We start from the raw sequence: 55,269 nt of genomic DNA on the forward strand, positions 1-55,269 counted from the left end.
CCCGACGGCTCCACAGCCGACTGTCCCACGGTGGTCTCGGTCGTCATCTGGCGTCTCTCCCTTGATCGGTCGATCAGCCGTTATTTGTACAGTCCCCGGGATTTCGCTGAGCCGCTGCACCGCGCTGGTAGTAGGCGGGCGCGAGCTGTCACCAGTAGTGGAGCCTGGCGGTTCGGCTGGTGGGGCGGGGTCGATGTCGTTGACCAGTTCACCGATGCGGGCGGTGAGTTGGGTGATCTGGGTGTCGAGGCGGTCGATCTGGTCGAGCAGAATCCTCGCCAGCTCGCCGTGATGGGCGTCGAACCGGCCGGTCAACGCCTCCACCAGCGCCTGGTGTTTGCCGCGTAGCCGCCCCCGGGCCAGGCCGGCCAACTCCTGCGGGTCGCGTTGCCCGGCGATCAGTGCCTCGACCATGTCCCGGGTCGACAAGGTCTGCAGCTTGCTGGCCACCGAGGTGACCTTGATCAGCGCGTCTTCGAGGAGCTTCTCCAGCCGCTGCCAGTTGCGGGTCCGGTCCCGGGTCAGATCGACCCGCATCCGCGTGTAGTCACGCAGCACCCGGATCGGCGCTGGCGGCACGAACGAGGGCCGCAGCAGGCCCTTCTCGGTGAGCTTGGCCAGCCACACCGCATCCAGCTTGTCCGTCTTCGGCCGGCCCGGGACGTTCTTGACATCGCGGGCGTTGACCAGTTGCACGTCCAGGCCAGCGGCTTCGAGGAGGTAGTACCAGATCCGCCATTAGTCTGATGTGGACTCCACCGTGACCTTCTCGACTCCGACGTCGAGGAGTTGGTCGGCGAGGTCGCTGACCGCATTGGTCGTTGCCGGTACCTGCCACACCCGGCTGGTCCGGCGCCCGCCCGCCCCGCCGGTGGGCAGACGGGTACACACCATTCCCGAGTCCTTGGCCACATCGACAGCGGCGACCCGTTCCAGAACCTGTTCGTGCTCCTCGTCGGGAATCTCCTCGGGCGCAGCCCGCATAGATACCGCCCTTCCATGCCGCTACGGACAACGGGTGGGCCGCCCGGGGGCCTCGGTCGGGAACCGAAAATCTGACCGGCGTGCTCGAAGCAACAATGCGTTGACCCTTCAGGTCCGGGCCCCGGCGTCAGACTTGTTCACGGGCTACAACGTCCCAAGATCGATCGACGTCGGCGGGCGACCCGCCCACCATTTTCACGCCTGCGTGGCGTCCCGAAGAGACCGGGTGACTTGTTCGACTCGTCATCGACCGCGTCGGTGATCCGCTGCCATCGGAAGGATTCGGACGGCATCGAGGCGAGCCCGGCGCGAACGCCGGACGCGGGTCCTGGCCGGGACGGTTTCGGTGCGTGGGCCGCGTCGCCTGCTTGCAGCGCAGGTGGCATCGTGTATACATCCGACTACGGTCGGCGCAAGGGGTTCTCGTTCATCCCGCGTCAGGGCGTTCGAGCAGTGTCTCGAGGGTGCGTAGGCCACTTGTGACGTGGTCGCTCATCAACTGGCCGGCGCGTTCGGCGTCGCCGGCTCGCATCGCCTCCAGGATCTCCGCGTGCTCCTGGACGGAGATATCGCACCTGCCAGGTGCGACGTAGATCTGGTTCCACGGCACGCGGACCCACAACCGGACGATGAACTCGCGTAACCACCGTGTGTTGGACATCGTATAGATCGCGAAGTGCCAGTCGGCGTTGGTGGCGGTGAAGTCCTTGCTTCCGTGCGCCGCCGAGTCGACCAGAGTTTTGTGGGTGGCTGCCAGCGCCTCGATGTCGCTGGCGGTGGCGGCGCGAGTCGCCAGTTCGGTGGCCTTGCCCTCCAGTATGGCGCGGAGCATGTAGAGCTCGTCGACCTCGGACGGACCGAGCGTGGCGACCGCACCTGATCGGTGCGGCTCCTGGGTGAGCAAGCCTTCGGTCTGGAGGATCCTGATCGCTTCTCGGACAGGTGTGGCGCTCATCCCGAGTTGCCGCGCCATGCCCACGGCCAGTACCCGTTCGCCTGGGCGGATGTCGCCGCGTAGCAGCGCGTCGCGCAGAGCTTCGACCGCCGCGTCGGTCTTGGTCTGTGGTGTGGGCATGCGCACTTGCGGTGAAGAAGACATGATCGAGGACCTTCCCCAAACTGAACCGATAGCGCGAAACCCAACAGTAGATAGAGTGTAGCCGAGGCCAGCCGGTCAGAATGGCACGGCCATGCCCTTTGACTCGAGGACTCCGACGCTTCTGTCGATCGCCGCGCCATCTCCCCGGTTCTTCGCCGACCACGCCGCCGCTAGCTCGGGTCGGATGACGCATCCGCCGATCACCGATGGGTCGTGTCCGGCGTCGCGAGCATGCGGGCGGCTGGGCGGACGGGATCGGGTGGACGCGGTGCCGATGATCCCGACCGGGGTGAAGACTCGTCGCATCCGTGTGCCGCAGTCGCAGGTCATCGGTGGTGGTCCGGTGAGCGGGGCGGTCACGTCGTATTCCTGGGCGCACTGTTCACATCGAAAGCCGTAGCTGGGCATCAGATTCCTCTTCGGGGTGGGGCGTCGCGCGGCGACGACTCGGCTGGTCGCGATGCTGGTACCAGGGTTGCAGGGCGGCGGGCAGCGACCATGGTGTGGCGGCGAGGTCGGCCACATTCAGGAAGTCGAAGCCGGCGCGGGTCGCCTCGAGCCAGTCGACGAAGCCGTCACCGACGTGCAGCCGGGACCACCCGGGGAACCGGGCGGCTACCTCGGCGAGGCCATGTTTCGGTACGACGAACGTCGGAGTGACTCGCCAGCCGGCCCAGACGCGGACCTGGTCGGACGCTGTTCGGTCGGAGGCACTGCCGATCAGCGCCCCCGCTTCGACCGCGGCGAGTGCGTCCTGGCGGCACAGCCGACCGCTCGGGTTGCCGCAGTCGAGGGTGCCGTCGATATCGAGTGACAGCAGGACTCCGTCGAGTCGCATCTCAGCCGCTCCGAGCTAGCGCGTCGGCGAAGGCGAGTGTCCGGCGGGCCCGTTCGACGATCGGCAGGTCGACGAGTTGTCCCCTAACGGCGACCGCTCCGGCGCCGCTGGCGTGCGCGATCTCGAACTCTCGCACGACCTCCCGGGAGTAGTCGATCTCATCCGGACTGGGGCTGAAGACCTCGTTGATCACCCTGATCTGCTGAGGGTGGAACAGTGACTTGCCAGTGAAGCCCAGGTCACGTGCCTGTTGGGTGTGTGCCCGCAGGGCCGGTTCGTCGTCCAGCACCGGGTAGACACCGTCGATGGCCATGCGGCCGGCGGCGCGGGCGGCGTTGACGATCGTGGACCTTGCGTAGATCAGGTCCACGGCGAGGCCGGTCCGGTTGGCCGGGAGGCCCAGGTCGAGGGCGTAGTCCTCGGCGCCGAACAGCAGCCCGGTCAGTCGGGGGTTGGCCTTCGCGATCGCCGCGGCTTCTGCCAACCCTTCGGCTGATTCGATGGCGGCGATGATGGCGGTGGAGCCGCCCGGCCGTCCGGTCGCCGTCTCCGCCGCGGTGAGCGCGGCGTCGACGTGTCCGATGTCGTCTCCCGATTCGACCTTGGGGACCACGACGCCGACGGCGCCGATCGCGGCGGTGATGTCGTCGCGCCAATTGTCGTGCCCGAGGCTGTTGATCCGGACGTAGCTGATCGGGCGTTGAGGGAGTCCGGCTTGCACGTACGCCGCCAGCAGTTTCCTCCCCTTGTCTTTCTCGTTCGGTGGCACGCCGTCCTCCAGGTCGAGGAAGACACCGTCGACCGGCAGGGACGGCAGCTTACGCAGGAAGCGTTCCTGGCTCGCCGGAACGAACATCCAGCTTCGGACCAACTCCATGACGGTGCCTCTCGGTTGGGGTTGCATGATGGCCCTGTTCAGACGACGCCCTTGGCTGCCAGCATCGACAGTTCTTCTGGGGATAGCCCGAGGGCGCCGTAGATCTCCGCGTTGGCGCTGCCCCGGGGACGTCCGGTCCATCGGATCGCTCCAGGGGTCGCGGACATCCGGGCGATAAGATTCTGCATCGCCACCGGTCCGCCGAGTTCGTCGTCGTCGACATGGACGATCGAGCCGAGTGCCTGGTACTGGGGATGCGACATGATTCCGGCGATGTCGAGCACCGGTGCGATCGCCGCCTGGGCCTGTTCGAACTCCTCGATGACCTTGTCGGCGGCGCGTTCGGCGATCCAGGCGCCGACTGCGGCGTCGATCTCGTCACCGTGCTTTGCCCGTTCGAAGCCGGAGCGGAACCATTCGTGCTCGCAGAGGTCCGGCCGGCCGACGAGGCGCATCACCCGCTCGGCGATGGTCAGCGAGCTGGCTGACACGGCGAGCCAGACGCCGTCCGCGCTGAGGTAGGTGTTGCGGGGGGCGTTGGACGCGGTGCGGTTGCCAGTGCGCTGCTGGATGATGCCGAGTTGGTCATAGACCGTCGCCTGGGGACCGAGGACGGTGAGCAGGGGCTCGATGAGCGCCACGTCGACCTGTTGGCCGACGCCGGTGATATCCCGTCCGCGTAGTGCGGTCAGGATGGCGAACGCTGTCGTCACCGCTGCTACCCCGTCGGCCAGCCCGAACGGCGGTAGTGTCGGTGGCCCGTCGGGCTGGCCAGTTATGTGGGCGAATCCGCTCATCGCCTCGGCCAGGGTGCCGTAGCCGGGGCGGCTGGCGAACGGGCCTGTCTGGCCGAATCCGCTGACCCGGGCCAGTACCAGGCGCGGGTTGGCGTCAACGAGTACGTCCCAGCCGAGACCCCAGCGTTCCAGCGTGCCGGGGCGGAAGCTTTCGACCACCACGTCGACGTCGCGGATGAGCCGCAGGAACAAGTCGCGGCCCTCCGGCGCGCCAAGGTAGAGGGTAATTGGCCGCTTGTTGCGGGCGAGCATCTTCCACCACAGGCCGATGCCGTTCTTGGTCTCGCCGTGCACCCGCGCCGCGTCACCGAGACGCGGGTGCTCCACCTTGATCACGTCGGCGCCGTAATCGCCTAGCAGGGTGGCGGCGAGCGGTCCGGCGAACAGGGTCGCGATGTCGACGACTTTGATGCCCCGCAGGGGCTGCGGTGCCGGGCCACGGGTCTCGGTTCCCTGTTCGGTGGACATGTCAGTCAAACCCGTCGGTGGACTTGGCGAACTCGGCCCAGTCGTCGGGATCGTGGCTGATCCAGATCGTGGCTCCGGTGCTGTCGCGCAGCATCCGCAGCCGCTCGACCGAGCGGGCGGCGTCGACCGCGTTGGCGTCGTACGGCCCGTGTGCGCCGGTGTCGAGAGCTTCGCGGACGTGCACCGTGTCACCGGTGAGGATGAAGCTGCGGTTGTTGAGCCGGACGAAGAGGCTCAACTCGCCGGGCGTGTGTCCGGGGGTGAACAGCAGCACCACGCTGCCGTCGCCGAACAGGTCGAAATCGGCGCCGGGTTCGTGCCAGTCGAATGCCCGGGTGGGCAGCAGGTCCTCTACCCGGTACAGCCCCCGGGCCACCGGCGCGGGCCAGTACGCGTGGGGAAGTTCGCCGTATCCTGCGTAGAACTTGGCGTGCGGGAACATCGACAGTCCGCCGCTGTGGTCGTTGTGGGCGTGGGAGAGCACCACGTGGGTGATGTCCGCGACGTCGAAGCCGAGCTTGGTGAGCTGTCGGTCGAGCCGCTGTTCGGGGGTGAACTTCATCTGCAGCCACTCGGCCATCTCGCCGTAGACCCCGGAGGGATCGGTGGCGGCCTCGGGCACGATGCCGGTGTCGAACAGCACGAGACCTTTCTCGTGCTGGATGACGAACGACGGGATCGGTACGACGACCGTGCCTGTGCCGCCGACGACGAGAATTCCACGGTCCATCGTGAACGTCGGGCAGTCGAGGGCCCAGAGCCGTTTCGCGGCTCCCACACCAGTGGTTATCACGATTCCACCTCCTTGAGGGTTGGGTAGCGGTACGGGGTGATTCGGAGGAGCCGGGCCCGGCGGGCGCGGTGGTCACCGAGTCGGCGCTGGGCGGCCGGGCTCATCCGGTCGGGGGTCCAGTCACCGTCGGCGTCGTAGCGCACCCGGACCTCGCCGGCCCAGCCGGCTTCGGCGACTCTGCGCTCGATCTCCTCGGCCATGTCGATGAAGTACATGCACATCGGGTCGGTCAGGGTCAGCGTCACGTCCACGGTGTCGTCGACCGTGACCTTGGTTACCAGCCCCAGTTCGACGATGTTCACCGGCGCCGAGGCCATGCAGCTGCACGGGTCGACGACGTCGGCCAGCACGGCCTCGACCCGGTTGACCCATTCGGTGCTCATGCCGGAGCTCCGAGAGTCCGCGCGTCATCGGCGGGTACGGCGGCGGCGCGCCCCTTCGGCGGTGGTTGCTGGGCACGGACGCTCCGGCGGGAGGTCCATGGCTCGTCCAGCCCGTCGGCGCGTCGCTGGTCCCACTGGTCCCCGGCCGCCCTGGCCTTGATGTCGTCGATGTCGCGGCCGAGCATCCGCATCAGGTTGGCACCGAGAATCTTCGCTTTGATTTCGTCGGTGAGCCGGGGATAGCCGTATCCGGTGATGAACTCCTCGGGGAACTGGAAGTTCCAGAATGCCTCGATCACCGGCTGCGGATGGACGAAGTGTGCCCCGGTGGCAAACAGGATCCGGTCAGGCCCGCCCCAGTAGAGCAGTTGGCCGAGAACCTCGGCGAATCTGCGGGGTTGGTTGACGATCAGGGTGGAGGTGACCTCCAGGTTGGCGTAGACGTTGGGGTGCCGCGCCAGCAGGAATGCGGTTTCCTCGGTGAACGCCATTCCGGCGTGCACCACTTCGAAGTTGAGTTCCGGGAAGGCCGCGGCCGCCTCGTCGATGTCGTCGACGCGGTAGTAGCTCTGCGCGGTGCGTCCGAAGGGGATCGCTTTGTGCACGGCGACCGTCCGGATTCCCTGCGCGGCGGCGGCTTCGATGATCGGGAAGACCAGCTTGCGGTCGTCGAGGGCGATCTGCAGGCTGCGGCCACTGTGGTAGCGGACGGGGTAGATCTTGATCCCGTCCACCTTCAGTTCTTGGCCGTAGTACTCGACCAGTTCCGTGGCGCGGACAGTGTCGAGTGGATTGACGTTGCCGTAGAGCGCGGTGCGGTGCGGGTTGTCCGCCCGGAACCGGATCCCTTTGTCGATGGAGATCAGGCCGTCCTTGTAGTAGTCGTCCAGGGGAACGGCGTGGTAGACGGCGAAGTCGGTGTCGGACTCGGCGAACATCAGCTCGGCGAGCTGCTCCGGCTGCCAGTCGGAGATGTATTCGTCCTGGGTGAGTCGGTGCCGGTCGTCGGACATCCGGCTGTGCAACCGGTAGCTCGCCTCGGCGAAGTCCTGCGCCAGGGGGATCCGGTGGTTCTCGCGCAGCCAGTTGTAGCAGTGCACCACCGCGTCGGCGATGAACACGCCCTGATGGGTCATTTCAACCTCCCGCCAGAGTGGCCTCGGCCACCTCTATAGAGTGTTTGATTAGCGCCAGAGGTAGTCATGGAGTCAGCAGTGTCGTCAGGCCCGGAGCCACGATGAGGATTCCGACCACCACCAGCGCCGCGGCGAGGAACGGCAGCGTGCCCCGCAGCACATCGGCCATCCGGATCTCGTGGCCGACGTTGACCTCGGGGTCCCTGGCCATCTGGTAGATGATGAACAGCAGCACACCGACGGGCGGCGAGATGATGGCGATCTCGCCCATGATGATCAGGAAGACGCCGAACCACAGCAGGTTGATGTCGAGCGCCGCCAGCGTTGGCGCGAACACCGGCACGGTCAGCAGGATCATCCCGAGCGGTTCCATGAAGGTGCCGAGCACCAGGTAGAACAGCACCAGAACCAACAGGAATCCGACCCGGCCGAACGGCAGCCCTTCGATCAGGTCGGCGAACGCGGTGGCCACCCCGCTGAGCGCCAGGAACCGGTTGATGATGCCCACCCCGATCAGCAGGAACAGGATCGCCGCCGTCGAGATGACGGTGTCCCGGGACGACTGGTAGAGGTGCTTCCAGAACTTTCGGCGGCTGACCAGGACCGCGGCGAAACATGCCAGCGCCGCGGCGCAGGCGCCTGCCTCGGTGGCGGTGAAGACACCGCTGTAGAGGCCGCCAAGGATGACAAGCAGCAGCAACGGCAACGGCCAGACCCCGGCCAGGCTGCTGAACTTCTCCGCCCAGGTCACCTGACGGTTCACCCGGGGCGCACTGGACGGCTTCAGCGTCGCGTGCGCGATGACCGTGACCGCATACGCCATCGCGAGGATCACGCCGGGCACGATCGCCGCCAACAGTTGGTCACCGATCGGCACCTGCGCCACGCCGGCGTACACCACCAGGAGGATGCTCGGCGGGATGAGCTGGCCGAGCGTTCCCGCCATCGTCACCACCCCGGTGGCGAGCCGCTTGTCGTAGCCGGCGCGAAGCATCTCGGGGATGGCGATGCGACCCAGCGCGTAGGAGATTCCCAACGTGGAACCGCTGACCGAGGCCATCCCGGCGCCGGCGAAGTTGGTCGCCACGCCGAGCCCACCGGGCAGCCGGGCAAGCCACTTCTCGGCGGCCCGGAACACCTGCGCGGTGATCCCGGAGCGCCACATCACCAGGCCCATCAGGATGAACATCGGCAACACGCTGAGCTGCCAGTCTCCCATTGTCCGGAAGGGGTAGTCCCGCAGCGACGAGGTCAGCGCCCGTTCGCCGGCGAGTACGTAGATGCCGAGCAGCCCCGTCGCGATCATGCTGATCGACACCGGAACCCGCAACGCCATCAACAGCAGCATCAGCACCATCGCGACCGAGCCGATCGCCACCCGGTCGGTCAGCGTGAACATCGCCACGACGCAGCCCACCGTGGCCGCCGCGCAGAGCAGCGCGGTCGCGGTCAGCAGCCGGACCCGCCCCGGCGAGATCTGCGGCGGCGGCTCGTGGGCAAGCTCCGCCTCGGCGGGCACGGTGTGGCGGGTGGCGGCGATGTCAGTCATCGTCACTCCCCCGGATCATCGTGCGGCCCTGCCGGGCCAGCTCCACGAGCAGTTGCACCGCGAATGCCACGCAGCCGAGCGGCACCAGGTAGCGCAGTGGCCAGATCGGCACCGACACGGCTCCCAGCGCCGTCTCCCGCATCGCCGTCTGAGCCTGGGCGTTGACCCACCCGAACCAGCCGATCCCCAGTACGACGGCCAGACCGAGGAGGGTGGCCATGGCGGAGAACGCCGCGCTGAGCCGGGCCGGCAGGGCGCCCACGAGCATCTGGATATCGATGTGCTGGCCGAATCGTTGGCAGAGCGCCAGTGACAGGAAACCGATCATCGGCATGTACCAGAACGAGACGACCTCGATCGTGCCGCCGACGGGAGCGTCGCTCACATAGCGCATCGTCACGTCGATCAGGACGTGCAGCATCATCGCCAGCACCGCGACGATGCTCACCAGGCTCAGCGCGTTGGCCGACAGTCGGGACGCCCTGTCGAGAGGTCCGCCGCGTTCGGCGATCTGCTCGGACATGGATCCTCCGGATCTCCGGTCCGTGCCGGCTACGCGGGATCGCCCCGCGCGGCCGGCTCGTCCGGTCAGCTGGGACGACGCTTGTCGTAGATCTCTGTCTTGATCATGTCGATCCAGGGCTGCAGGTCATAGTCGGTCTGGAAGGCCTGCTGCCAGTCGCTCGGCGAGTCACCCCGTTCGGGATAGCCCTTGGCCACGACCGGTTCGCGCCACCGTTCGATCGCGTCGGTGTAGTCCTGGACGAACCTCGCCGGGTCGGTCACGCCCGCGGGGGCGTTGCCGGCCATCGACTCGATCTGGGTCTTCTGGTACGCAGCGATCGCGTCGCTGAGCCCCTGGTTCACCTGCTGGAACTTGATCCCCTTCGAGGCGGCCTCGTCGCCGAACCGCTTGTAGAACTCGAAGTTCTTGGCGTGGAAGCCGGCCAGGAACTGCGGTGTCGCGTCCCACAGGATCTGTCGGGCGGCGAGTGGGAGCCCGTCCCAGAACTCCTTGTTCATCGCCAGGTTGAAGGCGTTCCACCCGGAGAACCGGGTCGGCGTGTAGTAATCGCCGATCTCCCACAGGTTGAAGCCGATGTAGGCGGGCGGGTGGACCATCGCACAGTCCACGATGCCGCGTTGGAAGCCTTCGAACAGCTCGGCGCCGGTCAGCGGCACCGGGGTCATGCCGACCGCCTCGGCCTCCTTCGACCAGGTCTGGCCGCCGGTGCGGACTCGGATCCCCTCGGCCTCCTGCAGCGTGGTCACCGGCTTGGTGCACAGGAGGTCGAACTGCTGGATCGCGTACAGTGGGCCGAGCATGAACAGGTTCTTGCTGGCCGCCTCCTCGGCCAGGTCGGCGTTGTTCAGCGTGAAATCGGCGGTTGCCGCGGAACCTTGTAACGTGCCGACCGGGAAGCTCTTGGATGGCAGTGACCCCAGTGCGCTCGCCCAGTTACCGATCGGCAACAGCTGTGGGCTGTACGTGGAGTTGACGATGCCCATGTCGGCGATGTTGTTGCCGACGCCCTCCGCCATGTCGTTGGCGCCGAGCAGAGAGCCGGAGTAGAAGTACTCGAAGGTGATTTTCCCGCCGGATGCCTTGGAGACCGCCTCGCTGTATCGGCGCATACCCTCAGCGGTGTTGTTCTTGTCGTCGGCGAAGTCGGCGTACCGGATGGTGATCGGCTCCAGCGACGAGGCGTCCGCGGTGGCTTCGGCGTCGCTTCCGGAACCGCACGCGGACGGTGTCAGGGCAAGGGCAGCGGCGCCCAGCGCCACGATCAGACGGATGGATGGTTTCATCGAACTCTCACCTACCTTCTGCAGTGAAGAAATGCTGTTGATCGCTTCCGGGGTCAGTCGCGGCCCAAGACCATGAACGACGCCCCGCCGGTCGGCGGGCCGGGATTGGTGACGAAGGCGAGCTTCGGGTCGCGAACCGCGCGACACTCGCCCGGTGTGTGGTAGTGGCGGCCCGTCCCGTCCGCGGTGCACGGGTCGACCACCTCGCGGCGGAGCTGCCGGACCGCCTCGATCGGCCGGAAGATCGCCGGGAAACCGTTGTGGCTGTAGGCCTGGTTGCCCCCGTCGGTGCAGGTCGGATACCTGCCGTCTAGCTCCATCACGCCGGACTCGACGAAGTCGGCCGCCTCGCCGCGCCCGCAGAAGCCGAACATCTCGAACTCCATAAGCACGCCGATCGCGAAGTGGTCGTACAGTTCGACGACGTCGATGTCGTCCAGCGTGATGCCGGCCCGGTCCATCGCCGCCCGGGCGAACGCACCCTCGTCCGGTACGCCGTCCAGCACCGGCGCCTCCACATAGGGCGTATACGGCTGCTGGTCACCGCCGGCGATGATGCTGATCGGGCGCTTGCGGGTGTCCCGGGCACGTTCCCTTCCGGTGACGATCAGGGCGCAGCCGCCGTCGTTGACCGTGGAGCACATCAGCAGCGTGAGCGGGGTGGCGATGGGCCGGCTGTCCAGCACGTCCCGCGCCGTGAACGGCCCCCTGCCGTAGTAGACGGCCGCCGGGTTGAGGTGCCCGTAGTTGCGGATGGTCGCCGACGACCTGGCCATCGCGTGCAGCGCCTTGTCGCCGTACTCGTGCAGGTAACGCTGCCCGGCGAGAGCGAACTGGACAGCTGTGAACGAGCCGGTCCAACCCGTGAACTCGTTCGCCGGGCGGGACCAGGCCGCCGTGTTCGTCGAGTCGGCCGGGCGGGACATCCCGACCACGATCGCCACCGTCGAAGCCAGGCCCCGGTCGATGGCGATCGCGGCATCGAGGATGGCCGGGATGCCGCGCTGCGGAGCGATCCACCTCAACGGGTGGCCGAGTTGCCGCATCCAGTACATCTCCTGGGACAGCTGGAGGTTCTCGTCGTCCGCCCCGTACGGGTAGCCGGACACCACCGAAGAGATCCCGTCGATCTCGGCGATGTCGATCCCTGAGTCGTCGGCGGCAAGCCGTAACGCCTCCAACGCCAATGACATGCCGGAGCGGTGCGACAGGTCCCGCGCCTGTTCGGTGGTGCCGACGCCGACGACGCGGGCCTGCGCCAGCGGATGCCGGCGCCGTCGAGCGGTCCGGACCAGCGCGGCGGTCATGCCGTCACCGGCCGAAAATGGTAGAGCGGCATCGGCAACTCCCGGTCGAACGTGACCTCGACCGGCATCTCGATCCGCACCTCTGCCGGATCGACCTCGATCAGGTCGGTCATCATCCGAACGCCCTCGGCCAGCTCCACGATCGCCACCACGAACGGGGTGTCGTAGGCGGGCGTCGGCGGCCGGTACACCACCGAATAGGTGTAGACCGTGCCCTGGCCGCTGACTCGGGTCCACTGCAGCGTCTCGGTGTAGCACCGGGAGCAACCGACCTGCGGCGTCCACTCGTAGCCGCCGCACGTCGCGCAACGCTGGATCACGAGTTCCCCGCTCCTGGCTGCGTCCCAGAACGGCGCGGACAGGGCCGTCGGCCGGGGAACCGGGCGGATGGCTGTGGTCATCGGCTACTCCTTGCTGTGACGGCGGGGGCTTCCCAGACGCCGGGCCGCAGCCCGTCCGCTCGCAGGTCCCGCTTGAGCACTCGCTGGCTCTGGTTCTTCGGCAGTTCGTCCCGCACGTCGATGTAGCGCGGGACCATGAAGGCGGGCAGGCCGGCGGCGCAGTGGGCGTGCAGCGCGGCCGGGTCGACGGTCTCGCCCGGCCGTGGCACCACGCACAGCAGCACCTCCTCCTCACCCAGTTCGGCAGCGACGCCGACGGCCGCGGCCTCGGCGAGCGCGGGGAACCGCAGTGCCTCCCGCTCGACCTCGAACGCGGAGACGTTCTCGCCGCGGCGGCGTATCGCGTCCTTCTTGCGGCCGAGGAACCACAGGTCGCCGTCGGCATCGCGCATTCCGAGGTCGCCGGTGTGGAACCACAGGTTCCGAAATGCCGCCACGGTGGCGTCGGGCCGGCCGAGGTAGCCCGCGAACATCAGGCCGGGCAGCAGCGGCCGGACCACGAGTTCCCCCGCGACGCCCAGTGGGACCGGAAGGTCGTCATCGTCCACCACGGCCACCTCGTGGTACGGGTGTGCCCGGCCGATGAGCCCCGGCCGGTGCGTCCCGTCCCGGCTGGGCATCACCATCAGCCCCTCGGTCATGCCGTACATCGCGTACACGACCGGGACCCTGAACCGTTCCTCGAACTCCCGCAGGTCGTCCGGGGCCGGCACCACCTGGCACATCCGCAGCTGATGGTCGGGCCGGTACTCGCTGTGCGGCCGCTTCATCAGGATGTTGCCCATCGAGCCCATTCCGACGAAGTGCGTCGCCCCGGAATCGGCGATCTGGTCCCAGAACCGCGAGGCGCTGAATTGCCGGTGGACCACCGCCCGCGCCCCGGTCATCATCGCCGGCACCAACGTGCAGACGTACGGGTTGACGTGGAACATCGGCAGCACCGTGAACAGCACGTCGTCGGCGGTGTCGTCATGGGCGTGCGCGAAGCCCCAGGAGAAGTAGACGAAATACTGGTGGCTGACGAGGGCGCCCTTGGTCGGGCCCGTGGTGCCGCTGGTGTAGAGCACCGCCGCGACGTCGTCCGGACCGGGCTCCGGCACGGCCTGCGGCATGACGGCTCCGACGGTCACCGAGGCGCCGTCGACCAGCACCACCTCGGCGAGGTCCGGCAGGGTCCAGCCGGCGATCCGGTCGGCGAGTTCGGTAGTGGTCACGAACACCGTCGCGGCACTGTCGACGAGGATGTGCCGGAGCATCTCCCCCCGGAAGGCGAGGTTGACCGGGACGACCACGATCGAGGCACGCAGCGCGCCGAGGAAGATCGCGAGGTGGGTGGCGGTATTGGGCAGCATGACCGCGACCCGGCTCCCCGCGCCGAGCCCTCGGCTGCGCAGCACGGCGGACCAGTACCGTGCCCGGGCGTCGACCTCGCCGTAGCTGAGGTAGTCGCCGCCATCGAAGGACACGAACGGCCGGTCGGCCCCCCAGCGCAGCGCCCGGCGCCACACCGCGGGCACGGTCCGCTCCATGCGCGGGATCTGCGGGAACGGGTAGTCCGCCCGGCTCGGCCGCACGGAATCCCAGCCGTTGATCATCATCCGGCCCTCCCGTTCCCGGTGGCACCGGCGCGACCGACGGTGCCGGACGTTTCGGTGAGCCCGACATCGCTGGTCGTGCCGGCAAGGCCGGCGAGGATCGCCGCGCGGTGCTGGTCGAGCGTCGGCGCCGGGCGGCGGTGGTACGCCACGGTGCGGGAGAACCGGATGGTGTGGCCGACCTCGAAGATCTCACCGGCCGTCGGATGTGTGGTCGCCACGACGATTCCTGGGCCGGTGAGGCCGGGCTCCCGGTCGACTCGGGCCGACTCGACCGGCCGAGGCAGCGCCCACGGCACCCGGTGCGTGTCGAGCAACGGTCCGGCCGCCGCGGCGGTGAGCCCGGTCAACCGGGACTGGATCGCATCGGCGGGTGCCGCCCCGCGCCCGGTGAGCCGCGCGGTTGCGTAGGCCGGCCAGTCGACGGCGGCCAGGTCGAGCGCGGCACGCAGCCCGTTCCACTCGATGTCGTCGCCGCAGGCGATCACGATCCAGCCGTCGGCGAGTCGGTAGAGGCCGTTGGTCGGGGCGTGTCCGCGCAGCTCCGGGTCGAGGGTGAAGGAGTCGTACGTGACGCCGTCGCGGCGGTGCACATCAGACATCGCGACCAGACCGGCGGCGAGTTGCGGCACTTCCAGGTGCTGCCCGACGCCGGAGCGTTCCCGTTCGTAGAGCGCCGCGATGATCGCGGTGGCGGCGGTGAGGCCGCAGCCGAAATCCATGTGGGACAGGTAGTGGGCGGGCGGGTTGTCGGGGCCGCCGGCCCGGTCGAGCAGCCCGCAGACCGCCGAGTGCAGCGGTTCGAACGCGGGCAGGTTCCGCCACGGGCCCCGGTTGCCGTACCCGGTGGTGTGGCAGTAGACGAGGCGGTCGTTGCGCGCGGCGGCCGTGGCGGGGTCGAGGCCGAGCCTCGCCAGTGCGCCCTGTCGCAGGTTGCTGACCAGCACGTCGGCGGTATCGAGCAGCCGGCCCATGGTGGCCCTGCCGGTGTCCGACTTCAGGTCGAGCGCGATGCTCTCCTTGCCCCGCTGCACCCCGGAGAACGCGCCGAGCGGGTGTCGCATCGGATCGCCGGCCGGCTCCTCCACCTTGATCACCCGGGCTCCCAGGTCGGCCAGGATCCGGGCGGTGAACGGGCCGGCCATGAAGATGCCCAGGTCGAGTACGGTCACACCGGCCAGCGGTCCCGAATGGGCGGCGTGTTCGGGGTCAGCCGGATGACTGCCCCCGGTCACTCTGGGCGGAGAGTGGCTCGGCGTCGCCTTCGACGACGCATCGGGCACGGCGACCGGTGATAAGGCGGAACCGGCGGCCGGCCGGATCGGGGTTCGGTCGAACAGCGCCCAGCGGTGCAGCCGTTCGATTCCCTCGTCGTCGGTGGTGGCCAACTCGTTGGCCCGCACCTGCGCCAGGCCGAGCGCCTCGCCGGGGGCCAGGATCGGCATCACGCAGATGTCGGCGGCGGAGAGCAGATCGACCCAGTCCCGTGCCGGCCTGCCACGGAACGCGGCCGTGACCCGATCCCACATCCTGTCCGCCAGCTCGGTCGGGAGCGGTCGGCCGAACAGCCCGGCGCCGGCGGCCGGCGGCACCAGGTCGGCCAGGTCGAGCAGGGCCATCAACCGGTCGAAGGCGCCGCGTGGTCCGGTGTGTACCTGGATCCATCCTTCGTCGGCGCACTGGAAGAGCGAGATGATCGCGCGCTCGTCGCCCACCCGGCCGATCGTGCTGCGGGGCTGGTCGAGCCGGTCGAGCCGGTCGCCGCCGATCCAGCGGGAGGTGCTGTGGATGGCGAGTCCGTCGACGAGCGAGGTGGTGACCACCTGGCCGAGACCGGACCGCTCCCGTTCGTAGAGCGCCGCGATGATGCCGATGGCGGCCAGCCAGCCCGCGCCGAAGTCGGCGTGCGGCCAGCCGAGGAAGACCGGCCCGGGCCGGACTCCGTCCTGCAGGTGCAGCAGCCCCCAGTGGGCCTCGGCGAGTTCGCCGTAGACGGCTGTGCTGCCGGTCGGCCCCGCAGCGTCGACCGGTGACCAGGGTGCGGCGGTGATCAATGCCCGCACCTGCCGGGACGGCCGATCGTTCCACTCCGGTGGGTCGTGCCGGGCGTGCGGGGTGTCGATCAGCACGTCGAACGTGGACGCGGGCGGGGCGTCGCGCCGGCTGACGATCCGCTGTCCGCTCCACCAGACGGCGGTCCCCGGCAGCGCGCCCAGCGGGTCGCCGGCAGGTGGCTGGATCCGGAGCACGTCAGCGCCGAGGTCGGTGAGCAGCATCGTGGCCAGGGCGGCCGGAGTCGAGCGCACGCTGAAGTCCGCGACGCGTACCCCGGCCAGTGGGCCCATGACTTCCTTCTCCAACTCTATAGTCTATCTACTTATGGGGCCTGGTCTGGCGACCATCCCCGGGACGGGTTGGTCAGCCGGCGGTGGGACTGCCAGCGAGCTGGGTCACGACGGAATCGACGGTGTCGTCGGCAAGGGCCGCCAGCCGCTTGTCGTCCAGCGTGGACACCGGGTGCCGGACCACCACGAAATGCTGGCCCGGGAAGCCCATCCGCCGACAGACGGCTGCCGCCAGTCCCTGGAACGGCTCACTGACCACCGCCACGGCGGGAACCCCTAGCGACTCCATCGCCAACGCGTCCTCCACGCTGCCCGAGCTGCACGCGCCGCAGTCACCGAGCCCGGTGAGGACCAGGTCGTAGGCGGCGGCGAGCCCGGCCGCCTCGTCGTCACTGAGCGGAACAGCGGTCGACGCCTTCGACACGAGCACCACCTCGGCCAGGTCCAGCCGCTGAGCCAGGGCATCGCCCAGCAACCGCAACAGTTCCTTGGCCCTCGGTTTTCCGTTGTCCACCAGCACCAGCCGCCCACCACCGACGGGAACGACGCGGCGCGACGCGACCGGCCGCGAGCCGGCCACCGGCCGATCCGGCACGGGACAGTGCACGACGATGTCGGTCATCTGCGAGCCTCCTGGCGCGGCCGGTGGGTGTGCCGGTGGGCGATGGAGCAACCGTCCGGTCCACACTCCGGCAACTCCTCCCCCGGCGGTCTGACCCGGCGGGTCACGATGTGCGCCCGCTGGTGCTTCGTACCCCAGCAGGGAATGACCGCCGACCAGCCCGGACCGGCGCCACCAGCGGTGACCACCAGAACGTCGTCGACCGTGGCCAGCGACGGCAGCTTGCCGTCCGGTCCCGGGGTCATGTCGTGCAGGCCCCCGGTCTCGATCAGCACGCCCCAACGGGTGATGTCGTCCTGCGTCACACGGCTGGCCTCATACAGGAACACCTGCACGTCGCGACGACTCCAGCCGGCGCCGATCACCGCGTCAGCATGCTCCGGGCCCAGCACGACATACGCCTGGAAGCCCTTGCCCACCGGGAAGTGCCACGGACCCGCGAGCGCTGAGGCGATGGTCCGCAGGATCGCTTCGGGGTCGTCGGTGAGGTGGTTCGCCACCTGCCGCGGCGACTCTCCGGGCAGGACCGTGACCGTGGTGTCCTCCCCGGTATAACCGAGGTCGACCCGGATCGGGTCCCAGCCGCGCGGCGGATCCTCCGCGAAACAGAACGACAACCGGCCCGGGTGCCCGAACGAGGACAGGTCGGTCTCCCCCGGCCGGCTACCCAGAACGTTGATACAGAGCAGCCGCAGCGCCCGTCCGATTGTCAGGTTGGCCCGGTTGCCGGGACCGAACGCGTTGCCCCGGGCGTTCATCCCCGCGGTCTGCGCCATCGGGCCGCTGACGAGCACGACAATGGCCGCGCCTCCGGTGCTGGTGAGCACGGCGGCAAGGTTGAACCGGGGGTCCAGCATCGCCGACACGGCGGCGACCACGAGCGGATAGTGCACCGGTCGGCAACCGGCCATCACGGCGGCGACGGCCGCGTCCTCGGCGGTCACGTCGACCTGCCGTACGGCGATCCCACCGAGCACGTCCGAGGGGTCGTAGCCGGAGTCGCCGATCATCTCGGTCACCCGCTCGGGGGTCGGAAGCGTGACAGGAAGACCATCGGTCCAGCCCTCGCCGAAGAAGTGCTCCAGAGCGCTCGTCTCATCCAGCGTGATCAGTTTCGGCATGGAACCCCCTGCCTGGGATGGCCTGGACCGCCTATCCGCGCAGGTCACGCGCTTCTGGCGGCTCCGGCACCAGAGTCCTCTATACTCGATAGAGTGTCAAGTACGAGATCGCCATCCCCGAACGACACGCGGATGCTCGACGACCGCGGCCGGCCACTTCCCTGATCCTGGGTGTCCACCTGCTCTTGGACGAGAGTGACAAGGTCGAACCCTGCCGAGGTCGGCGGCGTGCTCGACGCTCCTCGGTCCGAGGCGTGGGCCGATGCGTCCCTGCCTCCCATCACCGACCTGAACGACCTGGACCTGTGGCTGGCGGCCCGGCTCGTCGGCGAGGTGCAGCACTTCGTGGTCATGGCCGTCGACGAGGCGGCCCGCGATCGGTGTCGTCGCACCGTCGTGGGTGATCGGGACTCCGGCCACGGTGCACAAGCTGAACGAGACCGAGCACGTTCATCCTGCCGGTGCCGATGTCCCGCTGTCGACCACATCGATGCCGGACTCCGTGAGGACCGCTGGCGCTGAACCTCGATCCGGTGATGCATCGAACCGCAGCTACCCTCGGTCGCGTGCAGGATCCAGGCGAGCGTCCGATCTATCGCATTGAGCGCCTTGACACAGGCGTGCTGCGGCTATATCGAGGCGATCTACGGCGTCGCGCCGGAGGCTCCCCTGCCACCCGACGCCGAACCCACGCCGACGCCTATCACCTCCTATGAGTTCGCCCGGCGGTGGATCACAGTGCGCGACGAACTGGGAGCCAACCAGCGATCGACCTGATCGCCGCACTGCTCGGCCAGGGTTGACCAACACCTGGTCCTCAGTCGTTGGTATGGGTCACGAGCGGCCTGGGAGCGGGAGCCCGCCGCCGGCTCAGTGGGCAGGTCGGGCTCGTGATCGAGCCTGTGCGACCGAGAAGCCGCCGTCAACTACGACAAGCTGCTCGACAACCATGATCACCCAACGCGTTGGCTGTTGGCGGGTGACGGTAGCCGCCGCTCGATCTCCCCTCGGTGGACGGGGATCGCAACGGTCGCCAGGTCTCGGACGACCGCGTCCAGCAGTCGCATGACGCGAGGCTGCTGAGTGGCGACGAGGCGGATGTCGTCGATGATCGTAGCTAGGAGGGTGTCGTACGAGATGCCGCTCATCCGGACGCGGACCGTGCCGTCCTCATCGCGGACGGCGTGGGTGGGGTCGGGGCGGGTCGCGAGTCGGCGGAGGAGGTCGTGCGCCTCCTGCACGGCCCGTACGGCGGTGGTGAGGTCGTTGACGGCCGGGGACAGCGCGCGTTCGGCGATGTCGGCCAGTTGCCGGAAGCCGAAGCCGAGGTCCTGCCCGGGGACGCGTTCCACGCCGATGGTCACGGACTGCTCGGCTGCCTCTGCCGGGAGCGGGCGAGGTGTACCACCGGCCGTTCGGTGTACAAGCAGCAGCGGTGCTCCGGCGACGACGAAGTCGCCCGGTATGGGGATCACGGTGATGGCGCAGTCGTGCTCGCGGGCCAGGCGCCCGAGCATGGTGAGATCGACATGGCTGATCATGCCGGGCTGCGTGGCCGACAGGGTCTGTGCCACGCCGCCGGGCACCGCCGGCGGCTCGCCGGGTGGAGGGAGACGGGCGATCGACCGTCGGGTCTGCGCGCCGATGGAGCCGATGATGTGGGACACCCGCATGACTGTGGTGATGTGGTGCAGATAGTAGATAAAGGTGGCGCTGCTGGCCAGGACGAGGGCTATCGACACGGCGAGGGACAGCTCCGGCAGCCGCTGCTCCTCCCGCGCCGGCAGCGCGGCGAGCACCACCATCGCGAACAGGAACGTGGCGACGAACGTACCGAGGGTCGCCTGGATGATGCGGTCCTGCAGGAAGGTCCGCAGGACCCGTGGGGAGTACTGGCTGCTGGCCAGTTGCAGGGCCACGACCGTGATGGAGAAGACCAGTGCGGTGAAGGAGATCATCGCCGTGATGATCGAGGACAGCAGGGACCGGGCGCCGGCGGGTCCGCTCGGCACGATCCCCCCGAACGGCAGATCCAGTTGCAGTTCCAGTGCCGACAGCCCGATCGCCACCGCCACCGCGCCGATCGAGAAGATCGCCGGCACCAACCAGAAGCTCTCCCGTATCTCGGCCAGCCGTGCGGACACGCTGCGAGGGCGGCTCATCCCGCGTCCTCGTCAACGGCCATCGGCCCGAGCGGCGGCAACCGCCTTCGTTGCCTGGGGTGGGTGGATGGTGATGTCCTGCGTCAATGACGCCACCCGGATGCCGCTCTCGGTGAAGCGGTCCAACACCCGCCGGGTTACCTGGTCCTTGACCTGCCGGGCGGCGCGCACCGGCACCACAAACCGGGCGGACAGCTCGACCCAGTTGGGGGTGGCCCGGACGAAGACCCGGGGGTCCACCTCCGCGTCGGCGACCGGGTAGCGGTGGCGCATCTGCTCGATGGCGCGCCGTGCCTCGACCGTCGACGAGATGCTCTCCGCCTCCTCGCACAGGATCCGCTCCGCCAGGTGCCAGTCCGCCTCGTAAGGGACCGGCAGGCTCAGCTCTTCCCACAGGTGGTCCAGCACAGTGCTGCTGTTGAACACCGGCGCGGTGAACACGAAGCGGTTCGACAGGGAGACCACCCGCCCGGTGTACTGGCGGCCGCGGATCCAGGATTCCGGATCGGAGGAGGAGCCGCTTTCGAGGACGCGGGTGCGCAGTGGGGTGATGTCCAGGACGTCACCGCGTACCCCGCACATCTGGATCCGGTCACCGACGCGGAACTGCCGACCGGTCAGGATGCTGATCCACCCGGCGAGCGCACCGAGGACCTCCTGCAGAGCCAGCGCGAGACCGGCTGCGAGCAGTCCGACGACCACACCGATCCGACCGGCGAACGGGCGCCACAGCAGGGCCAACGCGAACAGCAAGGCCACCACGGTCAGGTAGTGCACCGCCTTGCGCAGGTAGTAGCGGTTGGTGGTGTCCTTCACCCGCAAGGTGGCTAGGCGGCCGGCGAGCATCGCGATGGCGACGGCCAGCACAGCTAACACGAGACTGGTCACGAGGCGACCGCTCACGCTGCTCGTGTCCCAGAGGGCCTCCAGGAACCGCTCCATGCTGCTTGCCCATCGTCCTCGCCGGGTGGCCGGCCGATGCGGGGCCGTCATCTCCACGATAGGCAGGCTGCGACGGCGGAGTCTCGGAAACGCCGGGTTGTGGTGACGGCGGGATGGCACGAACCGGATTCGGCAGGCCGACCTCGGGCATAGCGTTGATCCACCAGTTACGGCAAGACGGGGTGAAACTGGCAAATCGGGCGCCTAGCCGCCGGTCCGGATGATCCGCTGCCGTTGGGTGAGCCGATGCTGATGTGGTCGCTCAGCCGGGAAGCGTGCGCACCCGCAGAAACGAGGTGGCATCGCACGACGGGCCTTCCCGGGCGGCGAGTCGGTCCCTGGTGTGGTCGACCGGTCGACCGGCCGGTAGCCGGCGGCCGGGCGCCGGCACCGGGAGGCCCGACTACCGCTGCTCGTCGCGTACGTCGGTGAGGCTGTTGCAGAGTCGGCTGGGACTTGAGCAGCCGCTGCGACGGCGGCCATCGGACCGCGAGCACGGCGACGAGGTACTGCAGTCCCACCAGCAGGGCCAGCGCGAGGGCCCCCTCGGCCAGGGAGACGTCCCGGGACAGCAGGATCGTCGCAAGGGTCGAACCCAACGCCACCGTGACCACGAGGTCGAACGCGTTGAGCTTGGACAGCGTCCGCTTGCCGGAAACCCGCAGGATCACCACGAGTGCCGGGTAGACCAGCACCGCGACGACGAGCAGACGTAGCAGGTCCCCGGGATTCTTCAGCACCATTCCCGGGACCTACCCAGGTGGTCCGGCTGGTACCGCTCGACTTGCCGCACCGGGCCTCGGGCCGCACCGGAGCGTGAACGGGCACCACCTGTCGTCGACACACCCTGGTGACGAGCCGGCTTCCAGCACGAGGCCGGACGCCACGATTCGGCACGGGCCTGACGGGTAGTCGCGGGCGTGACGATTCGGCCACCGAAACGGGGCAGCCCGGCGCCGCTGGTGGTACTGGCCCGCCGGGTCGGGCGCCTGCTGACCGGGACCCGTGGTCGGACCAGCCGGGCGGCCCGGTTGCGGCAACGTCAGTTGGAGATCATCATGCTGATCGCGGCGCAGGCCGGTCTGGCGGCGGCGCTGTCCTGGTGGCTGGCGTTCAACGTGTTGGGCAACCCGAACCCGGTCTTCGCACCGACAGCCGCGGTGGGCACGATCGCCGCGGCGATCGGCCAGCGCACCCGCCGCACCGTGGAACTGCTGGTCGGGGTGGGTCTGGGCATCGTCATCGGCGACGGGCTGGTCCTGATCATCGGCACCGGCCCGTGGCAGACGGGCGTCATCGTCGCCCTGGCCATCGGGGTGGCCCTCGGGCTCGCCGGTCGGGGCGGCACCGTGGTAAGCCAGGTGGGCGGTACGGCGGTGCTGATCGCCACGCTCTCCTCCAGTCAGCAGAACCTGGAACTGCCCAGGATCGTAGACGCGGTGACCGGGAGCCTGGTCGGTCTGCTGGTGGTGGCGTTGCTGCTGCCGCTGCACCCCATGCGCGTCATGCGCCGGGCGGCATCGCCGGTCTTCGACGCGCTCGCTGTCCACCTCGGTGAGACGGAGGCGGCACTGCGGACGAGGGATGCGGATCGTGCCGTGCGGGCGATGGACGGCCTGCGCGCCATGAGACCGGACGTGGAGCGACTCCGCGATGCGCTCAGCGGCGCCGAGGAGGTGGTGACGGTCGCGCCGGCGCGGTGGCACTGGCGGCAGCACTACCAGCGGTACGCCCACGGCGTCACGCACCTGACCCGCGTCGTCGCCGACAGCCAGGACCTCGCGCGACAGTCGGCGACGACGGTGGAGTACGGGGAGAGGATTCCAGATCACCTCCCCGACGCCGTGGCGGCGCTCGCGGACTCCGTACGGCAGTTGCAGCGGGAGGTGCGGACCGACGCCGGCCACGACGGGACCCGACGGCACGCCCTACGGGCGGCCGACGAGGCCGGTAGGGCCGTCGGTGCCGGATTGCAGAACTTCGCCGCCTCCGTCGCCACCCAGGTTCGAGTGACCGCCAGTGACCTGGTGCGGGCCACCGGCTGCTCGGTGAACGAGGCGAATCAACAGGTACGGCAGATAGCGCGACAGGGTGAACGGAAGGGCGGGTCCGCCCAACCTGAGGAATAAGCCCCATCGGTCTGGTCCCACTGCGGCAATAGGCGGCGCGTGGCAGGTCCACGCGGTAACTGTGGGCTGCGACGTCCGACCCGGTCAACGCCAGGATCGTGAGAGCATGCGGTTCATGACCCGGACCGGCCAGCGCACCACACCGAGGGCGCGCACCGCGGATGATCGCCGTCATGATGCCGGTGGCGCGTGACCCGCCGCGCACCGGCGTGGCAGCGGCGGAGCAACCGGCTGCGGCATCCCGCGCAGGTGATCGCTGTCGGCTTCGGTACGGCGGTGACAGTAGGCACCGGTCTGCTGTCGCTGCCCGTAGCCACCCGCTCCGGCGAGCGGACCGGCCTGGTGGATGCCCTGTTCACCGCGACCTCCGCAGTCTGTGTGACCGGGCTGGTCACCGTCGACACCGGCAGCCACTGGTCCGGTTTCGGACAGGCGGTGATCTTGCTGCTCATCCAGGCCGGTGGGCTGGGGATCATGACCCTGGCGACGCTGTTCACCATCCTGCTGTCCCGCCGGCTCGGCCTGCGCGCCCGGTTCCTGGCCCAGGCCGAGACGAAGAGTCTCGACCTCACCGACGTCCGCGCGGTGGTCCGCCGGATCGTGCTGTTCAGCCTGGCCAGCGAAGCCGTCGTCGCGGTGGTGCTGACCGCCCGGTTCGCCACCGCCTACGACGAACCATTCGGCGAGGCGGTGTACGACGGGGTGTTCCACGCGGTGTCGGCGTTCAACAACGCCGGCTTCTCCACAAACGCCGACAGCCTCGTCGGCTACGTCACCGATCCCTGGATCTGCCTGACCATCGCAGCCGCGGTCATCCTCGGCGGGCTGGGCTTCCCCGTCGTGTTCGAACTGCTCAGGTGCTGGCGTCGCCCGGCGCTGTGGTCGGTGCTGACCCGCATCACCCTGGCCCTGACCGGCGCGTTGCTCGTACTCGGCACCGCCGTACTCACCCTCGCCGAGTTCTCCAACCCGCGCACCCTCGGCCCGCTCGGCGGCTGGGAGAAGCTGCTGGCCGGGTTCTTCGCCTCCACCATGACCCGCACCGCCGGATTCAACAGCGTCGACATCGGCGGGATGCGACCGGAGAGCCTGCTCGCCAGCGACGTGCTGATGTTCATCGGCGGCGGCAGCGCCGGCACCGCCGGCGGCATCAAGGTCACCACCTTCGGGCTGCTCGCCTTCGTGCTCTGGTCCGAGATGCGCGGCGAGACCCACGTCAACGTCGGCCGGCGGCGCATCCCGGCCAGCAACCAGCGCCAGGCCCTCGCCGTCGCCCTGCTCGGTGTCGGTGCCGTGGTCACCGCCACCTTCGCGCTGCTGGCCATCACCCCGCACCGGCTCGACGTCGTGCTGTTCGAGGCGGTGTCCGCGTTCGCCACCGTCGGCCTGTCCACCGGCATCACCGCGGCCCTGCCACCAGGGGCCGACCTGCTCCTGGTGGTGCTGATGTTCGCCGGCCGCGTCGGTCCACTGACCCTGGCATCCGCGCTGGCGCTGCGTGACCGCAACCGCCGCTTCGAACTACCCGAGGAAAGGACGATCGTTGGCTGAGACACGCACGGAACCCGTCGTCGTCATCGGGCTGGGCCGGTTCGGCACCGCCCTGGCCCTGGAACTCGTGAACCGGGGCACCGAGGTCCTCGGCCTAGACCACCGTCCGAAGGCTGTCCAGGCCCTCTCCGGACAGTTGCCGCACGTCATCACCGCCGACTCCACCGACATCGAAGCACTCCGGCAACTCGGCGTCGCCGACTTCCACCGCGCCGTGGTGGCCATCGGCACCGACATCCAGGCCAGCATCCTCACCACCAGCCTGCTGTCCGAACTCGGTATCCCCGACATCTGGGCCAAAGCCGTCAGCGGCCAACACGGCAACATCCTCAGCCGCGTCGGCGCCCACCACGTCGTCGCGCCCGAGCACGACATGGGCGAACGCGTCGCCCACCTGCTCTCCGGACGCATCCTGGACTACGTCGAGGTCGACGCCGACTTCGCCGTCATCAAGACCACCCCACCCCGCGACATCGTCGGCACACCGCTACGCGAGTCCCGCGTCCGCAGCAGATGGGGAGTGACCGTCGTGGCCGTCAAACCCCAGGCAGCCCTACCGGGCGGTAAACCCCCCACCTTCACCTACGCCACCCCCGACACCGTCCTCGCCTACGGCGACCTCATCCTCGTCGTCGGCACCATCGACCACGTCGAACGCTTCGCCACCGCCGACTAGTAGTACTTTGTCATATTTTTGTATAGGTCGTGGGCTGGGGGTTCGGTGGGTCGTTAGCTCCGGTGTGGATGTTCGCGAGGTGGAGCGGAAGGTATGACCTCTTCCGGTCCGCCGGAAGTGGCACCATGGTGACGGCGTGACGGCAGACCGCCGACGGTCTCTCAGGATTCGGACGTGGGCGCGGCGACGGGTTGGACACGAACCCTGCGCATCACATCGGCGGGCGTGTCCGAGCGGCCCCACCGATCCCTTATGACAGATGTCATCGCTGATCGACGACATCGTCATCTGCCCCGGTGCGTGGATGCCTTGCGAGGCTGATCGGCAGCTGCGGCGAATCGTTCGCAGGGAAACTCCGAGGCGGGGCGCGTCCTCGCGTGCCGAAGCACTGTACTGAGCGGTGGCTGTCACCGCGCACACTATGAAAGGCCACTCGAATGTTCGAAGGCACCGTTACCTCTGCCGACGGCACTACCATCGCCTACACGGCGTGGGGTGCCGGCGACCCGATCGTCATCATCGACGGCGCGACCGCCTATCGCGCCACGAACCCTTTGAACCAGGAGACGGCGGAACTGCTCGCCGACGAGTTCTTGGTCATCAACTACGACCGGCGTGGTCGTGGCGAGAGCAGCGACACCGCGCCCTACGTCGTCGAGCGCGAGTTCGAGGACCTTGAGGCGATCATCGAGCAGGCCGGCCAGGGGCGTCCGGCAACCGTGTTCGGCTGGTCCTCTGGCGGCAATCTCGCGCTCAACGCCGCCCATGACGGAGTGCCGATCACGCGTCTCGCGTTGTTCGAGCCGAACGCGGCCGTCGGCGACGCCCGCCCCCCGCTACCCGACGACTATGTCGAGCGCCTCGACGCAGCCATCGCCGACGGCCGCCCGGGTGATGCGGTCGCCCTGTTCATGACCGCCGCGGTCATGATGCCCGAAGAGGCAGTCGCCGGGATGCGCGAGGAGGACTTCTGGGCAGGACTCGAGGCCATCGCCCCCACCATCGCCTACGACGCCCGTCAGGTCGGCGACACCCTCTCCGGCAAGCCGCTGCGCCCCGAGCTGTGGAAGCGCATCGACATCCCGGTCCTGGTGATGCATGGCAACGATACCTGGCCAGCCCTGGCCGCAGGATCCCGTGCCATCGCCGCGCACCTGCCCACCTCGACCCTCGTGCCGGTTCCCGGCGAGCAGCACTCGACCACCGCCGACGTGCTGGCCGCCGCGCTGCGCGCATTCATCAAGGAGAACTGACATGGGGAAGATTGTTCTCACCGAGTTCATCTCCATCGACGGCGTCGTAGAAGCACCCGGCGGAGAAGACTTCAAGTACCCGAACTGGACCTTCGAGTTCGACCGCGGCGACGGCGAACGGTACAAAGAGACCGAAGCGCTTCAGGCCACGGCGCTCCTCCTGGGACGCAAGACCTACGAGGGCTTCGCCGCGGCCTGGCCCCAGTTCGAGGGCGAGCTTGCCGACAAGTACAACACCATGCCCAAGTACGTCGTCTCCCGTACCCTCACCGACCCCACGTGGGCAGGCACGACCGTGCTCAGCGGCGACCTGGCACAGGACGTGACCCGACTCAAGCAGGAGGTCGACGGTGAGATCTCCGTGGCCGGAAGCATCCAACTCGCCCAGAGCCTCCTCGCCCTCGACCTCATCGATGAGATCCACCTCATGACCTCACCGCTCATCCTCGGCCACGGCCGCCGACTCTGGGCAGAGACGCCGGACAAGACCGGATGGACGCTCAGCGAAGCGACGGTGTACGGAGACAGCACCCTGCTCACCAACTACCTACGCCGCACCGCGTCAACCTGATTCCTGCACCAGGAGGCCGTCAACACCGGCGACGGCATCGGCCCGGAGCAGTGGTTGCCTGGAGTCGGCAACGGCAGACGCCCCGGGCGCCTTCCCGGCGACCACGTGGCTGCCAACAGTGAGCAACCGGGGGCGGATTCCACGCGGAATCCGCCCCCAGCGCGGCGGGCTGATTGAGCTTCGTCGGCATTCGTTCTCCACCTCTCGATTCCGTCGTTCCCGCAACATCGCATGACGAGATGCGGCTGATCAAACCTCTGACGGCGGGACACCGGAATCACACAGCGCAGACACGCCACCCCGGCCGACGCCTGCTCAGACGCCGCGGTGAAGCCCAACAGTTGCCGATGCGACATCGCCTCCTGCTGTGCTGTCCAACAGTCGGAGCTCTCGTCGAATCGAAAGGACAATCGCATGCGATTGAGAACTGTTCCTGCCGCACTCGCGCTCGCAGCGGCTGCGGCCACCGGAGCCGTCATGCCGGGCACCGCGGCATCTGCGGGCACCACGGCCAGCTGTCCCGACAACAACTGGCGCACGTGGGGGGCCAAGGGCTATCACTTCGCCGTCGCCGGGGCGAACATTCGCACCGGCCCCAGCACCAGCTGCACGTCGCTCGGCCTCGGCTACCCCTCCCATGTGGTTCGGCTGGACTGCCAGAAGGCGGGCTGGACGCACGTCCACAACGAGACCACCGGCACTTTGGGCTGGGTACGCAACGACATGCTCGCCAGTCTGCCGCCCATCACCTGCTAGGCCACTGCGTTTGGCAGCGCTGACGGCCGGGGACCCCGGCCTTCGGCGCGGGGTACGTGTTCCACTGTGGACTCCTCACCAGTACGCGCTCCCGGCGGCCCATCCCCCCAGCGCCAGATAGACGGCCCCGGCGATCAGATCCAGCCAACGCGCCGAGTATCCGGACTTGCTGGAGAGTCTGCTCAGATGAAGCCGGGCGCCGGCCAGTACGTAGCCGAGATCCATGGCGAGAGCCACGACGAAGAACCCGGCACCCAGCATGATCAGATGTAGCCGGGTCGCCGCAACGCTCAGGTCCGGCGGCACGAACTGCGGTAGGAACGCCACGAAGAACAGCGTGACCTTCGGGTTGAGCAGGTTCACCAGCATGCCGTGGCGAAACGCCCGAAACAGCCGGGGCGGCGGTCGGTCGACGTTACTCGCCGTGCCCTGCCGCAGGCGCGACAACGCCTGCACGCCGAGATAGAGCAGATAACCGGCGCCGAGCAGGCGTACCGCTGTGGACGCGGCCGGTGACGCCGTGATCAGACTAGCGCCGCCGAGGACCGCCACCGCTATGTGCACGAGGGTGGCCGTCTCCACGCCCAGTGCCGACAGGAGCCCGGCTCGCCCACCGTGCTCAGCGGCCTGCGTGGTGATCAACAGCATGTTCGGCCCGGGCAGGGCCACCAGTATCACCGTCGCCGCGATGAAGGAAACCCAGCCGGTGACCGTCACGCCCTCTCCCCCGGTGCACGACCCTCGCGCGCCAGGGCGAACACGGTGTCGAGCAGTCCGAGCGGTGGTGCGCCCAACTCGAGCACCGCTCGGTGGAACCGTCGCAGCGAGAAGGCGGCACCCCACCGGCGTCGTGCCTGTTCGCGCAGGTCGAGCAGGACAAGTCGACCCCAGGCGTAGGAGATCGTCGTGGGGTCGCGCATGACTCGCTGCGCGGCCACGACAGCCGCCTGATCGCCAAGGTACGCATCGGTGGCGAACCGATGTGTCGCGTCGGTGAGCGTCATCGCACCGGTGTGCAGGCCGATCACACACGCGAGTCGGGTCAGGCGCAGCAATGCGTCACGGGCCACCGCGACCTCGTACGCCGGATCATCGGCGCGGAAGCCTTCTTCGAGTGCCAGTTGTTCAGCGTAGTGGCCCCAACCCTCGGTGAATCCGTCGGACACCAGGGTGCGGCGTACCACGGTCGCGGCGCGGCGACGCGCCCTGCCGTGCGCGAAATGGCCTGGACTCACCTCGTGGATGGCGATGTTGGCCAACCCTGCCCGGTGATACTGGCTGAGCCACTGCTGTTGCCGCGGGACCGACCATGCGGGATCGGGAGGGCTGACCCGAAACCAGGACGGCCCGTCGGGCTCCTCCGGTGCGGCGCCCGACATCGTCGCCACCTGCCACCGCATCGTCAGCGGAGTCTCGCCGACCAGACATTCACCGTCGTCGTACGGCACGAGGTCACGCTCGGCCGTCCAGCGGCGGACCTCATCGACCAGCTCGGTGGCCAGGGGAACGACCCCGCCGGCGTCGGGGTGATCGTCCAGTAGTGCCTCCATCGTCTTGTGCACCGGTGCGTGGGCATCGACCCGCAGGCAGGCATCGACAAGCCGGTCAGTCCAGTACTCGATGTCGGCGTCGGCGCGGGCCGCGAGCGCGGTCAGGTTCACCGGCAGCGCCTCGGCCGCCCCCAGCAACCGGCCGAGCGCGGTGTCGCCCATCGGGGTCAGCGGGCCGGTCGCTTCTTGTAGGTGCGCCACCAGCCGGTCGAGAGCCGACCGGGCGGCCCGGTCCTCGTCGGCGTACGCGTACAGGCCCCGCGCAGCACCGAGCGCGGACGTCGCGACCTCGCCGGGTAGACGATCCAGGGCCTCGATCGCCGCGTCCACCGCGTCCGGCCAGGCCCGCACGTGCGCGCGTCGGGCGGCGGCCCGGTCGTCGGCGGCCGCGTAGGGCCGGTCATAGCAGCTGGGGTCGAGGTTGGCGATATGGATGTCGGGATCGCTGCGATGGAGCTGCAACTCGCCGAATCGGACGCGCAGGGCGTCCTCCGCCGCGGCGAGCTGTGCGGCGTCGTGCCAGTCGCCAGTGGGATCGCCGCCGGGTCCGAGCGCGGCCAGACCGCGCCGCACCCCGTCCGGTGACAGATCCTGCACGACACCGTCGTACTCGTGCCGTCCCGCCTCGTCGCGGGCCCGGGCCATGGTGAGCGCGCAGATCGCGCGCAGCCGTACGTCGTCGTTCATGCCGCTAGTCTTGGCTGGCCGGCAGCCGCGGACCCGAGCCATTGGAGGGGAAATTGGACCGAGTTTGGGACGCCGCCGGACTTCTCGACATACTGGGTGACTGGAGTGCCCGTCCCGGCCCGCTGTACCGGCGGCTCGCGGCGGCGATCGGGGCAGCCGTCGACACCGGGGAGCTTGCGGGTCGCGATCGGTTGCCGTCGGAACGTGACCTGGCGAGGTCGCTCGCCGTCAGCCGAGCCACCGTCGTCGCCGCCTATGACGAACTGAGCGACAGCAGGACCCTGCTCAGGCGGCAGGGTAGCGGCACAACCGTGCGGCCGGGCACAGCCCGGGCCCGCACCGGTCGGGTACGCGGTGGTACGGCGACACCGATCGTCCAACGACTCGTCGACGGCCCCAGCGAGATCATCTCGCTGGCGCGGGCCGCCGAACCGGGGCTACCCGCCGTCGCCGCCGCAATGCGCGACGTCGTGGCGGCCGACCTGCCGCATCTCCTCGATGACGCCGGGTACCACCCGCGAGGGTTGCCCGCGCTCCGCCAACTTCTCGCAGACCGTTACACGAAGGCCGGCGTGACGACGAGCGCGGACCAGATCGTGGTGACCACGGGCGCCACCCAGGCGATCAGTCTGGTCGGCCAGCTGTTGTTGTCGCGAGGCACCAGTGTCGTGGTGGAGGCGCCTGGTTGGCCTGGTTCGATGGACAGCTTCCTCGCCGCCGGGGCACGGGTCCTGCCGGTGCCGTTGGACGACGAGGGCATCCGCCTCGACATCCTGGCGGAGACCCTGGCGACACAACGACCGCAACTGCTCTACGTGATGCCGACCTACCACAATCCGACCGGCATCCTCATGGCGGCTCCGCGCCGCAGACAGGTCGCCGATATCGCCGGCCGACACGGCGTGCCCATCCTCGAGGACAGCACCGATCTGCGCACCGATCCGGCACCGATCGCCGCTCACGGCACAGACGTCTTCACCGTCGGCACGCTGTCGAAAGCGGTGTGGGGCGGACTGCGGGTCGGCTGGATCCGTACGTCCCTGGGCAACGCGGCGCGAATTGCCCGGCTCAAGGCGTTGGCTGACCTCGGTAGCCCCGTGCTCGACCAAGCCGTCGCCGCGCGGCTGCTGCCACAACTGGATCGGCTCGTCGCGCGACAGGCAGCCCTTGCGGACGAGCGACGACAGCGGCTGAGCGCGGCGCTCACCGCTCGTCTTCCTGAGTGGCGGTGGCGTGCGCCGACGGGTGGGACGGGGCTGTGGGTGGAACTGCCGGGTGTCGACGCGCGGGCGTTCGCCCAGGTGGCCCTTCGGCATGGGGTCGAGGTCGTCCCCGGTTCGTCAGCCGACATCACCGGAGCGCACGACCGGTTCGTGCGGGTGCCCTACACGTTCACCACCGACGTCCTCGACGCTCTCGTCGACCGGCTCGTGGCTGCCTGGGCCGAGGTGCACGGTATGCCGGGTGGCGCTGGCCGAGAATCGACCTCGTGACCCGCGCTCCCACCCGGTCAGGCCGGCAGCCGGTTGTCTCTCGGCAGATGCTTACCTCTGCCGAGCGGGAAGTGATCAGCTTCGCGGAGCGGCTGTTCGTGTGCGTACCGTGCCAGAACAACGCTGGGTGACGATGACCTGCCTGCGCGCGTGGTGCGGTTGGTCGCAGGCCGGTCAGGAATCGAGAAGCGGGCTCGCGCACGGGCGACCTAGCGTGAGCCGCATGGACATCACGATTGAGAACACCTCGCCCCATACCGACCCGGAGGCACCCTTTGCCTTCTACCGCGACGTGCTCGCCTTCGAGGTGTGCCATGCGCTGCGCGACCTGGCGGGCGATCTGGTGCGGATGAGAGGAGAAGTGAGGTGACCACCACTATCACAAGCGTCGTCCTCCAGGTCGAGGACGTCGACGCAGGGAGCGCGTTCTACACGGCCTTGGGACTTTCTGATCGAGTCCAGCTAACCGGTGGGAGCTCGCCCACCAGCGGGTTCCGTGGATACACCCTGTCGCTCGTCACGGCCGGCACGGCACAGGTTGACGCCTACGTCCGCGCGGCCACGGAGGCAGGTGCCGATCTCGTCAAGGAGCCCTCGAAGAGCCTGTGGGGCTACGGCGGCACCTTCTGTGCGCCCGACGGAGCGGTGTGGACCGTCGCCTCCTCCTCAAAGAAGGATCGAGGACAGGCAGAGTTGAGCTACGACGATCTGGTGCTGCTTCTCGGTGTGAAGGACGTCAAGGAGGCCAAGCGCTTCTACGCGGAGCAGGGGCTGCGGGTGGCGAAGGGATTCGGAGGCAAGTACGTCGAGTTCGAGACCGCCGGCATCAAGGTCGCTCTGCAACCCCGGCATGCGGTGGCCAAGAACGCCGGCGTCAGCGACGACGGCTCCGGATCGCACCGACTCACTGTGATCGGTGACGCAGGCTCCTTCACCGATCCCGACGGGTTCTCGTGGGAGGAGCGATCGGTCGGCGCCCAGGGCTGAAGGCTGAGAGGCCGTGGGGCGCCATTACCGCGGCATCGCGACAGTGATCCGCACCTCGGTGGTCAGGGACAGGCCGCCGTCGACGGCGCGGGCGTGTTCCAGTGCCCGCGCCGCGGCGGCGGTCGCCGCCGGGAGACGGTCGGTCGGAATGTGCCGTAACAACGCCCGTCCGCCGTGCGACCACATCCACTCCAGCCAGTGGTCCACGTCGCGAAAGCGGCTCACCACCCGGTGCTCACCGATCGCGGTGACGTCGAGGCCGGCAGCCGTCATGGTCGACCTGATCGCCGGCTCGTCGGCGAACGGGTCCGACGCCGGCGCGGGGCGGGGCTGATCCGCTGGCAGGTGCGCGGCCAGGGCATTCATCGCGGCAATGAAGGCCGGGTCCTGCGCGCCGAGGGTGCTCACCGCCAACCTGCCTGCCGGCCGTAGCAGCCGCCCGTACGCCCGCAGGGCCTGTTCCGGCGCCGGTAGCAGGAAGACGACCATCCCGGCCAGCACAACGTCGAAGGTCGCCGGCGGGAAGCCGGGCTGCTGGGCGTCGCCGACCCGAACGTCGACATGGGTCAGTCCGATCCGCGCGGCGTCCTCGGCCGTCAGTGTCACCATCGTCGGCGCGAGGTCGATGCCGGTGACGTGGCCCGTCGGTCCGGTGGCCGTCGCGGCCGGAAAGAGAACAGCACCTCGTCCGCAGCCGACGTCCAGGATCCGGTCACCCGGCCGGATGCTGGCGCGGCGGACCAGTTCCGCGCCCAACGGCTCGAAGAAGGACACGCCGGTGCGGTCGTAGCTGGAAGCGGCTGCCTCGAACACCTCGGCTGTCGAGTTCGTCCGCGCGCTGCTGGTCATCGATGCTCTTCTCCTTGCGATCGTGCCGCTAGCAACGGCCGCCGCCGATCCTGTCGGATCACCGGTCCCACCTTCCTGCGAGGCTCCACCCTCGTACCTTCGATCATCAACACTCCGTTGGCCGACGGAAAGCCATCATGACGTGGTCTCCCTGCCGGTGGAGCACCATCGCGGCGGCGAAGCCGGCTCGCCAGCCGGCATCCCGGTGCCAGTCGACCGGCGCGGTGAACTCCGCGCAGGCGAGGCCGGCCAGGGCGGTTGCCCGCTCGCGCAGCAGCGGCGCCATCGCCGGCTCGCCGCCAAGCCCGGACCACCAGTCCGTCCAGGGATCAGTTCCGCCGCCTGCCGGCTGTGCCGGCACCACGGGTGAAGCGTCCCGCATCGCATCGCCGACGAGCAGCAGTCCACCCGGGCGCAACAGTTGCCGGGCCTCGGCGTACCAGCCGCGCACCCGGTCCGCCGTCAGATAGTGCATGGTCATCAGCGCCAGCACCACGTCGTACGGGCCGCCGGCAGCCGCCAGCCACCGCTCGGTGGCGATGTCGGCCCGGACGGTACGCACCTGCGGCAACGCGGTGTCGCTTAAGGCCAGCAGGGCCGGGTCGACATCCAGCACGGTGACGCCGGCCTCGGGCCACCGCCGCAGCATCGCCTCGGCGGTGGTGCCCGGACCGCCACCAACGTCAAGTACCCGCTCTGGTAGCCGGCCGTGAACCTCCTCGACCGCGGCGAGACCGGCGGCGAGAATCTCGTCCCGGCCCGGTTGGTAGTGCCGCATCACCGTCTCCCAGTCCCGCCGCCACCGGGCCACCTGCGCGGGAGTGAGCGTCATCGACACGATCAATCACCCCCGCCCGCGCCCGTCCCGGCTGGCCCGAACATGGTTGAGCAGGCTGGAGCCCTCGAACTCATGATCCGTGCCCAGCGGCGTTGGTGACGGAACAACCGTCGACGCCGGCGAGCCGCACCGTGCGATCGGCGAGGGTGGCGTCGGCGTCGTCGTGGCTGGCGAAGACCACCGCCGCGCCGGCACGGACCCGTTCGGCGAGCAGGTCGTGGACGTGTCGCCGGCTCGTCGCGTCGAGTGCGACGGTGGGTTCGTCCAGCACGTAGATGTCGGCGACCTGGACAAGAGCCTGGGCGATGAGGGTGCGCTGGCGCTGCCCGCCGGACAGCTCACGCAGCCGTCGCCGGGCCAGGCGGGCGAGGTCGAGCCGCTCCATGATCGCGCTCACGGCGGCGCGGTCGTCGCGGTTCAGGCGTCGGCGTGGCCTGAACCGGCCGATCTGCACGCACTCGGCCACGGTCAGCGGAAGCGCGTCGATGCCGCTGGTGCGCTGCGGGAGCAGCGCCAGTCGGCAGCCGTCCCGGCGCCGGACACTGCCCTCGGCCGGTTGCTCGACACCGGCGAGCAGGTGCAGCAGCGTGCTCTTGCCGGAGCCGTTCGCACCGGTCACGGCGACCGTGGTGGCGGCTTGCACGCGCAGGTTGACGCCCCGCAGGACCGGGACTCCGGCGTACCGGAAGGCCACCTGCTCGGCGGTCAGGACCTCGGCGCTCAACACACTCCCCCAACTGATATTGGTTTTCAGTTGCATTATAGTCGACCTGGTGATGGAGTCACTCCTCGAACCGTTCACCGTGTCCTTCGTCGTCCGCTCACTGATCGGCGGCGTCCTGCTGGCCGCGGTGTGTGCCCTGGTCGGCGTGTGGGTGATCGCCCGCGGGATGACCTTCCTCGGCGAGGCGATGAGCCACGGCATGCTGCCCGGTGTCGCCATCGCGTCGATTGTCGGCGGCAACCTCGTCGTCGGAGCCGCCGCGAGCGCGTTCGCCATGGCGGTCGGCGTCAACGCCCTGCGGCACAGCCGCGAGTTCGGGCGCGACACCAGCATCGGGCTGCTGTTCGTGGGGATGCTTTCGGTCGGGGTGATCGTCGTCTCGCACTCGCGGTCCTTCGCGACCGACCTGACCGCGTTCCTGTTCGGCGACGTACTGGCCATCCGGTGGCCCGACCTGCTGCTGCTCGCCGCCGCGGTCGCCGTGGTCGCGGTGGCCTCCGCCGTCTGCTACCGACCGTTCCTGGCGCTCACCTTCGATCCGCGCAAGGCCCAAACCCTCGGCCTGCGCCCCGAGATCGCCAACGCCGTCATGCTGGCCCTGCTCACCATCACGATGGCGGTCGCCTTCAGCGTCGTCGGCACGCTGCTCGCCTTCGGGATGCTGATCGCGCCCTCGGCGGCGGCGATGCTCGTCGCCCGCCGGCTCCCGGCGGTGATGCTCACCAGCTTCGGCATCGGCTCGGCCGCGACCGTGATCGGCCTCTGGGTCTCCTGGTACGCGGCGACCGCCGCCGGCGCCACCATCGCGGCCGTCGCCGTCCTGCTGTTCTTCGGCCTCCTCGGCGTGTCCCGGGTCGCGACCGCGGTGCGACGCCATCGGTCGCCGGCCCGCACGCCCACCTCCAACCCGGTACCGGAAGGAAGTTTGTGATCATCGGCAACACCAGAAGGCTCCTCGGCGTGGCCGCCCTGGGCCTCACGCTCGCGGTCTCCGCGTGCGGTTCGACGAAACAACAACCACAGGACGTCGAGGAGACGCCACACGGCTACGTGGAAGGCGCCGAGGAACTGGCCGAGCCGCAGTCGGCCATCGCGTACGCGGCCCGCGGCGCCCAACGGTTACGCCTGCTCGACCTGGGCACCGGATCGGAGAAGGAGGTCGGGCTGTCGGTCGACGCCGAGCGACTCACCGAGGACGGCCGTTTCGTCTACGTCGACGACGGCGACCGCACCGTCGAGATCGTCGACGCCGGGGTGTGGACGGTCGACCACACCGACCACGTCCACTACTACCGGGCGCCGTCCCGGTCGGTCGGCACGCTGACGCTCGACGCACCGGTCCGGACGATCGCCGGCTTCGAGGCCCACACCACGGTCGGTACCCTCGACGGCACGGTGACGGTCCTCGACCGACGCAAACTCGAGGCCGGCACGCTCACCGAACTGGCCACGATCGACTCGAACAGCTCCACGCCGCTGGCCGTGCCGTACGCCGAACAGCTCCTCGTGGCCGTGGGCGACGATCCGCAGCGGCCGGCCGACCGGATCGTCGCCATGGACGCGAAGGGCCAGCCGACCGGCACTCTCGACGTGCCCTGCGCTCACCCCCGCGGGTGGGCCGTCCTGCGGGGCGGCGCCGCCATCGCGTGTGCGGACAGCCTCGTCCGGATCAAGCAGGAGGGCGACAAACTCACCGCCACGATGCTGGCCTCCCCGCGTACCCCGGTGTCACCGGACGGGTTCGGCTATCGCCCGCGCAGCAACGAGGCCGCGATGGCGGACCGCACCGGCATCTGGTCGGTGAACGCCGCCAAGGCCACCCTGCGGTACGTGCCGGCCACCGGCCGCGAACTGGTGGCGGCCGCGTCACCGGCGGACGGCAGCACGGTGCTCGCCCTCGACGCCTCCGGCACGCTGATCAGCTACCACCTCGGCACCGGCAAGGTCCTCGCCGAGAAGCCGCTGCGCGCCGCCGGCCTGACGCTGGACGCTGACCGCGCCTACCTGTCCGATCCGGAAGGCCAGGCCATTCACGAGATCGACTACCGCGACGGGCTGCGCACCGCCCGCACGCTGAGGGTCGCCGAGCGACCGGACCTCACCGTGGAGGTCGGCAGATGAGGACACGGAAGCTCCTCGCGACGCTCGTCGTCGGCGCCCTGCTGACCGGCGGTACGGCCTGCACCCCGGTCGACGAGTCACGCATCGTGGTCACCACGAACATCCTGGGCGATGTCGTCACCGAGATCGTCGGCGACGAGGCCGAGGTCAGTGTGCTGATGAAGCCGAACGCCGATCCGCACTCGTTCGGCATCTCGGCCCGGGAGGCGCACGCCATGCAGACGGCCGACCTGGTCGTCTACAACGGACTGGGACTCGAAGAGGGCGTCCTGCGTCACGTCGAGGCGGCGAAGGCCGAGAAGGTCCCGACCGTCGAGGTGGGGGCCGGAATCGACCCGATGGAGTACCAGGACGGCGACGCGGCCGGTCTGCCGGATCCGCACTTCTGGACGGATCCCACCCGAATGGTCACCGCGGTACGGCTGCTCGCCGACGAGATCCTCGAGCACGTCGACGGGGTGGACGGCCGCGCGGTGCGCGAGCGCGCGGACGCGTACGCGAAGAGGGTCGGTGAGCTGGAGGCGGACCTCGCGCGGCGGTTCGCCGCCATCCCGGCCGAACGTCGGGTCCTGGTCACCAACCACCACGTGTTCGGCTATCTCGCCGACCGCTACGACCTCCGGGTCGTCGGCGCGATCATCCCGAGCGGCACGACGCTGGCATCGCCGAGTTCGTCCGATCTCGCCTCTCTGGTCACCGCCATCCGCACCCACCGGGTGCCGGCGATCTTCGTCGACACCTCGCAGCCGGCCAAGCTGGCCGAGGTGCTCGTCTCCGAGGCCGGCATCAGGGTCGAGGTGACCGCCCTGTACTCGGAGTCGCTGAGCGAAGCCGACGGTGGGGCCCCCAGCTACCTGGAGATGATGCGCTTCAACACCGAAGCGATCATCGATGGCCTCGCCGGGTGAGGCACCCCGCTATCGGCCGGGCAGGCCCTCCGTGTAAGGTAAATGAAAATGATTTCCAGTTGCGATTGAGGAGAGGTTCGTGAGGCATCGCAGAATCGGCGGCGCGGCCGCCCTGGTGGCGGCCACGCTGGCACTCACCGCGTGCGCGTCCGACGCGGACGAGGGCACCGCACCGGCGGCCGGATCGTCCGCCGCGGCCTCGGTGAAGGAGCCGGTGACCGTCACCTACGACGGCGGCATCTACGTGCTCGACGGCGAGGCGCTGAAGGTGGCGCACAACATCACCCTGCCCGGCTTCAACCGGGTGAACCCGGCCGGCAACGACACCGGCGTGTTCGTCTCCACCGAGTCCGGGTTCCAGGTTCTCGACGCGGCTGCTGGCACGATGACCGATGTCAGCTACCCGGGCGCCAAGCCGGGTCACGTCGTGCGGCACGGCGACCGCACCATCCTGTTCACCGACGGCACCGGTGAGGTGCACAGCTTCGACCCGAAAAAGCTCACCGACGGCAAGCCCGAGGGACGCACCTACAAGACCGCGCAGCCACACCACGGCGTCGCGGTCGAGCTGGGTGACGGCACCCTGGTGGTGACCCTCGGCACCGAGGAGTCCCGCCCGGGCGCCATCGCCCTGGACAAGGACGGCAAGGAGATCGCCCGCAGCGAGGAGTGCCCCGGCGTCCACGGCGAGGCCGTCGCCCAGGGCGAGGTCGTGGGACTCGGCTGCACCGACGGCGTACTGCTGTTCAAGAACGGCGCTTTCGTAAAGGTCAAGAGCGCGGGCGCCTACGGCGCCGTCGCCACCCAGGCCGGCAGCGAGAAGTCCCCCGTCCTGCTCGGCGAATACAAGGTCGAACCCGATGCGGAACGCGAGTTCCCCGAGCAGTTCGCGCTCATCGACACCGCCACGAACTCGCTCAAGGTCGTGCCGATGCCCGAGGGCGCCAGCTACAGCTTCCGCTCCCTGGGCCGCGGCCCGAAGGGCGAGGGCCTGATCCTCGGCACCGACGGCAAGCTGCACGTCATCGACCCCGCCTCCGGCAAGCTGACCAACTCGTGGCCGGTGGTCGGCGCGTGGAAGGAACCGCTGAAGTGGCAGGAGCCGCGCCCGGCCCTGTTCGTCCGCGGTGACGACGCCTACATCACCGAACCCGCCACCAAGACGGTGCACCGGCTCGACCTCACCACCGGCACGGTCGCCGGGTCGGTGACGCTCGACGCGATCCCCAACGAGATCAGCGGCACGGTCTCGGAGCACTGACATTCCGGTCACCGGCGGTGGAGACGATCCTGGCCTCCACCGCCACCGGCAACCGCGGCTCAGCCGACGCCGGCCACGGCGGCGTACGGCACGTGCGGTCCGGCCGGCGCCTATATACGAGAGGGCAGCGTTGAACAACGACGAATACCACGAGTCAGGCGAGTTCCTCGACCTGTTCAGCCTCGATGCGTGGCAGTCGCTGCGCGAACCCGTGCGGGCCGGGCTGGCCGGCGCCACACCCCAGGCAGGCCCTATCGTGGACCTCGGAGCGGGCAGTGGGCTCGGCACCCTGCTCGTCGCCGAGGCGTTCCCGGCCGCACACATCCTGGCGGTCGAGCCGTCGGCCATGCAGCGGGCAGCCCTGTTCGGTCGGCTCGGCCCCGTGCCGGAGCTGCGGGAGCGAGTCACGGTAGTGGCCGCCGGGGCGCAGAACGCACCCCTGCCGGACCGCATCGGCGGTGCGATAGCGACCGGCACGCCGGCCTCGACCTGATCCTGGCCGGGCTCGACTCACAACGGGCCGTGGAACAGGGACGACGCCCGGGCGAGGGCGGTGAGCGACGGCGCCGGACCACCCCCAGCGTGAGCCCGCCGCACGAATGTCTCGATCAGGGATGCCGCGCCGGTACTGTCGGCTGCGGCACGCCCGCCGCGCGGCACGCGCCGAAGCCGCCGGCCCTAATCCTTGCGGTGGTCGACTCGGGTGGCGCGCAGCACGACGTCGTCGACGTGGTGGGTGCTGACCGCCCCCGGAGGGCGCGGGCGGGTCTCGTTGACCTCGACGCGCCAGTGGTCCGAGGCCGTGATCGCGGCGGCGATCTCGTCGATGCCGACGTATGCCTGCGGGTCGTACATGCGGGTCTGCTCGCCGGGGTCCGACGGCTGCTGGAGCCAGGTCAGGTCGTGGCCAACGACAAGCAGCGTCCCACCGACTGCCACGGCGTCGAGCACGTTACGCAGCCCGCGCTGCTCGGGGGTTCGCTGGAACGACCCGTACTGCAGAGAGACGAGGTCGTAGGTCTCGTCGGCGAAGGCGGCGGGGTCGTTGGCGTCGCGGTACAGCGTACGCACGTCGAGCCCGCGGCGTTCCGCTTCGGCCGCGATGCGGTCGAGTGCCGTGCGGGAGACGTCAGAGGCGGTCACCCGCCAGCCTCGTTCGGCCAACCAGAGCGCGTCGGCTCCCTCCCCCGCGCCGACGTCGAGCGCCCGCCCGGGCGGCAGGTCCGTCGTCTCCGCCACGAGTGTGCCGTTCGGGTTGGCACTCCACACGCGTTCCTGGTCCCCGTAGCGGCTGTCCCACTCGATCGCGACACCGCACGGACGGACACCCGCCGTGGTGTCCTCACCGGCGAGGCTGACAGCGATCTGGGCGCCGATCCAGCTGCCGTCCGCCGCGGCCCGCAGGACCTGGGCGCTCGGGTCGGTCAGGTTCCCGGCGGCGAAGATCCCCGCCATGCTGGTGCGTCCGGTGGCGTCGACCGCGACGAGGTCACCGAGTCCGCTGGGGTGCGCCGCCAGGTCGATGCCGAGCCCGGCGAGCATCTCGACCCGGGGACGGAACCGGCCCCCGGTGAAGATCGCGTCGGCCGGCAGGCGGCGGCCGTCGGCGACCTCGATGACGAGTGACCCGTCCGCGCCGGCGTCGGCCACCCGGCGCACCGTACTCTCGACCACCGGGACTCCGGAGGCGACGAGGGCCTGCACCGCGGCCGGGTCGATCCCCGTCGCGTCGTGCAGCACCACGGTCAACCGGTCGGTCAGGTGCCGCACCAGCGGGGTCGAGTGCAGCCCCATCGGGGTCGTGACGATCTGGACGACCCGCTGGTCGCGGACCTCCCAGCCATGGCAGAACGCGCAGTTGAACACCTGGCGGCCCCACCGCTCGGCGAGGCCCTCGATGTCGGGTAGCTCGTCGACGATGCCGGTCGCCGCCAGTACCCGGCGTGCGACGAGGCCGTGACCGCCCGAGAGGGCGAGGTGGAACCCGTCATCCTCTTTCCGCACGGCCAGGACACGGCCGGTGAGCACGTTGCCACCATAGCTACGGACCTCCTCTCGCCCGATGGCCCGCATCGCCTCCGGCGGTGTGCCCTCGCGGCCCAGGTAGCCGTGCATGTGCGCCGCCGACGCGTTCCGCGGCGTGTCGTCATCGACGACGATGACCGAGCGTCGCTGCCGGGCCAGTTGCAGCGCGGCCGCCAGCCCGGCCGCCGATCCGCCGATGACGGCGACGTCACACCTGCGGACGATGCTCGGGTGCGGTGTGTGGTCGTGCGTTCCGTGTGGATGGTGCGTCATGCTTCCAGGGTAGGAATGCCTAGCGTTATATGAAAGTGTTCTTGCGGGATCCGCAAGGCGCCTTCATACTGAGGAAGATGGAAGACCCCGGTGAGCTGGAACGCCTGGCGCGCACCCGACTGCGGAGCATCCGCACCACACTCGGTTACTCCCTGGACGAACTCGCCAGGCGCACCAACCTCAGCCCATCGACGATCAGCCGGATCGAGACGGGCAAACGGACACTCAGCCTCGATGTTCTCGTGCCCCTGGCCAGCGCGCTACAGGTCAGCCTCGACGTCCTCTTCGAAGCAACCAGCGACGAGGACGTGGTGATCCGTCCCGTGCAGCACCGTTCGGGTTCGCGCACCACCTGGCCGCTGAGCCGCGTCGATGGACGCACCATGGCGATGAAGATCCGGTTGGAACCCGGGTCGACGATGCCGGACCAGCGGGTCCATCCGGGGTTCGACTGGTTCCTCGTCATCGAGGGCAGGGTGCTGCTGTGGCTCGGTGAGCGGCAGATCGAGGTCGGAAAGGGCGAGGCAGCCGAGTTCTCGACGATGACACCACACTCGATGACGGCGCTCGACGAGCCGGCCGAGCTGATCATGATCTTCGACCGCGAGGGGCAGCGTGCCCATCTGCACCAGTGAGTGCAGTTGGGCTGCCCGGCTTCGAACACCCCCGCCACGGACCTGCTATCCGGCGATGACATCGAGGCGGAGTACGCCGATCGAGCCGATGGTCGAAGAGGCCATGTCGACGCGTACGAAGACCACCGCGACCTCGTCGAGCCGCCCGCAGGTCGGCCGCGAGCGCCGCCAGGTCGATGTCCTCGCCCGGGGCGGGGGGCCGCAGCACCGGGTCCGGCAGGACGACCGTCCCCGCGCTCTCGCCCCGCCCTCACGACCGTAGCTCGTTGATCTTGTCCCGGGCCACCGTGACCATGGTGGCCATCTTGTGCGGCTGACCGCGCAGAAACGCCTCGGTGAAGTGCTTGGCCTGATCGTACTTGACCTTGCCGGGCATCGGCGGCTCGTTCGGGTTCACGTCGCAGTCCACCAGTGCTGGGCCGGGTTGCGCGAGCGCCGCCCGCACGGCGTCGGCCACGTCGCCGGGCTGGGTCACCTTCACCCCGTACCCGCCGCAGCCGGTGGCCCAGGTGGCGAAGTTCGCCTCGGGCTGGCGGTGCCGCACGGCGTACTCGGGATAGCCGAGGATGATCTGCTCCCAGAGAATCTGGCCGTACGAGTTGTTGTTGTTGATGATCACCTTGATGGGCAGCTCGTGTCGGACGGCAGTGAGGAACTCCGCCATCAGCATCGCGAATCCACCGTCGCCGACGAACGCGATCACCTGCCGATCCGGGTACGCGTGTTGCATGGCGATGGCGTACGGCAGGCCGGGTGCCATGGTGGCCAGGTTGCCCGAGAGGTAGAACTCGCGGCCACCGCGGATGGTCCAGTGCCGCGCGGCCCAGGTGGCAATGGTCCCGGAGTCGCAGGTGAGGATGGCGTCGTCGGTGGCCGCCTGGTCGACGCAGCCCATGAGGTACTGCGGGGCGATCGGCTTCCGCTGGGGATCCTGAAGCGCCGCCATGTCCGAGCGCCAGGCGATCATGCCCCGCTGGTGCTTCTCCAGGAACGAACGGTCGGGACGTCGGGTGAGCTTGGCGACCAACGCGCGTAGTCCGAGCTTCGCGTCGGCGGTGACCGGCGCCGCGGCTGGCAGCCGCATCCCGATGAGGCTGGGGTCGACGTCGAGCTGCACCACCTTCGCCTGCCCGGGCGAGGGCAGGAACTTTCCGTACGGGAAAGAGGTGCCGACCATCAGCACGGTGTCACACTCCTCCATCAGCTCCTCGCTCGGCCTGGTGCCGAGCAGGCCGAGCCCGCCGGTGGTCAGTGGGTGGTCGTCGGGCACCACGTGCTTGCCCGGCAGGGTCTTGACGATCGGGCTGGCCAGCTTCTCGGCCACGGCGAGCACCTCGTCGCGGGCGTCCTGCGCGCCGGTTCCGACAAGCATGGCGATCTTCTTACCGGCGTCGAGGACCGCCACGGCCCGGTCGATCTCGTCCTCGGCGGGCGCCACCGGCGGTCGCGACACGGTCGGCATGCTGGCCGGCGGGGTGCCGGGGCTGACGTGCCGGTACGGGTCCTCGGCCGCGGCGGCGACCTGGACGTCGTTGGGGAAGGTCAGGTGCGCCACCGTCCGGTTGGACAACGCGTTCCGGATGGCCAGGTCCACCACGGCGGGCATCTGCTGGGGGTTGGTGACCATCAGGTTGTAGGCGGCAACGTCCTGGTAGAGGTGGGTGGTGTGCACCTCCTGCTGGTAGTGGGAGCCCAGCACCGACGTCTCCTGCATGCCGGTAATCGCCAGCACAGGCACGTGGTCGAGCTTCGCGTCGTACAGGCCGTTGAGCAGGTGGATGGCCCCGGGCCCGGAGGTGGCGACGCACACCCCGAGCTTGCCGGTGGCCTTGGCGTAGCCGGTGGCCATGAAGGCCGCCGCCTCCTCGTGGTGGACGAGCACGAAGCGCAGCCTCTCCCGCTGCCGGCGGAACCCCTCCATGAGCCCGTTGATGCCGTCCCCGGGCAGGCCGAAGATGGTATCCACCCCCCACTCCACCAGCCGGCGGGCAAGGCTCTCGCCCACGATCTCCTGCACGTCGCACCTCCTGTGGTTGATCGACATGGACGGGTGGTGGATCGCCGTCGGGTCAGCCGCACCGGCGCCCGAACAGATAGCCGGCGACGAGCGCGACGCCCACCCCCATGAGGACCGGCGACAGCGCCTTCGACCTGAACCGAGCCCAGCCCTCCTTCGGATCCGCGACGGAGGCCGCCGCGTCCCCGATCGTCCCGACCACCACGTCACCGAAGCGGTCCTTGGCCATGGCCATCCCTGCATCGGTTGGGCTGGCGTACACCGGGCTGCGGGCAGCTGGGCAACCTCGACGGCTCCGTCCCAGAACCGGTCCGTCCGCATACCCGTCCTGTCCGACGGATCACCTCACTGAGCCGGTCGATCGGCGCTGTCGGATTCCGGCGGTGCGAGGGACGTACCCGACCGCCGGGCCAGCGGAAGTCCTGCATACCAGCGCCGGAACGGCATGGCGGTAACGCCGTGGACCAGTGTGCTGGCCACGACGACCAGCGTCCCGGCGGTCCAGATCACCCGGTCAGTGGCGCCCTCGTCGTGGCTCAGCGCCAGGTAGAACAGCGCGGAGACGCCTATCGGGCCGAACCAGCCGAGGAACACGGTGTCACGCCGGGGCAGCCCGAGGGCCCGCCGCAGGGCGAGCAGCAGGGGCAGTCTGCGCAATAGCAGCACGGCGGCCGGGAAGGCGACGGCGTACCAGCCGAGCTGACCCCACTCTTCCCAGGGCAGTTCGACACCGAGCAGGAAGAACAGCGGCAGGACGAGGTACCGGGTGAGCGCGTCGTCGAGCTTCTGTTCCCTGGTCAGGTCATGCTCCCCGGCCGCGACGTTGTACGAGAGGCCGGTCACGAAGACGGCGAGGATGCCGTCCGTCCGTGCGACACCAGCGATGCCGAGCGCCGCGATGGCGAGCACCAGCGTGAACACGAGGTCGGATCCGCCGCTCACGTCGACCCGCTGGGTCGCCGCACGTATTCCGCGGCCCGCCGCCACACCGAGGGCCACGCCGATGACGACGGCGCCGCCGATTCCCCAGAACGCCTCGAATAGCCGTTCACCGACACCCTTCTCGGCCACGAGCACGAGGGCGAGCACCACCAACGGGTACGCCAGACCGTCGTTGGCCCCCGACTCGCCGCTGAGGACGGCCCGCAGCCGGGTCGGCAGTTGTTTCTCCGCTGGACCACCCGACACCACGCTGGAGGCGAGCACCGGGTCCGTGGGAGTCAGGCAGGCACCGAGCAGCAGGGCCAGCCCCACCGGAAGGCCGAGCAGCAGCCACGCCAGGCCCGAGGTGATCAGGGCCATGCCGAGCATGCCCGCGGTGAGCAGGACCGTCACCCGGAGTACGGCACGGTAGTCGGCCGGATCGAACCGCAGGGCCACGGCCATCAGGGACACCGCGAGCAGCGTCCGGCTCACCTGCAGGGTCAGGTCGGGCAGCGCCGGGTTGGCGAGGTCCATGAGGCCGGTCACCGGACCGGCGAGCACCCCAAGGACCAGGCCCAGCAGCGGAGCCGTCAGCGGCGTCCGACGCAACAGGCTCGACGACAGGCCGATCAGCACGCCGAGCCCGCCGACCAGCGCGTACCCGATCAGCAAGGACGACACCGAATGTCCCACTACCCGCAGATACAGGGAGTATTCCCACTCGTCGGTCGGCACCTCAGGTGTGGAACGACCCAGTGCGGGGCCGTGCTGGCGTGGGTCGCTGGCGCTCTGCCTCTGTCCGCCTGATCCAGCCCTGGGCGAGTTTCTGGCTGGTGCCTGCCCTCCTCGCGGTGGGCGCCGTCGCAGTCCACCCGCTGTCCCGGCGGTCCCTCCCGGCGGCCATGCCGGACGCACGGGCGTGCGCCGCGGTGAGCCTCGGCGTGAACGCACCCTCGGCCAAGACGTCGGGTTCGGGTTCCGGCAACTGACCGACATCGCCGAGCGGGCCCTGTCACCCGGGATCAACGACACCACCACCGCCGTGACGTGCTCGCCGACTGCGAACCGTGGCACTGCCGGAACACCTGCCCCGCATCGCGCGAAGGACCGCGGACCAGTAGGTATAAGACGCCCGTGACGGGGGAAGCGCCGGCACGAAACGTGCGCCGACACGCGCACCGGAAGGAGCGCCATGACCGCCTACAGCGAACCGGCCCGCGGAGCCGGCGCCTCGAACCGCGCCGGCACGGCTGCCAAGACCAGTGCCGCCGCTGCGCTCGCGCTCGTCTTCGGCGTGTCCGCGCTGTTCAGCGTGCTCACCGCGATCCTCGCCTGGATCGGTGTGGTGCTCGCCATCGTCGGTATCGTCCTGGGCATCGTGGGACTCAGGATGGCCAAACGACCGGGGGTGACCGGTCGAGGGGTGGCGACCGGCGGACTCGTGCTGAGTGTGATCGCCCTGCTGCTCGGACTGGCGCTCGGCGCCGGCATCACGACGTTCCTCAACAACGAGGACGCGGTGGACAGGCTCCAGCAGCAGGTCGATGACCTGCGCGATCGCCTGGGCCGCTAGACTAGGCGACCGTCACCCCAGGTCCACCGCCGCTGCCGTCGTCTGGCATCGGCCGTGCCGACGGTGACCCCGTAGGCGGGCCTGGGTTCGCGAGCGACCAGGGTGTCGAGATCCGTGGCGACCTCCTCCAGCCGATCACGCACGATCGCGGACTGCCGGAAGGCGCCGATCACCGCGGAGGCGAGCCGCACCGCCGGTAGTCCCTTGCCGCAGCCGCCGCCGACGATGACGCGCAGCTGGAGCTGACCGTCTCCCGTACCGTGCGATGGTGCTGCTCGCCCCGCGTGGCCCGCTGCGGTCGGTCGCCCTTGCCACCACCCTCGGCGTCCATCCGTCGACCGTGACCCGTACCTGCGACCGACTGGTCCGACGCGGCCCCCGGTGGCCCGGCGGCAGGGTGCCACCGACCGGCGAGTGGTCTGGCTGACCCTCAGCGAGGCAGGTCGGGACCTTGTCGGTGAGGTGGTGCCCGGACGGGCCGACAGGATCCGTGATCTCGTCCGCTCTGCCGACGCCGCCGGCACCGAGACCGGGACGGAACTGATCAGCACCCTGGTGGCGGCCGCTGGCGAGCCGACCGAGGCGGTGGCGGAACTGGGCGGAAAGCGCCCACCGAACAGCGCCTGAACGTTCCCCCGGCGGGGCCGACCGCCGTGACTATAGGGGCCCAGGCCGCAATCGCCCTGATCAGAGCGCGGTTCTGGCGGTTCGCGTCATGCGAATCGGGTTCGTGGTTGGAGGTCAGCTGCGGAGCACGTTCGCATAGATCAGCCAGGCCAGCGCCGACTTGGCCACGAGGCTCAACACGATGTAGGAAACCTCGCCGAATCGGTAGTCACGCCAGCGGCCGATTCGTGCATACTGCAGTGCCATGTTGACCGCGAACGTCGCGAACAGCACCAACTGCACGATGATGATCGCCCAGACGAACCCGGGGATCCGAGGCGGCTGGGCGACGTAGACGGCGATCGCCAACCAGGGTGCCAGCCCGACCAGCGAGCCGAACCAGAAGGCCGCCCAGTCAGCCCGATCCGGTGTCTGCTGACGCTCCATCAGCAGACCGAACAAGATCATCGCGGTGTTCGCGGCGAAGATCCCGACCACCGCCGCGATGTCGCGGATTCCCACGAACAGTCCGATCAAGACGATCATGATCGAGGCGCTCACCGAGTACTCGATCCAACGGACGTAGTTGACCCGACGATCCAGATTCCGCTCGTACCAGCGGTGCGCCCCGGGCGCGGCGGTGACGAAGTGGTCGAGCGCCGCGAGCAGCAGGAAGACCGCCACCGCCGGGCCAACCGCGATCCGGAAGGCCACCTCCGGCAGGGTGGCATCGCGGAGCGTCACCGGATCGGCCGTCAGGTACGACGCGGTGATCGGAAGTGAGAGGTCGCTACTGGCCGCCCACATCCATCCGCCCTCGACCGCAAGCAGCAGCCCGACGGCCAGGTTGAATCCGCGCAGTCGGCGGTAGCGGCCGTGGTCCCTCGATGCATGGCCTCCCATGGGCGCCACCCTAGACGCCGGAAATACCCAATATCACTCCTTTGACGGACTTATGGGCGGATCGTTTACCGGGTACCGGGCATACGTGGGGACAAGACTGATCTCAGCGGTTTCGGGGAACCGAGCCGTGGCTGGTCGACGCCGCGCGGTCGGTCCCTTGGCCGACCCGCCCGCTTCGTCATAGGCCAGCGTCATCGCGGCACCACCCACCACGAAGATGTCAGCGACGACGCCGCGGCGGACAAGTCGCTCGCCCAGACGGGTGAACGCGCGCTCCAGTTCCGCGCCCCATTAGGACGCCGTCCGACCCGATCACGCCGCCGCCGAATCCTGCACCGACACATACACACCGTGTTTCCGGAACGCCGCCGGCGCCCATGCCAGGGCATCGACACGGTGGATAGCCAGCTCGGCTGGAAACCAAGCCCGACGCAGCACCCGCGCCTCAACCCACGCCGGCGGAGCAAGATCCGCCTGCGCGAGCAGGTGCTCCGCGAGCGCCGCCAGCAGCGAATCCCAACGCACATCCCCGGTCGGCCCAGGCTCATCCTGCAGCAGACCGATCCTCGTCTCGCCCGGCTCCCACCGGTACTCCTCCATGAACTCCCACACCAGCTTCCAGCGAATCTGGTCGGCGTTCGCGGACATGAGATGGGTAGCCAAGGCTCGCCGCGTTTCGATCTTCAGGCGCTCACGCCGGTGGAGCGGAATGGTGTCGAGCACAGCGCAGACCGTCGCCGTCACCAAGTCCCATCGGCCCAGCTAAACGAGACCGAGTACGTTCCGGTGCCGATGCCCCGCTGTCGACCACACCGATCCCGGACTCCGTAAGGACCACCTGAAGCTCTTCCTCGATCCGGTGAAAAATCGAACCGCAGCTACCCTCGGTCGCATGCAGGATTCAGGCGAGCGTCCGATCTATCGCATCGAGCGCCTTGACGCAGGCGTGCTACGTCTGTACCGGGGCGACGTGCTGGTCGATGCCGACCGGGAGGACGATGGCGATTCCCGCGAGGACGTTGAACGGTGGGGTACCGCGGTCGCCTGGGCCGAGGACCGCACCTCAATCGAACGCTGGGACTCACCCAACGCTGGCGAAGACTGGGGCACGCTTATCGGCGTCCCGTACCGATATATGACCTGGCAGATCGGCGATGACGTCATCGGTGATTGACGCCAACCACCGCTGATGGACAGTATCCGTCCGGCAAAGAAGCTGTTCGACCATCTCCACCGCCGACTCCTACCGGTCGTCACCCGGCGGGGGCGCGCCTGCTCCGGCTGGCCCAGCCCGACACCCCAGAAGCCAACACCGTAATCTCCCGGGTCTGGCAGGCACCGATCCGCACCGCGCCAACCTACCCGGTAGCCGCGAGAGAGCCGGGTGCGCATCAGATCCTAATGTTGCCGGTCTGGCTCGAAGATCCGGTGGCACGGATCTGCCGCCGACAAGGCGTGGCTGCGCTGTGAGGCTGGCCCGTCCAGGAACCCGGTTCGGCAGGCGCTCTACGGCCCGGGTTGCCCGGGTGGGGTAGTGCCGGAAACCGCGTGCAGGAGTGCGTCGAGCACCTCGCGGGTGTGCGGTTCGTCGAGCACCTCGCCGATCCACGCCGCGGCACCGGCCCGATCCGGGTTACGCACATTCGGCTCCAGCCAGTCCGTGGCGGCGATCTCGGCGATGTGGCCCAGTTGCGCGATGAGCATCGAGAAATCGCCGCGGCGGGTGACCATCGCCGGGCCGCTGCCCGCCGCGTACGCCGACATCAGCGCGCGTGCCCGGCCTGGATCTGACCGGCCGAACTCGAACAACACACAGGCGAGTTCCTGACCCGGGTCGGCTGGTCCGCTGCTCTCCCAGTCGATCACGCACACCCCGCCCTGGGCCGTCCGCAGGATGTTGTCGGCCCACAGGTCCCGGTGACACGTCCGCAACGTCACCGGCTGCTCCAGCCACGACTCCAACGCGACCAGTTCGTCGCGCAGTGCCGCCAGCCGGCCGGCGAACGGCGCCCCGGCCTCGCGCAGCCGCTCGACGAGCCTGTCCCAGGCGGGGACGCCCACCGGTGCGGTGTACCACGGGTCCACTTGACCACCGGCAGGGATCATCACCCGGTGGATCGCGGCCACGGCGGTGCCCACCAGGACCGGGTCCACACCCGGATCGGGTGCTTCGAGATCGACCCACTCGTACACCCGCACCTGCCGGCCACCCACCCGGGCCAGGACACGCCCGTCGGTGGCGCGTCGCACCGCAGGTGCCGGTACGCCAGCGGCGCACGCCGCCTCCTGGAACTGGGCCGACGCCCGCACTCGGTCCTCGCCAGACTCGTGGAACGGCACCTTCACCGCCCACCGGCCGTCCACCGTCTCAAGCCGCCACACCTCGCCCTGCCGGCCCTGAGCGACCGGCCCGTCGGACAGCTCCCGGGCCCGGCCGAGCCCGAACCGGTCGGCCAACTCCGCAGCATCCACGACGCCCACTACAACACAACCGGCACGACCCAACGACGACGCATGCCTAAAAGACCGTATCCCGAGCGCGAAACGCCGAACTGCATGGCCAGATGCGCTGATCTGGATCGCCAACCGGCCGAGCGACCCCACCAAAGATCAACACGCTCACATGCCGCGCAGTGTGCGGTGCGACATTACCTACGCCTGCGGTCCAACCACGTCATCCGGACGGGGGGCGGATCGAATGTCAAGGTCAGCGAGCTGTGGTAGGCGGCGGGGCCGCGCTGGGTTCGCGGCTGATCGGCCGGCTCGACGTCGCCCGTCCAGACCTTGACGGCTCGATAGGCGAAACCATCCTGGCTCGCCACCTCGGCGCGGAACGAAACGTGCTGCCCACGGACCAACTCGCGGTATCCATCCATCGCGATAGCAGAGAAGTGGACCCAGCACCCGCCCGGCACATCCGGGCCGTCGATGACACCCCAACCTTCGTCGGCGTCGAAGGTACGTACTGAACCAACGCTCATGATCGGCCCAGTCTGCCCGACACCCTTTGACGTGGCCTGTCAAGTCCCTCGTCCGCATCTGGCCGCAAGTCGTGCGTTACAGCGACACGACAACGTGCTGAGGCCGGCGGTCGCTGGCACACGCCCTAGAGCATCCTAGGACGTCGACTCCACGCTCAGGCAGGGGCCGAGTCCAACGAACCACTACATCGTCGTCCATCCATATTTAGGGCTGCCTGTAAGCCTCGGTGTGGGAGGTCCTGATGCAGGACGCGACGGAGCTTGACGGCCCTGACTGCTTGGCTGGTGGATGCGGCAGCCGACCCGGCGGGGCCGCCCCGGGATGCGGTACCAGGCAACATCAAGGCCGCTGGGTATCCGGTTCGCGTTCTACGGCCGGATGTCGACGCGGGAGTTCCAGGACCGGTTGTCGTCGGCGCGGTGGCAACGCGACTTCGCCGAGGACGTGATCGACGGCCGGGGCCTAATCGTCGCCGAGTTCTTCGACGTCGGCGAGTCCCGTCAGGTGCCCTGGACGCGTCGCCCGCAAGCCGCACGACTACTGGCAGCTCTCGCGGACCCTGGCCGGGAGTTCGACGCGGTGGTCGTTGGCGAGTTCGAGCGAGCGTTCTACGGCAACCAGTTCCGCGACCTCGCGCCGCTGTTCAACCTGTACGGCGTGCAGCTGTGGCTGCCCGAACTCAACGGACCGGTCGATGCCAGCAACGAGTTCCACTTGTCGCTGCTGGCCCTGCTCGGCGTGCACTCGAAACGAGAGGTCCACGCTCCCGGTTTCGGGCCATGGCGGCGATGCGCGCCCAGGTGGTCGAGCAAGGCCGTCATCTCGGTGGCCGACCGCCCTACGGCTACCGGCTGGCCGACGCGGGCCCGCACCCGAACCGGGCACACGCCAAATGGGGACGCATGGCCCACCGGCTGGAACCTGACCCGTCCACTGCACCGCATGTGCAGTGGATGTTCGCCCAGCGCCTCGCCGGCCGCAGTGTCGCCGGAATCGCCCGCGACCTCAACGATCGGCGGGTGCCATGCCCGTCCCGCGTCGATCCCGGCCGCAACCCGCACCGCAACGGCGCCGGATGGACGCTACGCACGGTGGCGGCGATCCTGGCCAACCCTCGCTACACCGGCCGGCAGGTCTGGAGTCGGCAGCACACCGACCGCGGCTCACTCGACGCCGCCGATGATCTCCTCGGCCAGTCGGAGGTACGCCGCCGAACCGGAACCGGATTCGCGGTGCAGTGGCGGCCTCAGCCATGCAAGCCACGCTTGCCTTGCTCGGGACAACGCCCACCCCGCCCTCGCAGGCGTTGCCGCCTCGCCTCCACCTGCTCGCTGCGGCCGCCTTCCAGCTGCTGCCGGCGCTCCAGAGCCGCCTCGACGTGGACACCCAACGGTATGTCCGGCCACTTACGCCGCCGTCGCCGGCGCTTGACGTACAGCGTCTGCTCGACCACATCCGCGACACGCTCGTCCACCGGACCAGCCGCTCCGTCGAGCACCTGCCGGTCGTGGTGGCTGTTGGACCGGTTCGGGTAGCGCTTGTTACGGCGGATGCTCTTGCGGGAACTCTTGTCGTTCTCGCCGTAGTTGTTCCGCCGGTCGTGCTCGTAGCTGAGCTGCTTCTTCTCCTGCGGGGTCCGGCGGACCCTGCGACGCTCACCCTCGATCGTTACCACCCGCCGATTCCACCGCAGTTCCCGGAAAGCGTTCCACGAACGTGCGATACACGGGTGTGCCCGGCAGGCCGTCCCGGATGGCGAACACCACGTGGTCGAACCGGTCGACCACCCGCAGCGCCTCGGCGAACGCGCCCGCCACCGTAGCGGGATCGTTGCGGAACACCCCGCACCCCCACGCGCCCAACACGATCGTTCGACGCCCGTGCGCAGCGGCGACCTCCAGCACCCGCCGGGCCCGCCGGGCCAGCACCGCCGGCACATCCGAAGCGTGCTCGGGCTGGTTGCGGAGGATCGCGCCAAGGTTCGGCGCCGCAGCTGTCAGAAAAGACGTCGTATACGGCTGGTCGAGCAGGTTGCCCTTGTCGTCCCGGAACACCGGCACGTCCGGGGAGTAGATGACCCGGTCGCTGTACCGCAGATCCCGCTGCCCGCGGTGGAATGCATAGAACTCTGGCGCAGCAAGCAGACATGGGTAAAGCGCTGATGAGCGAGCGATGCTCTCCTCCTGCGCTTTCGCCCCGCCCAGGAATCCGCCGCCTGGATTCTTCGCCGACGCGAACACCAGACACGCCGCATCAGGCCCAAGCCGGTGGGCCGCCTGTAACGTCGACTCGTACGTCACCTCCACCTTGCCGGCGCCGGGCTCCACGTTTCCCACCGGGAGCACCTCGTCCGGCAGGTAATGGCGAGTGCCGGCGACCGCGGCACGTACGGCCCCGCCGATGACGACGTCATCACCGGCGCCATCGCGATAGCGTCCCGACTCGGCGATCGCGACCGTCTGCCGAGCGATCTCACGAAGACGGCCACTCACCGGGCGCACCCGTACGCGCCAGGACCAATGCTCTGCACGATGAGCAAGCTAGGCAATCCCGCCCCGACCGGCAACTGGTTAGTGATTCCCGCTGGCGTCACCGTACCGCTGGAGGCGAGGCCGGTACGGGTGGCCCTGGTCGATCTCGGATCGCCGGAGACGGCGGCAGCGGGCCGGATCGTGTCAGTTACAAGTCACGCCAGTCGTCGAACCACTGGCCGGCCAGTTGAACCGGCGTCCTGCCGCCCAGGCGACGAGGCGACGCGTCTTCCAGTGCAGCCGACCACCATCGTCGGCTTCGTCGTCTGGCCAGTCCACGACCGGCGGCTGAGGTAGGCCGAGCCGTGGTGCGAGCACCTCGTTCGCCTCCGCCATCCAGGTCGTGGCCCAGACGAGATCACACGGCAATGCGGCAAGCCGACGACCGTGCTCGGCGTCGAGACCTGCCAGCAGAGGATTGCCGCCATCGCGCATTGGACCCGCGGTGCCACCGAAGGGCAGAAGCGTCCCGTCCACGTCGAGAAACAGCAGCGGGCGATCAGCCACCGGCAGAGCCGATCCCGTGCTCGACCAGGCGGCGTACGCCCGCCCCACCGAAGTCCACATCCGGCCAGAGCTGGTGCGCGGCCCAGTCCAGCCACTCGCGCGGCGGCTCATCGGCCTGGAAGTAGGCAATCCTCTCAGTCTCGTCCATGGGAGCGGACTCCCACCAATGCCACCACACCATCAGATGCCACTCGCCGTCACCCATGCGCCAGCCGATGCTGTACCGCTCGATCTGCGGGTACGCCCGCCACGGCGGCAGGACCCGCTCATGGGCGGCAAGCTGTTCCCGTACGGCGGCGTCGAGAAGCTCACGGGTCCGGTCGTCCACTGTTCATCGCTCCTCTTCAGCTCAGCTCTATGACGGGCCGGGTCAGGATCTGGTCGGCGTACCCATCGTCAGAGGCCAGCCACTGGCCGAACTCCTTGTCGCGATAGGCGGTCGCGAGGGTGAGCCAGCTCAGGAAGAATCCGCTGCCGCCACACGTGGCGCTGCCGCCATCGCCGCCGCACACGATGGTTCGCTCGGTGGTCGCCTCATGCTTGTAGGGATCCTGCCCGATCGCCAAACCCCACAGGTTCTTCTGCCGGTGCGGGCCGGTCTCGTAGTCGGACGGGTAACCGTCGGTGGGGCAGTCATCGCCCCAGCGGAACAGGGTTGCCGCACCGGCGCCACACGCCCACTCCCACTCATCCGCAGTGGTCGTCCGCAAG

60 protein-coding genes and 3 pseudogenes (1 of these 63 only partly in view) are annotated in these 55,269 nt (G+C 69.1%); 21 read left to right on the top strand and 42 right to left on the bottom strand.

What is annotated here, in order from left to right; genetic code table 11:
- From ACFQUZ_RS29360 to ACFQUZ_RS29450, 19 genes are all read right to left on the bottom strand, one after another.
- Positions 1–696, bottom strand: a 696-nt coding sequence (locus tag ACFQUZ_RS29360; RefSeq protein WP_377448022.1) for a transposase, incomplete at its 3' end; no start/stop codon positions are given.
- A gap of 42 nt (positions 697–738) precedes the next feature.
- Entirely contained in the window at positions 739–984 is a 246-nt protein-coding gene (locus ACFQUZ_RS29365; protein ID WP_377448024.1) for a hypothetical protein, read from the bottom strand.
- A gap of 427 nt (positions 985–1,411) precedes the next feature.
- A complete protein-coding gene (locus ACFQUZ_RS29370; RefSeq protein WP_377448026.1) occupies positions 1,412–2,059 on the bottom strand; it encodes a GntR family transcriptional regulator in 648 nt (215 codons plus the stop codon).
- Positions 2,060–2,158: 99 nt separating this feature from the next.
- On the bottom strand, positions 2,159–2,491 hold the full coding sequence (locus ACFQUZ_RS29375) for an FmdB family zinc ribbon protein (protein ID WP_377448028.1): 333 nt from the start codon (positions 2,489–2,491) through the stop codon (positions 2,159–2,161).
- A complete protein-coding gene (locus tag ACFQUZ_RS29380; protein ID WP_377448030.1) occupies positions 2,466–2,921 on the bottom strand; it encodes a hypothetical protein in 456 nt (151 codons plus the stop codon). Before ACFQUZ_RS29380 ends, ACFQUZ_RS29375 begins: the two co-directional genes overlap by 26 nt.
- Position 2,922: 1 nt before the next feature.
- Positions 2,923–3,798 carry an HpcH/HpaI aldolase/citrate lyase family protein gene (locus ACFQUZ_RS29385; protein ID WP_377448031.1) on the bottom strand — a complete coding sequence of 292 codons (876 nt, stop codon included), beginning with the start codon at positions 3,796–3,798 and terminating at the stop codon, positions 2,923–2,925.
- Between the two features lie 38 nt (positions 3,799–3,836).
- Positions 3,837–5,063, bottom strand: a complete 1,227-nt coding sequence (locus tag ACFQUZ_RS29390) for a CaiB/BaiF CoA transferase family protein (RefSeq protein WP_377448033.1) — start codon at positions 5,061–5,063, stop codon at positions 3,837–3,839.
- Between the two features lies 1 nt (position 5,064).
- Positions 5,065–5,856, bottom strand: a complete 792-nt coding sequence (locus ACFQUZ_RS29395; protein WP_377448035.1) for an N-acyl homoserine lactonase family protein — start codon at positions 5,854–5,856, stop codon at positions 5,065–5,067.
- Entirely contained in the window at positions 5,853–6,239 is a 387-nt protein-coding gene (locus tag ACFQUZ_RS29400) for an iron-sulfur cluster assembly protein (protein WP_377448037.1), read from the bottom strand. Before ACFQUZ_RS29400 ends, ACFQUZ_RS29395 begins: the two co-directional genes overlap by 4 nt.
- Positions 6,236–7,375 carry an amidohydrolase family protein gene (locus ACFQUZ_RS29405; RefSeq protein WP_377448039.1) on the bottom strand — a complete coding sequence of 380 codons (1,140 nt, stop codon included), beginning with the start codon at positions 7,373–7,375 and terminating at the stop codon, positions 6,236–6,238. Before ACFQUZ_RS29405 ends, ACFQUZ_RS29400 begins: the two co-directional genes overlap by 4 nt.
- A 64-nt stretch (positions 7,376–7,439) precedes the next feature.
- Positions 7,440–8,924 carry a TRAP transporter large permease gene (locus ACFQUZ_RS29410; RefSeq protein WP_377448041.1) on the bottom strand — a complete coding sequence of 495 codons (1,485 nt, stop codon included), beginning with the start codon at positions 8,922–8,924 and terminating at the stop codon, positions 7,440–7,442.
- Complete coding sequence (locus ACFQUZ_RS29415; RefSeq protein ID WP_377448043.1) at positions 8,917–9,447, bottom strand: TRAP transporter small permease; 531 nt, start codon at positions 9,445–9,447, stop codon at positions 8,917–8,919. Before ACFQUZ_RS29415 ends, ACFQUZ_RS29410 begins: the two co-directional genes overlap by 8 nt.
- A 65-nt stretch (positions 9,448–9,512) precedes the next feature.
- On the bottom strand, positions 9,513–10,733 hold the full coding sequence (locus tag ACFQUZ_RS29420; protein WP_377448045.1) for a hypothetical protein: 1,221 nt from the start codon (positions 10,731–10,733) through the stop codon (positions 9,513–9,515).
- Positions 10,734–10,786: 53 nt separating this feature from the next.
- The gene (locus ACFQUZ_RS29425) at positions 10,787–12,040 is read right to left on the bottom strand and encodes a thiolase family protein (RefSeq protein WP_377448047.1); all 1,254 of its coding nucleotides are present in this window, start codon (positions 12,038–12,040) and stop codon (positions 10,787–10,789) included.
- Positions 12,037–12,441: a Zn-ribbon domain-containing OB-fold protein gene (locus ACFQUZ_RS29430; protein ID WP_377448049.1), complete on the bottom strand. Its 405-nt coding sequence runs from the start codon at positions 12,439–12,441 to the stop codon at positions 12,037–12,039. The genes ACFQUZ_RS29425 and ACFQUZ_RS29430 overlap by 4 nt, the downstream gene beginning before the upstream one ends.
- Positions 12,438–14,039, bottom strand: coding sequence for an AMP-binding protein (locus tag ACFQUZ_RS29435; RefSeq protein ID WP_377448051.1), 1,602 nt, complete (start codon positions 14,037–14,039; stop codon positions 12,438–12,440). The genes ACFQUZ_RS29430 and ACFQUZ_RS29435 overlap by 4 nt, the downstream gene beginning before the upstream one ends.
- Positions 14,036–16,396 (bottom strand): CoA transferase, encoded by a 2,361-nt coding sequence (locus tag ACFQUZ_RS29440; RefSeq protein ID WP_377448053.1) that lies wholly within the window; start codon positions 16,394–16,396, stop codon positions 14,036–14,038. Before ACFQUZ_RS29440 ends, ACFQUZ_RS29435 begins: the two co-directional genes overlap by 4 nt.
- A 58-nt stretch (positions 16,397–16,454) precedes the next feature.
- Complete coding sequence (locus ACFQUZ_RS29445) at positions 16,455–17,003, bottom strand: UGSC family (seleno)protein (RefSeq protein WP_377448055.1); 549 nt, start codon at positions 17,001–17,003, stop codon at positions 16,455–16,457.
- Positions 17,000–18,124 carry a hypothetical protein gene (locus ACFQUZ_RS29450; RefSeq protein ID WP_377448057.1) on the bottom strand — a complete coding sequence of 375 codons (1,125 nt, stop codon included), beginning with the start codon at positions 18,122–18,124 and terminating at the stop codon, positions 17,000–17,002. The genes ACFQUZ_RS29445 and ACFQUZ_RS29450 overlap by 4 nt, the downstream gene beginning before the upstream one ends.
- A 600-nt stretch (positions 18,125–18,724) precedes the next feature.
- Between ACFQUZ_RS29450 and ACFQUZ_RS29455 the strand changes: the two genes are divergently transcribed.
- Entirely contained in the window at positions 18,725–18,901 is a 177-nt protein-coding gene (locus ACFQUZ_RS29455) for a hypothetical protein (RefSeq protein WP_377448059.1), read from the top strand.
- A 176-nt stretch (positions 18,902–19,077) separates the two neighbouring features.
- On the opposite strand, the gene ACFQUZ_RS29460 is transcribed toward ACFQUZ_RS29455, so the two are convergent.
- The 3 genes from ACFQUZ_RS29460 to ACFQUZ_RS29470 form a co-directional block, all read right to left on the bottom strand.
- On the bottom strand, positions 19,078–20,286 hold the full coding sequence (locus tag ACFQUZ_RS29460; protein WP_377448061.1) for a DUF2254 domain-containing protein: 1,209 nt from the start codon (positions 20,284–20,286) through the stop codon (positions 19,078–19,080).
- A gap of 12 nt (positions 20,287–20,298) precedes the next feature.
- Entirely contained in the window at positions 20,299–21,279 is a 981-nt protein-coding gene (locus tag ACFQUZ_RS29465) for a mechanosensitive ion channel domain-containing protein (protein ID WP_377448132.1), read from the bottom strand.
- 116 nt (positions 21,280–21,395) lie between these two features.
- Complete coding sequence (locus tag ACFQUZ_RS29470) at positions 21,396–21,971, bottom strand: hypothetical protein (protein WP_377448063.1); 576 nt, start codon at positions 21,969–21,971, stop codon at positions 21,396–21,398.
- A 177-nt stretch (positions 21,972–22,148) separates the two neighbouring features.
- Between ACFQUZ_RS29470 and ACFQUZ_RS29475 the strand changes: the two genes are divergently transcribed.
- The 6 genes from ACFQUZ_RS29475 (at position 22,149) to ACFQUZ_RS29500 (ending at position 28,164) form a co-directional block, all read left to right on the top strand.
- Positions 22,149–23,357 carry an aromatic acid exporter family protein gene (locus tag ACFQUZ_RS29475; RefSeq protein ID WP_377448064.1) on the top strand — a complete coding sequence of 403 codons (1,209 nt, stop codon included), beginning with the start codon at positions 22,149–22,151 and terminating at the stop codon, positions 23,355–23,357.
- A 189-nt stretch (positions 23,358–23,546) separates the two neighbouring features.
- Positions 23,547–24,908 (top strand): TrkH family potassium uptake protein, encoded by a 1,362-nt coding sequence (locus ACFQUZ_RS29480; protein WP_377448066.1) that lies wholly within the window; start codon positions 23,547–23,549, stop codon positions 24,906–24,908.
- The gene (locus tag ACFQUZ_RS29485) at positions 24,901–25,584 is read left to right on the top strand and encodes a potassium channel family protein (protein WP_377448068.1); all 684 of its coding nucleotides are present in this window, start codon (positions 24,901–24,903) and stop codon (positions 25,582–25,584) included. Before ACFQUZ_RS29480 ends, ACFQUZ_RS29485 begins: the two co-directional genes overlap by 8 nt.
- A 437-nt stretch (positions 25,585–26,021) precedes the next feature.
- Positions 26,022–26,837 carry an alpha/beta fold hydrolase gene (locus tag ACFQUZ_RS29490; RefSeq protein ID WP_377448070.1) on the top strand — a complete coding sequence of 272 codons (816 nt, stop codon included), beginning with the start codon at positions 26,022–26,024 and terminating at the stop codon, positions 26,835–26,837.
- A 1-nt stretch (position 26,838) separates the two neighbouring features.
- Entirely contained in the window at positions 26,839–27,408 is a 570-nt protein-coding gene (locus ACFQUZ_RS29495; RefSeq protein ID WP_377448072.1) for a dihydrofolate reductase family protein, read from the top strand.
- A gap of 414 nt (positions 27,409–27,822) precedes the next feature.
- A complete protein-coding gene (locus ACFQUZ_RS29500) occupies positions 27,823–28,164 on the top strand; it encodes an SH3 domain-containing protein (RefSeq protein WP_377448074.1) in 342 nt (113 codons plus the stop codon).
- 75 nt (positions 28,165–28,239) lie between these two features.
- On the opposite strand, the gene ACFQUZ_RS29505 is transcribed toward ACFQUZ_RS29500, so the two are convergent.
- A complete protein-coding gene (locus ACFQUZ_RS29505; protein WP_377448076.1) occupies positions 28,240–28,881 on the bottom strand; it encodes a LysE family translocator in 642 nt (213 codons plus the stop codon).
- On the bottom strand, positions 28,878–30,401 hold the full coding sequence (locus tag ACFQUZ_RS29510) for a DUF885 family protein (RefSeq protein ID WP_377448078.1): 1,524 nt from the start codon (positions 30,399–30,401) through the stop codon (positions 28,878–28,880). The genes ACFQUZ_RS29505 and ACFQUZ_RS29510 overlap by 4 nt, the downstream gene beginning before the upstream one ends.
- A gap of 53 nt (positions 30,402–30,454) precedes the next feature.
- Here ACFQUZ_RS29510 and ACFQUZ_RS29515 point away from each other — a divergent pair, with 53 nt between their 5' ends.
- The 3 genes from ACFQUZ_RS29515 to ACFQUZ_RS29525 all read left to right on the top strand — a co-directional run bounded on the left by ACFQUZ_RS29515 (position 30,455) and on the right by ACFQUZ_RS29525 (position 32,881).
- Positions 30,455–31,894 (top strand): PLP-dependent aminotransferase family protein, encoded by a 1,440-nt coding sequence (locus ACFQUZ_RS29515; RefSeq protein ID WP_377448080.1) that lies wholly within the window; start codon positions 30,455–30,457, stop codon positions 31,892–31,894.
- Between the two features lie 223 nt (positions 31,895–32,117).
- Positions 32,118–32,264, top strand: a complete 147-nt coding sequence (locus tag ACFQUZ_RS29520; RefSeq protein WP_377448082.1) for a hypothetical protein — start codon at positions 32,118–32,120, stop codon at positions 32,262–32,264.
- Positions 32,261–32,881, top strand: coding sequence for a glyoxalase (locus ACFQUZ_RS29525; protein WP_377448084.1), 621 nt, complete (start codon positions 32,261–32,263; stop codon positions 32,879–32,881). The genes ACFQUZ_RS29520 and ACFQUZ_RS29525 overlap by 4 nt, the downstream gene beginning before the upstream one ends.
- Before the next feature lie 24 nt (positions 32,882–32,905).
- Here the strand turns inward: ACFQUZ_RS29525 and ACFQUZ_RS29530 are convergent, their stop codons facing one another.
- The 3 genes from ACFQUZ_RS29530 to aztA all read right to left on the bottom strand — a co-directional run bounded on the left by ACFQUZ_RS29530 (position 32,906) and on the right by aztA (position 35,295).
- Positions 32,906–33,730 carry a class I SAM-dependent methyltransferase gene (locus ACFQUZ_RS29530; protein ID WP_377448086.1) on the bottom strand — a complete coding sequence of 275 codons (825 nt, stop codon included), beginning with the start codon at positions 33,728–33,730 and terminating at the stop codon, positions 32,906–32,908.
- Positions 33,731–33,836: 106 nt separating this feature from the next.
- Entirely contained in the window at positions 33,837–34,562 is a 726-nt protein-coding gene (locus ACFQUZ_RS29535) for a class I SAM-dependent methyltransferase (RefSeq protein ID WP_377448134.1), read from the bottom strand.
- 76 nt (positions 34,563–34,638) lie between these two features.
- The gene (gene aztA / locus ACFQUZ_RS29540) at positions 34,639–35,295 is read right to left on the bottom strand and encodes a zinc ABC transporter ATP-binding protein AztA (protein ID WP_377448136.1); all 657 of its coding nucleotides are present in this window, start codon (positions 35,293–35,295) and stop codon (positions 34,639–34,641) included.
- Between the two features lie 49 nt (positions 35,296–35,344).
- On the opposite strand from aztA, the gene aztB reads away from it, so the two are divergent.
- From aztB to ACFQUZ_RS29565, 5 genes are all read left to right on the top strand, one after another.
- Complete coding sequence (gene aztB / locus ACFQUZ_RS29545) at positions 35,345–36,223, top strand: zinc ABC transporter permease AztB (RefSeq protein ID WP_377448137.1); 879 nt, start codon at positions 35,345–35,347, stop codon at positions 36,221–36,223.
- On the top strand, positions 36,220–37,413 hold the full coding sequence (locus ACFQUZ_RS29550; RefSeq protein ID WP_377448088.1) for a hypothetical protein: 1,194 nt from the start codon (positions 36,220–36,222) through the stop codon (positions 37,411–37,413). Before aztB ends, ACFQUZ_RS29550 begins: the two co-directional genes overlap by 4 nt.
- The gene (gene aztC, locus ACFQUZ_RS29555) at positions 37,410–38,321 is read left to right on the top strand and encodes a zinc ABC transporter substrate-binding protein AztC (RefSeq protein ID WP_377448090.1); all 912 of its coding nucleotides are present in this window, start codon (positions 37,410–37,412) and stop codon (positions 38,319–38,321) included. The genes ACFQUZ_RS29550 and aztC overlap by 4 nt, the downstream gene beginning before the upstream one ends.
- 79 nt (positions 38,322–38,400) lie before the next feature.
- The gene (gene aztD, locus ACFQUZ_RS29560; protein ID WP_377448092.1) at positions 38,401–39,582 is read left to right on the top strand and encodes a zinc metallochaperone AztD; all 1,182 of its coding nucleotides are present in this window, start codon (positions 38,401–38,403) and stop codon (positions 39,580–39,582) included.
- Positions 39,583–39,712: 130 nt separating this feature from the next.
- Positions 39,713–40,075: a hypothetical protein gene (locus tag ACFQUZ_RS29565; RefSeq protein ID WP_377448094.1), complete on the top strand. Its 363-nt coding sequence runs from the start codon at positions 39,713–39,715 to the stop codon at positions 40,073–40,075.
- 185 nt (positions 40,076–40,260) lie between these two features.
- Here ACFQUZ_RS29565 and ACFQUZ_RS29570 read toward each other — a convergent pair whose 3' ends face one another.
- Positions 40,261–41,880, bottom strand: a complete 1,620-nt coding sequence (locus tag ACFQUZ_RS29570; RefSeq protein WP_377448096.1) for an FAD-dependent oxidoreductase — start codon at positions 41,878–41,880, stop codon at positions 40,261–40,263.
- A 77-nt stretch (positions 41,881–41,957) separates the two neighbouring features.
- Here ACFQUZ_RS29570 and ACFQUZ_RS29575 point away from each other — a divergent pair, with 77 nt between their 5' ends.
- Positions 41,958–42,515 (top strand): helix-turn-helix domain-containing protein, encoded by a 558-nt coding sequence (locus ACFQUZ_RS29575; RefSeq protein WP_377448098.1) that lies wholly within the window; start codon positions 41,958–41,960, stop codon positions 42,513–42,515.
- A 250-nt stretch (positions 42,516–42,765) separates the two neighbouring features.
- Here ACFQUZ_RS29575 and ACFQUZ_RS29580 read toward each other — a convergent pair whose 3' ends face one another.
- The 3 genes from ACFQUZ_RS29580 to ACFQUZ_RS29590 form a co-directional block, all read right to left on the bottom strand.
- Complete coding sequence (locus tag ACFQUZ_RS29580; protein WP_377448100.1) at positions 42,766–44,532, bottom strand: thiamine pyrophosphate-dependent enzyme; 1,767 nt, start codon at positions 44,530–44,532, stop codon at positions 42,766–42,768.
- 52 nt (positions 44,533–44,584) lie between these two features.
- Positions 44,585–44,761 (bottom strand): hypothetical protein, encoded by a 177-nt coding sequence (locus tag ACFQUZ_RS29585; protein WP_377448102.1) that lies wholly within the window; start codon positions 44,759–44,761, stop codon positions 44,585–44,587.
- Positions 44,762–44,877: 116 nt separating this feature from the next.
- Positions 44,878–46,137, bottom strand: coding sequence for a cation:proton antiporter (locus tag ACFQUZ_RS29590; RefSeq protein ID WP_377448104.1), 1,260 nt, complete (start codon positions 46,135–46,137; stop codon positions 44,878–44,880).
- Between the two features lie 238 nt (positions 46,138–46,375).
- Between ACFQUZ_RS29590 and ACFQUZ_RS29595 the strand changes: the two genes are divergently transcribed.
- Positions 46,376–46,594 carry a DUF2254 family protein gene (locus ACFQUZ_RS29595; protein ID WP_377448106.1) on the top strand — a complete coding sequence of 73 codons (219 nt, stop codon included), beginning with the start codon at positions 46,376–46,378 and terminating at the stop codon, positions 46,592–46,594.
- 54 nt (positions 46,595–46,648) lie between these two features.
- A complete protein-coding gene (locus ACFQUZ_RS29600; protein WP_377448108.1) occupies positions 46,649–47,029 on the top strand; it encodes a DUF4190 domain-containing protein in 381 nt (126 codons plus the stop codon).
- Here ACFQUZ_RS29600 and ACFQUZ_RS29605 read toward each other — a convergent pair.
- Positions 47,026–47,220: a hypothetical protein gene (locus tag ACFQUZ_RS29605; protein WP_377448109.1), complete on the bottom strand. Its 195-nt coding sequence runs from the start codon at positions 47,218–47,220 to the stop codon at positions 47,026–47,028. The genes ACFQUZ_RS29600 and ACFQUZ_RS29605 overlap by 4 nt on opposite strands.
- A 65-nt stretch (positions 47,221–47,285) precedes the next feature.
- On the opposite strand from ACFQUZ_RS29605, the pseudogene ACFQUZ_RS29610 reads away from it, so the two are divergent.
- A pseudogene (locus tag ACFQUZ_RS29610) lies at positions 47,286–47,656 on the top strand (MarR family winged helix-turn-helix transcriptional regulator); the annotation flags it as partial.
- Between the two features lie 114 nt (positions 47,657–47,770).
- Here the strand turns inward: ACFQUZ_RS29610 and heR are convergent.
- Positions 47,771–48,538: a heliorhodopsin HeR gene (gene heR / locus ACFQUZ_RS29615; RefSeq protein WP_377448111.1), complete on the bottom strand. Its 768-nt coding sequence runs from the start codon at positions 48,536–48,538 to the stop codon at positions 47,771–47,773.
- A 312-nt stretch (positions 48,539–48,850) separates the two neighbouring features.
- Positions 48,851–49,261, bottom strand: coding sequence for a hypothetical protein (locus ACFQUZ_RS29620; RefSeq protein ID WP_377448113.1), 411 nt, complete (start codon positions 49,259–49,261; stop codon positions 48,851–48,853).
- Between the two features lie 169 nt (positions 49,262–49,430).
- Here ACFQUZ_RS29620 and ACFQUZ_RS29625 point away from each other — a divergent pair, with 169 nt between their 5' ends.
- The gene (locus ACFQUZ_RS29625; RefSeq protein ID WP_377448114.1) at positions 49,431–49,712 is read left to right on the top strand and encodes a hypothetical protein; all 282 of its coding nucleotides are present in this window, start codon (positions 49,431–49,433) and stop codon (positions 49,710–49,712) included.
- A gap of 332 nt (positions 49,713–50,044) precedes the next feature.
- On the opposite strand, the gene ACFQUZ_RS29630 is transcribed toward ACFQUZ_RS29625, so the two are convergent.
- From ACFQUZ_RS29630 to ACFQUZ_RS29640, 3 genes are all read right to left on the bottom strand, one after another.
- Entirely contained in the window at positions 50,045–51,010 is a 966-nt protein-coding gene (locus tag ACFQUZ_RS29630) for a phosphotransferase enzyme family protein (RefSeq protein ID WP_377448116.1), read from the bottom strand.
- A gap of 176 nt (positions 51,011–51,186) precedes the next feature.
- Entirely contained in the window at positions 51,187–51,519 is a 333-nt protein-coding gene (locus ACFQUZ_RS29635) for a cold-shock protein (protein ID WP_377448118.1), read from the bottom strand.
- 538 nt (positions 51,520–52,057) lie between these two features.
- Positions 52,058–52,234, bottom strand: coding sequence for a hypothetical protein (locus ACFQUZ_RS29640; RefSeq protein ID WP_377448119.1), 177 nt, complete (start codon positions 52,232–52,234; stop codon positions 52,058–52,060).
- Positions 52,235–52,473: 239 nt separating this feature from the next.
- Here ACFQUZ_RS29640 and ACFQUZ_RS29645 point away from each other — a divergent pair.
- Positions 52,474–52,611: pseudogene (locus ACFQUZ_RS29645) on the top strand (recombinase); the annotation flags it as partial.
- Between the two features lie 155 nt (positions 52,612–52,766).
- Here ACFQUZ_RS29645 and ACFQUZ_RS29650 read toward each other — a convergent pair.
- From ACFQUZ_RS29650 to ACFQUZ_RS29670, 5 genes and pseudogenes are all read right to left on the bottom strand, one after another.
- Complete coding sequence (locus ACFQUZ_RS29650) at positions 52,767–53,195, bottom strand: hypothetical protein (protein ID WP_377448138.1); 429 nt, start codon at positions 53,193–53,195, stop codon at positions 52,767–52,769.
- Positions 53,176–54,012, bottom strand: coding sequence for a TIGR02452 family protein (locus tag ACFQUZ_RS29655; protein WP_377448121.1), 837 nt, complete (start codon positions 54,010–54,012; stop codon positions 53,176–53,178). Before ACFQUZ_RS29655 ends, ACFQUZ_RS29650 begins: the two co-directional genes overlap by 20 nt.
- Positions 54,013–54,234: 222 nt before the next feature.
- Positions 54,235–54,558, bottom strand: a pseudogene (locus tag ACFQUZ_RS29660) (HAD domain-containing protein); the annotation flags it as partial.
- A complete protein-coding gene (locus ACFQUZ_RS29665; protein ID WP_377448123.1) occupies positions 54,551–54,886 on the bottom strand; it encodes a hypothetical protein in 336 nt (111 codons plus the stop codon). The gene ACFQUZ_RS29665 and the pseudogene ACFQUZ_RS29660, both read right to left, overlap by 8 nt.
- Before the next feature lie 16 nt (positions 54,887–54,902).
- Positions 54,903–55,269 carry the end of a hypothetical protein gene (locus ACFQUZ_RS29670; RefSeq protein WP_377448124.1) on the bottom strand. Its footprint extends 578 nt past the window's final position, so 367 of the gene's 945 nt are visible here — the last part of the coding sequence; its start codon lies off the right edge, out of view — the gene reads right to left on this strand; the stop codon is at positions 54,903–54,905.

Origin of the sequence: Plantactinospora sp. GCM10030261 (assembly GCF_042666615.1) — a bacterium.
GTDB lineage: Bacteria > Actinomycetota > Actinomycetes > Mycobacteriales > Micromonosporaceae > KBS50.

Excerpts from the sequence above, each read along its gene's own strand:
- ACFQUZ_RS29365 (WP_377448024.1), bottom strand. The coding sequence starts at position 984 with ATGCGGGCTGCGCCCGAGGAGATTCCCGACGAGGAGCACGAACAGGTT.
- ACFQUZ_RS29370 (WP_377448026.1), bottom strand. The coding sequence starts at position 2,059 with ATGCCCACACCACAGACCAAGACCGACGCGGCGGTCGAAGCTCTGCGC.
- ACFQUZ_RS29375 (WP_377448028.1), bottom strand. The coding sequence starts at position 2,491 with ATGCCCAGCTACGGCTTTCGATGTGAACAGTGCGCCCAGGAATACGAC.
- ACFQUZ_RS29380 (WP_377448030.1), bottom strand. The coding sequence starts at position 2,921 with ATGCGACTCGACGGAGTCCTGCTGTCACTCGATATCGACGGCACCCTC.
- ACFQUZ_RS29385 (WP_377448031.1), bottom strand. The coding sequence starts at position 3,798 with ATGGAGTTGGTCCGAAGCTGGATGTTCGTTCCGGCGAGCCAGGAACGC.
- ACFQUZ_RS29390 (WP_377448033.1), bottom strand. The coding sequence starts at position 5,063 with ATGTCCACCGAACAGGGAACCGAGACCCGTGGCCCGGCACCGCAGCCC.
- ACFQUZ_RS29400 (WP_377448037.1), bottom strand. The coding sequence starts at position 6,239 with ATGAGCACCGAATGGGTCAACCGGGTCGAGGCCGTGCTGGCCGACGTC.
- ACFQUZ_RS29405 (WP_377448039.1), bottom strand. The coding sequence starts at position 7,375 with ATGACCCATCAGGGCGTGTTCATCGCCGACGCGGTGGTGCACTGCTAC.
- ACFQUZ_RS29410 (WP_377448041.1), bottom strand. The coding sequence starts at position 8,924 with ATGACTGACATCGCCGCCACCCGCCACACCGTGCCCGCCGAGGCGGAG.
- ACFQUZ_RS29415 (WP_377448043.1), bottom strand. The coding sequence starts at position 9,447 with ATGTCCGAGCAGATCGCCGAACGCGGCGGACCTCTCGACAGGGCGTCC.
- ACFQUZ_RS29420 (WP_377448045.1), bottom strand. The coding sequence starts at position 10,733 with ATGAAACCATCCATCCGTCTGATCGTGGCGCTGGGCGCCGCTGCCCTT.
- ACFQUZ_RS29425 (WP_377448047.1), bottom strand. The coding sequence starts at position 12,040 with ATGACCGCCGCGCTGGTCCGGACCGCTCGACGGCGCCGGCATCCGCTG.
- ACFQUZ_RS29430 (WP_377448049.1), bottom strand. The coding sequence starts at position 12,441 with ATGACCACAGCCATCCGCCCGGTTCCCCGGCCGACGGCCCTGTCCGCG.
- ACFQUZ_RS29435 (WP_377448051.1), bottom strand. The coding sequence starts at position 14,039 with ATGATGATCAACGGCTGGGATTCCGTGCGGCCGAGCCGGGCGGACTAC.
- ACFQUZ_RS29445 (WP_377448055.1), bottom strand. The coding sequence starts at position 17,003 with ATGACCGACATCGTCGTGCACTGTCCCGTGCCGGATCGGCCGGTGGCC.
- ACFQUZ_RS29450 (WP_377448057.1), bottom strand. The coding sequence starts at position 18,124 with ATGCCGAAACTGATCACGCTGGATGAGACGAGCGCTCTGGAGCACTTC.
- ACFQUZ_RS29460 (WP_377448061.1), bottom strand. The coding sequence starts at position 20,286 with ATGAGCCGCCCTCGCAGCGTGTCCGCACGGCTGGCCGAGATACGGGAG.
- ACFQUZ_RS29465 (WP_377448132.1), bottom strand. The coding sequence starts at position 21,279 with ATGACGGCCCCGCATCGGCCGGCCACCCGGCGAGGACGATGGGCAAGC.
- ACFQUZ_RS29470 (WP_377448063.1), bottom strand. The coding sequence starts at position 21,971 with ATGGTGCTGAAGAATCCCGGGGACCTGCTACGTCTGCTCGTCGTCGCG.
- ACFQUZ_RS29490 (WP_377448070.1), top strand. The coding sequence starts at position 26,022 with ATGTTCGAAGGCACCGTTACCTCTGCCGACGGCACTACCATCGCCTAC.
- ACFQUZ_RS29495 (WP_377448072.1), top strand. The coding sequence starts at position 26,839 with ATGGGGAAGATTGTTCTCACCGAGTTCATCTCCATCGACGGCGTCGTA.
- ACFQUZ_RS29500 (WP_377448074.1), top strand. The coding sequence starts at position 27,823 with ATGCGATTGAGAACTGTTCCTGCCGCACTCGCGCTCGCAGCGGCTGCG.
- ACFQUZ_RS29510 (WP_377448078.1), bottom strand. The coding sequence starts at position 30,401 with ATGAACGACGACGTACGGCTGCGCGCGATCTGCGCGCTCACCATGGCC.
- ACFQUZ_RS29520 (WP_377448082.1), top strand. The coding sequence starts at position 32,118 with ATGGACATCACGATTGAGAACACCTCGCCCCATACCGACCCGGAGGCA.
- ACFQUZ_RS29530 (WP_377448086.1), bottom strand. The coding sequence starts at position 33,730 with ATGACCAGCAGCGCGCGGACGAACTCGACAGCCGAGGTGTTCGAGGCA.
- ACFQUZ_RS29535 (WP_377448134.1), bottom strand. The coding sequence starts at position 34,562 with ATGACGCTCACTCCCGCGCAGGTGGCCCGGTGGCGGCGGGACTGGGAG.
- aztB (WP_377448137.1), top strand. The coding sequence starts at position 35,345 with ATGGAGTCACTCCTCGAACCGTTCACCGTGTCCTTCGTCGTCCGCTCA.
- aztC (WP_377448090.1), top strand. The coding sequence starts at position 37,410 with ATGAGGACACGGAAGCTCCTCGCGACGCTCGTCGTCGGCGCCCTGCTG.
- ACFQUZ_RS29570 (WP_377448096.1), bottom strand. The coding sequence starts at position 41,880 with ATGACGCACCATCCACACGGAACGCACGACCACACACCGCACCCGAGC.
- ACFQUZ_RS29575 (WP_377448098.1), top strand. The coding sequence starts at position 41,958 with ATGGAAGACCCCGGTGAGCTGGAACGCCTGGCGCGCACCCGACTGCGG.
- ACFQUZ_RS29585 (WP_377448102.1), bottom strand. The coding sequence starts at position 44,761 with ATGGCCAAGGACCGCTTCGGTGACGTGGTGGTCGGGACGATCGGGGAC.
- ACFQUZ_RS29600 (WP_377448108.1), top strand. The coding sequence starts at position 46,649 with ATGACCGCCTACAGCGAACCGGCCCGCGGAGCCGGCGCCTCGAACCGC.
- heR (WP_377448111.1), bottom strand. The coding sequence starts at position 48,538 with ATGGGAGGCCATGCATCGAGGGACCACGGCCGCTACCGCCGACTGCGC.
- ACFQUZ_RS29625 (WP_377448114.1), top strand. The coding sequence starts at position 49,431 with ATGCAGGATTCAGGCGAGCGTCCGATCTATCGCATCGAGCGCCTTGAC.
- ACFQUZ_RS29635 (WP_377448118.1), bottom strand. The coding sequence starts at position 51,519 with ATGAGCGTTGGTTCAGTACGTACCTTCGACGCCGACGAAGGTTGGGGT.